Genomic DNA, 56,261 nt, shown 5'->3' with positions numbered 1-56,261 from the left:
GCATCTCCAGGCGGTTCAGGACGAGGGCGCGCAGCGAGGTGGGCACCGGCAGCGGCTCGCCCGGGCGGGGCGAGGTGGGGTTCTCGCTGAGGGCGCGGCCGAGTTCCAGGGCGAAGAGCGGGTTGCCGCCGCTGGTGCGGTGGATGTCGCGGACCGTGGAGCGGGGCAGGCCGGTGTAGCCGCGGTGGCCGAGCAGCTCGGAGACCTGGGTGCGGGTGAGCGGGTTGACGCGCAGGGCGAGGGTGTCCGGCGGGGACGCGCGTAGATGACGGTCGTACTCCTGGCCCTCGGTACGCACCGCGCTCAGCATGCGCACAGGTGTCTCACCGAGCCGGCGGGCGGCGAAGCCGAGGAGCTCGGCGCTGGCCGAGTCCAGCCATTGCACGTCGTCGGCGACGATCAGTACGGGTCCCTCGGCGGCGAGCGCGCGCAGCGCGGAGAGCACCGCGAGGCGCAGGGCGAGTCCGTCGCGCTGCAGGGTGGACTCGCCGCGGCCGGTGAGCGCCGACTCCAGGGCGGTGAGCTGGGCCGCGGGCAGCTTGCCGGACACCTCGTCGAGGACCAGACCGAGCAGGTCGGCGAGGGCGAGGAAGGGGAGGTGGGATTCGGACTCGGTGGCCGAGCAGCGCAGCACGGTGCGGGCCGCGCCGCCGTTTTCCGCGGCCAATGCCCGCAGGACGGTCGACTTTCCTATTCCGGCCGGGCCGTGCAGGAGCACGCTGCCGCCCCGGGCGAGCTGCTCACGGGCCTGGCCGAACACCTCGTCCCGGCCGATGACCAGGTCGGGGCGGCATCTGGCAGGCTCCTTGAAGTCCCGTCGCACGGTCACCGCTCCCCTCGTGTGTCGTGTCCGGGCCAAATTCTAGGCAAGGTCTCTTAGAAATTCGGACCGACGACGCGGTGAGGGAAATAACAACCTTGCAGCATGGAGAAATTCAAAGTGCCGCTCCATGAATGAATTGTCAACGCTGTGTTACGGCAGCACCCCCGCCCGGCGCGCCGCCACCACCGCCTCCCCACGGGTGTGCGCCCCCAGCCTCCGCATCGCCGAGCGCAGATAGCCCTTGACCGTCTCGGGCCGCAGCCCCAGTCGTTCGGCGGCCACCGCGTTCGTCGCCCCCGCGGCCACACAGGCCAGGACGTCCAGCTCACGGGGGGCGAGAGCGATGTCCTCGGCCGGTGCCCGGGGGGCCAGGAGTCCGCAGGCGTGCAGCAGTTCGGCCCGCAGCACCGGGTCGGTGATCCGCGACGCCAGGGCCCGCAGGGCCGCATGCGCTTCCCGCACCTGTTCCCGGCCCACGGGGTCGACCGTACGGGCCGCCTGCGAAGCCTCCACCAGCCCCCGCGCCTCGTCCCGCACCACCAGCGCCTGCTCCACGTCCCGCGCCGCGGCCACCGCCGCGCTCAGCGTGCGGTCGCCCAGCGGCTGGGCGGCGCGCAGCGCCCCGTAGAGCACGCCCCGCACCCGACGCCGTACGACCACGGGCACCGCCACGATCGCCCGCAGTCCCTCGGCGGCGACCGGCAGGTCGTACTCGTGGCTGATCTGCCGTGAGGAGGAGTAGTCCGTCACCGCGCAGGGACGGGCCAGGGCGACCGCCTTGCCGCCCAGGCCGCTGCCGGAGATCACCGCGAGCGAGCGGAGCGCGGCCGTGGCCGTGCCGCTCAGTTCACTGATGCGCATCTGCGGTCGCCCCGGCTCCACCAGCCCGCCGAAGGCGACGGGCAGCCCCGTCGTCCGCCGCAGCCGCGCCAGCGCACCGCGAATCTCCACCGTCCCGGCCGTGTCCACCGCCACGCATTCGTCCCTTCGCCGCAGCGCACACCCCCGTTCGGGGGTAGTGAGACCTGCATCACGGATTACACGATGGCAGAGAGCCGCCCGGCAATGGTCCGGCACAGAGGAGAAGACATGACGACGGCCGCCTTCCGCAGCGCGCGGGACTTCCTGCTGCAGCATCGCGAGGACTACGCGACGGCCTACGACGGCTTCGGCTGGCCCCGCCCCGACCGCTTCAACTGGGCGCTCGACTGGTTCGACGTCATCGCCGAAGGGAACGACAGGACCGCCCTGCACATCGTCGAGGAGGACGGCAGCGAGGTCCGGCTCTCCTTCGCTCAGATGTCCGAGCGCTCGGACCGCGTCGCCAACTGGCTGCGCGCGCAGGGTGTGGACGCCGAGGACCGCGTCCTCGTCATGCTCGGCAACCAGGCCGAGCTGTGGGAGACGGCCCTGGCGGCGATGAAGCTCCGCGCCGTCGTCATCCCGGCCACGCCGCTGCTGGGCCCCGCCGACCTGCGTGACCGGGTCGAGCGCGGCGGGGTCCGCCATGTGCTCGTACGCGCCGAGGACACCGGCAAGTTCGACGACGTGCCCGGCGACTACACCCGGATCGCGGTCGGCGGCGCTCCCCGGGGCTGGCGGCGCTACGAGGACGCCTACGAAGCCTCCCCGCGGTTCACGTCCGACGGCGAGACCCGGGCGGACGACCCGCTGATGCTCTACTTCACCTCGGGCACCACCGCCCGACCCAAGCTGGTCGAGCACACCCACACCTCGTACCCGATCGGGCACCTGGCCACCATGTACTGGATCGGTCTCCGGCCCGGTGACGTGCATCTGAACATCTCCTCGCCCGGCTGGGCCAAGCACGCCTGGTCGAACCTCTTCGCGCCGTGGAACGCGGAGGCGACCGTCTTCATCCACAACTACACACGCTTCGACGCGGCCCGCCTGATGGCGGAGATGGACCGCGCGGGCGTCACGACCTTCTGTGCCCCGCCGACCGTCTGGCGCATGCTCATCCAGGCCGATCTGACCCAGCTGCGGACACCGCCGCGCGAGGTGGTGGCCGCGGGGGAGCCGCTCAACCCCGAGGTCATCGAGCAGGTGCGCCGGGGGTGGGGCGTCACCGTCCGGGACGGCTTCGGGCAGACCGAGACGGCCGTCCAGGTCTCCAACAGCCCCGGCCAGCCGCTGAAGACGGGCTCCATGGGGCGGCCGAGCCCCGGCTACCGGGTGGAGTTGCTGGACCCGGTGAGCGGCGCGCCCGGAGCCACCGAGGGCGAGATCGCGCTGGACCTCTCGGCGCGGCCCGTCGGGCTGATGACCGGCTACCACGGCGACGCCGACCGTACGGCGGAGGCGATGGCCGGCGGCTACTACCGCACCGGGGACGTCGCCGCGCGGGACGAGGACGGCTATCTGACGTACATCGGCCGCAGCGACGACGTCTTCAAGGCCTCCGACTACAAGATCAGCCCCTTCGAGCTGGAGAGCGCCCTGCTGGAGCACGAGGCGGTGGCCGAGGCGGCCGTCGTGCCCGCACCGGACGAGCTGCGCCTCGCCGTGCCCAAGGCCTACGTCGTCCTCGCCGAGGGCTGGGAGCCCGGGCCCGACACCGCGAAGGTGCTCTTCGAGCACTCCCGTGACGTCCTCGCCCCCTACAAGCGCATCCGCCGTCTGGAGTTCGCGCCGCTGCCCAAGACCGTCTCCGGCAAGATCCGCCGGATCGAGCTGCGCGAGGCCACGGCCGCCGGCTCGGACGCCGAGTACCGCGAGGAGGACTTCCGATGACAGCCCTGTCGTACAGCCACGGAACGAGCGGGACTTCGCTGCTCGGCGACACGATCGGCGCCAACCTGGACCGGGCGGTGGCGAATTGGCCGGACCGGGAGGCGCTCGTCGACGTGCCGTCAGGGCGGCGCTGGACGTACGCCCAATTCGGGGCCGACGTCGACGAGTTGGCGTACGCGCTGCTCGCGAGCGGTGTCGCCAAGGGTGACCGGGTGGGCATCTGGGCGATCAACTGTCCCGAGTGGGTGCTGGTCCAGTACGCCACCGCCCGCATCGGCGCGATCATGGTGAACATCAACCCGGCGTACCGCACCCATGAGGTCGAGTACGTCCTCAACCAGGCCGGGGTCCGCCTGCTCTTCGCCTCCCTCGGTCACAAGAGCAGCGACTACCGCGCGATGGTGGAGGAAGTGCGGGGCAGGTGCCCGCAGTTGAGGGAGACCGTGTTCATCGGGGACCCGGGCTGGGACGCGCTGATCGCGCGGGGGACGCCGGTGCCGTACGAGGAACTGTCCTGCGACGACCCGATCAACATCCAGTACACCTCGGGCACGACGGGCTTCCCCAAGGGGGCGACCCTCTCCCACCACAACATCCTCAACAACGGCTACTTCGTGGGCGAGATGATCGCCTACACCGAGCAGGACCGGATCTGCATCCCCGTGCCCTTCTACCACTGCTTCGGCATGGTCATGGGCAACCTGGCGGCCACGTCCCACGGTGCCTGCATGGTGATCCCGGCCCCGTCCTTCGACCCGAAGGCCACCCTGGAGGCGGTCCAGCAGGAGCGCTGCACCTCGCTGTACGGCGTACCGACCATGTTCATCGCGGAGTTGAACCTCCCCGACTTCGCGTCGTACGACCTGTCCTCGCTCCGCACCGGGATCATGGCGGGCTCGCCCTGCCCGGTGGAGGTGATGAAGAGGGTGGTCGGCGAGATGAACATGGCCGAGGTGTCGATCTGTTACGGCATGACGGAGACCTCGCCGGTCTCCACGCAGACCCGGCGCGACGACGACCTGGAACACCGCACGGGTACGGTCGGCCGCGTCCTGCCGCACGTCGAGGTGAAGGTCGTCGACCCGGCCGGTGTGACCCAACCCCGGGGCACGGCAGGAGAGTTGTGCACCCGCGGCTACAGCGTGATGCTCGGCTACTGGAACGAGCCCGAGAAGACCGCCGACGCCGTCGACGCCGGGCGCTGGATGCACACGGGGGACCTCGCGGTGATGCGGGAGGACGGGTACGTCGAGATCGTCGGCCGGATCAAGGACATGATCATCCGGGGTGGCGAGAACATCTACCCGCGCGAGATCGAGGAGTTCCTCTACGCCCATCCCAAGATCGCCGACGTCCAGGTGGTCGGCGTACCGCACGAGCGCTACGGCGAGGAGGTGCTGGCCTGTGTCATCGCGCGCGACCCGGCGGATCCGCCGACGCTGGAGGATGTGCGGGCCTTCTGCGAGGGGCGGCTGGCCCACTACAAGGTGCCGAGCCGGCTGCAGGTGCTGGAGTCCTTCCCGATGACGGTGTCCGGAAAGGTGCGCAAGATCGAGCTGCGGGAGACGTACGCGGCGGACTAGTCCCGGCGCATGCAGACCCTGGGCCACCGGTCGAGGCCGAGCCCGGCCTCATGGGCGCGGATCTTCCGCAGCCCCGGGGTGAGCTCGGCCTCCTCCAGGACGCGGAAGCCGAGGCGCTCGTAGTACGGGGCGTTCCACGGGACCTCGGCGAAGGTGGTGAGGGTGAGAGCGGCCAGGCCCTCCTCATGGGCGCGCTCGTCGGCGTACGAGAGGAGGGTCCGGCCGATGCGGCGGTGCGCGAAGTCGGGGTGGACCGAAATCTGCTCGATGTGCAGGGCGCCGTCGACGGGCTCGGCAATGAGGTAGGCGGCGAGCCGGTCCTCTGCGTCGACGGCGACCCAGGCCCGGCCGGCCCGGCGGTACTGCTCCAGCACGTCCAGGGAAGGCGGCTCGTCGTCGGCGATCGTCGCCATGCCGAGGCCGCGGAAGGGGGCGCCGGCGGCGCGCTCGATGCCCTGGAGAGCGGGGATTTCGGCGGCCGTGACGGGGCGGATACGCATCCGGCGAGTATGCCGGAGCGGGCGTCCGGGCGCAGTGGGGATTAGGTGGCCCGCATCGCGCGCCCGCCCCCGTGGGCGGGGCGGGCGGCGATTGGCAGATCTGTCCCAGCCTCGCCCGCAAACCCGCAGGTGACGACCTCCGACCCTGGGACGAATCTGCCATTCCCTCGTGCCCGGCCCTGCCCGCCCCGCCCGTCCGGCCCCGGCCTACGTCCCCGTCGAGTCCAGGTCGTCCGCCAGGCTGTTCACCGGCTGTGGGGTTCCCGTCAGGTCCAGGACGAACAGGGGGACCCCCAGGGCGTCGGCCACTGGGCGGGCCTCCGTGGCGTAGCCGGCCAGGGAGAAGTAGACGCAGGTCGCGGATTCCGTCATGGCCGTCAGCCACAGGCACTCCACGTCGCGCAGGGAGGCCGGGCGGACGGTCGGGTCGACCTGGGCGAGGAGGCCGCGGGCGGCGATGCCGATGCCGTTCGGGGGGCGTTGGTCGGCGCGGCGGATGTCGCGGTAGCCGAGCCAGCGGAGGTAGAGCGCGGCGGCCGTCACCGCGTCGCGTGCCGTGCGGATCGTCACCGGCTGGAAGGCCCGCCGCGGGGTCGGCTCGACCCGCTCGACGGCGGCGCCCGCCGTGACCGGGATCCGCAGCACCGTCCCGCACGGGCAGCCCAGTTCCGGATGCGGCCACTCGCCCCGGCGGCCGCAGGAGGCGCACAGCACGGTGACCCAGTCGTCCTCCCAGGAGCGGTGCGAGATCGCCGTCGCCCGGGCACGCGGATCCAGCGGCGGCACCACGGGTGTGCCACACGTGCACGGATACTCCGGCGCCGTGAAGAGGTGCTCGCGCCGGCAGACCGGGCAGCGCACCGCCACGCTCTCGGACATGGAGCCCATCGTCCTCCAGGAAGCCCCCGCTTGTCCGTCTCTTGACGACCTACGCCTCCCCACCTACATTGCTTCCAGATAGTAGAAATTACTTTCCGCATTACGGAAGTACTCACGGCGGGGCGCGACGGGAGTACACGTCCGACAGCCGAAGCAGGAGTACTCAATGGCTCGTATGACCGCTGCCCGCGCGGCAGTCGAGATCCTCAAGCGCGAAGGCGTCAGCAACGCGTTCGGCGTGCCGGGCGCGGCGATCAACCCCTTCTACGCGGCGCTCAAGGCCTCCGGCGGGATCAACCACACCCTCGCCCGCCATGTCGAGGGCGCCTCGCACATGGCCGAGGGGTACACACGCACGCAACCGGGGAACATCGGTGTCTGCATCGGTACCTCCGGTCCCGCCGGCACCGACATGATCACCGGTCTGTACTCCGCGATCGGGGACTCGATCCCGATCCTGTGCATCACCGGTCAGGCCCCGACCGCCCTGCTCCACAAAGAGGACTTCCAGGCCGTCGACATCGCCTCCATCGCCAAGCCGGTGACCAAGATGGCCGTCACCGTCCTGGAGGCCGCGCAGGTTCCCGGCGTCTTCCAGCAGGCCTTCCACCTCATGCGCTCCGGGCGTCCCGGGCCCGTCCTCATCGACCTGCCGATCGACGTCCAGCTGACCGAGATCGAGTTCGACCCGGAGACGTACGAGCCGCTCCCGGTCTACAAGCCGGCCGCGAGCCGCGCCCAGATCGAGAAGGCCCTGACCTTCCTCCTGGAGTCCGAGCGTCCGCTGATCGTCGCCGGCGGCGGCATCATCAACGCCGACGCCTCCGACCTGCTGGTCGAGTTCGCGGAGCTCACCGACACCCCGGTCGTGCCCACCCTGATGGGCTGGGGCACCATCCCGGACGACCACGAGCTGAACGCCGGCATGGTCGGCCAGCAGACCGGTCACCGCTACGGCAACGCCACGTTCCTAGAGTCGGACTTCGTCCTCGGCATCGGCAACCGCTGGGCCAACCGGCACACCGGCTACAAGCTGGACGTGTACCGCGAGGGCCGCAAGTTCGTCCACGTCGACATCGAGCCGACCCAGATCGGCAAGATCTTCGCCCCGGACTACGGCATCGCCTCCGACGCCAAGGCCGCCCTGGAGCTGTTCGTGGAGGTCGCGCGCGAGCTGAAGGCGGCCGGCAAGCTGCCCGACCGCTCCGCGTGGATCGCCTCGCACCTGGAGCGCAAGGGGTCCCTGCACCGCCGTACGCACTTCGACAACGTGCCGATGAAACCGCAGCGCGTCTACGAGGAGATGAACAAGGCGTTCGGGCCCGACACCCGCTACGTCACCACCATCGGCCTCTCCCAGATCGCCGGCGCGCAGATGCTGCACGTCTACAAGCCGCGCCACTGGATCAACTGCGGCCAGGCGGGACCGCTCGGCTGGACCATCCCCGCGGCCCTCGGTGTCGCCACCGCGGACCCGGAGGCCCAGGTCGTCGCGCTCTCCGGTGACTACGACTTCCAGTTCATGATCGAGGAACTGGCGGTCGGCGCGCAGCACCGCATCCCGTACGTCCACGTCCTCGTGAACAACGCCTACCTCGGGCTGATCCGGCAGGCGCAGCTCGGTCTGGACATCAACTTCCAGGTCAACCTGGAGTTCGAGAACCAGAACTCGCCCGAGCTGGGCGTGTACGGCGTCGACCACGTCAAGGTCGCCGAGGGGCTGGGCTGCAAGGCCATCCGCGTCACCGAGCCCGACCAGCTCCTGCCGGCCTTCGAGGAGGCCAAGAAGCTGGCCGCGCGGTACCGGGTGCCGGTCGTCGTCGAGGCGATCCTGGAGCGCGTGACCAACATCGCGATGAGCCCGACCGCCGACATCAGTGCGGTGAAGGAGTTCGAGGAGATCGCGACCGAACCGGGCCACGCGCCCACCGCGATCATCCCGATCAAGGCCTGACCGGCCGCACAGCTCCACCGCTCTCCCGAGGGGGCGGCCCGACCGGGGGGTTGGGCCGCCCCCTCGGCACGTCCCCCCGGTGTGGATCCCCCCGCCGGGGCCCGCCGCCCCCGTGCCGGCGGGCCCCGTGCAGACGAGAATGTGCCCGCACCCGGGGGCTGTTGAAGCCCCCGGAGGCGGGTTCAGAGGTTGATTTGAGGGTTCCGTAGCCCGCGTACGCCCGGTGGCGTAGGCGGGCCGAGTGCGTACGGTGCTCAGTGCTCGTGGTGCTCGGACAGGCCCGGCCAGTCGTCCGGGCCGCCGCCCTGCCATTCGACGATGTCGCTCACCTCGACCTCGACCACGTCGAGATCGGCGAGGCGCAGCAGCTCCACGACGTCGTCCAGGTGGGAGGCGACACCGAGGTTGTGGTCGTCCGCGGTGACCCGCCGGGAACCGTCCAGGGCCGGCGAATGCACCACGACGTGCGGATGGTGCGCTGGATGTGCCATGCCTCCAGCGTCCTGCGCGAACGCCGGGCGCGCACCCCGGAGACGGCAAAGAGCGCCCGCACGGGACCGTCCGTGTCAGGCGCTCTTCGTCTTTGCTGGGACCGCGGCGGCAGCGACGGAGCCGGGATGCCCTTCCCTCAGGTCGAGAAGGGGGTCCGGTCCTTCACCACCGCACTGGCTCGCACGCCGCCGCGGTCCGCACCCTGCCCGTGCCCCGTACCGAGGACCACCCCTCATCCGGGTCTCTCGGCGTTCGGGCGCGAGCAGGGAGCTCTTTCCAGGGAGGCTCAGTCCTCGCGCAGGGCGCGGACCGCCTCCTCCACGCGCTTGCCGTACTCCGGGTCGGCGGCGTGGAAGTGGGCCAGGTTCTTCTCGATCACGTCGTCGCGGGAGACCTGCGAGAGGCCACCGGCGATGTTCGCGACCAGCCGGGACTTCTCGTCCTCGGACATCAGGCGGTACAGCTCACCGGCCTGGAAGAAGTCGTCGTCCTTGGTGTGCTGCGGGGCCTCGTGCGTGCCCGTCCAGCCGTTCAGGGCCAGCGGCGCCGACAGCGGGCGGCCTGTCTCGACCGGGCCGTCGTAGGAGTTCGGCTCGTAGTTCTTCGCCGCGCGGCCCTGGGAGTTGGACGCCATGAGACCGTCACGCCCGTAGTTGTGCGCGGTCGTCGCCTTCGGGGCGTTCACCGCGAGCAGGGTGTGGTTGACGCCCAGACGGTAGCGGTGGGCGTCCGCGTAGGCGAACAGCCGGCCCTGGAGCATCTTGTCCGGCGAAGGACCGATGCCGGGCACGAAGTTGTTGGGGGAGAACGCGGCCTGCTCGACCTCGGCGAAGACGTTGTCCGGGTTGCGGTCGAGGACGAGGCGGCCCACGCGCTGCAGCGGGTAGTCCTGGTGCGGCCACACCTTGGTGAGGTCGAAGGGGTTGAAGCGGTAGTCCGCCGCCTCGGCCGCCGGCATGATCTGCACGTACAGCGTCCAGGACGGGTTCACGCCCCGCTCGATGGCCTGCAGCAGGTCCGTCTGGTGCGAGCCCGGGTCCTTGCCCGCGAGCTCGGCACCCTGCTCGGCGGACAGGGAGCGGACGCCCTGGTTCGTCTTGAAGTGGTACTTGACGAAGAAGGCCTCGCCCTCGGCGTTCGTCCACTGGTAGGTGTGCGAGCCGTAACCGTTCATGTGGCGGTACGACGCCGGGATGCCGCGGTCGCCCATCAGCCAGGTGATCTGGTGCGTGGCCTCGGGGGAGTGCGCCCAGAAGTCCCAGACGTTGTCCGGCTCCTGCCTGCCGGTGAACGGGTCGCGCTTCTGCGAGTGGATGAAGTCCGGGAACTTGATGGGGTCCTTGATGAAGAACACCGGGGTGTTGTTGCCGACGAGGTCGTAATTGCCCGCCTCGGTATAGAACTTGAGCGCGAAGCCGCGCGGGTCGCGCACCGCGTCCGCGCCGCCGAGCGAGTCGGCCACGGTCGAGAAGCGCAGGAAGACCTCGGTGCGCCTGCCCACCGAGCTCAGGAAGTCGGCGTACGTGAAGCCGGTGACGTCGTCCGTCACCTCGAAGTAGCCGTACGCGCCGGAGCCACGGGCGTGCACCACGCGCTCCGGGATGCGCTCACGGTTGAAGCGGGCGAGCTTCTCCAGCAGGTGCTGGTCCTGGAGGAGGAGCGGACCGCCGGCGCCGGCGGAGGCGGAGTTCTGGTTGTCGGCGACCGGGGCGCCGGACTCTGTCGTGAGCACGCGCTGCGACATCAAGGACCTTCCGTACGAGAGTCAGCGGAGGCTTCGGAAAGGAACTTCCGCTTTGTGGAGCCTAGGTTTGGGGTGATCTGGACGTCAACACTTTGTTGAAGATGCTCGGTCTTTTGTCGAGGTTGATTCCGGGCGGCGTCGCCGCTTGGGCGCGACAGGACAGTTGTCAGCGGCGGCGCCGCCCGGGGTCTTCGGTCAGACCTGGGCGCCGGAGAGGCGCTCCACGGCCCGAAGCAGTGCGGAGTGGTCCAGTCCGCCGTCGCCCTGCGCACGCAGCGAGGCGACCAGCTGGGCGACGACCGCGCCGACGGGCAGGGCCGCGCCGACGTTGCGGGCGGCGTCGGTGACGATGCCCATGTCCTTGTGGTGCAGGTCGATGCGGAAGCCCGGCTTGAAGTCGCGGCCGAGGAAGTTGTCCTTCTTGCGGGTCAGCACGGTCGAGCCCGCGAGTCCGCCGTTCAGGACGTCCAGCGCGGCCTTGAGGTCCACGCCGGACTTCTCCAGGAAGACCACGGCCTCGGCGCACGCCTGGATGTTCACGGCGACGATCAGCTGGTTGGCGGCCTTCACGGTCTGGCCCGAGCCGTGCGGACCGCACAGCACGATGGTCTTGCCGAGGGCGTCGAGGATCGGCTTGGCGGTGTCGAAGTCGGCCTGCTCGCCGCCGACCATGATGGACAGCACGGCCTCGATGGCGCCGGCCTCGCCGCCGGACACCGGGGCGTCCAGGACGCGGACGCCCTTGTCCTTCGCCGCCTTCGCCAGGTCGACCGAGGTCTGCGGGGTGATCGAGGACATGTCGATCAGCAGAGCGCCGGACCTCGCGTTCTCCAGGATGCCCTCGGGGCCGTAGGCGATGGCCTCGACCTGCGGGGAGGCCGGCACCATCGTGATGACCACGTCGGCGTCCTTGACTGCCTCGGCGATCGAACCGGCGACCGTCCCGCCGGCGGCGGCCAGGCGGTCCAGCTTGTCCTGCTCCAGCGTGAAGCCGGTGACGTCGTAGCCCGCCTTGATCAGGTTCTCGGACATGGGGGAGCCCATGATGCCGAGGCCTATCCACGCGATCTTGGGGAGGTTGCTCATGATGGGGGTGCCTCTCTCGGAAACTTCTCTACGTCTGCGGGGTGGCGCTCAGCGGGCCGCGCGGGCCTCGGCCGGCAGCCATGCGAAGGCCTCGGAGCTCGGACGGTCGCCCGGCTTGTACTCCAGGCCGACCATGCCCTCGTAACCGGCCTTCCTCAGCTGGTCGAGCAGCTCTTCCAGCGGCAGCGTCCCCGTGCCCGGCGCGCCGCGGCCCGGGTTGTCGGCGATCTGGACGTGGCCGGTCTTCGCGGCGAACTCCTCGATCACCGACGGCAGGTCCTCGCCGTTCATGGACAGGTGGTAGAGGTCCATGAGGAAGCGCGCGTTGTCCAGTCCCGTCGCCTCGTTGACCTTGTCGACGATCCCGACGGCGGCCGGCGCCGACACCAGCGGATACAGCGGCGACTCGGGCTTGTTCAGCGCCTCGATCAGCAGGATCGCGCCGATCCGGTGGGCCGCCCGCGCCGCGAGGACCAGGTTCTCCAGGGCGAGCGCGTCCTGCTCGGCCGGGTCCACGCCCTCGACGCGGTTGCCGTACAGGGCGTTGAGCGCCTTGGTGCCCAGCGACTGCGCGAAGTCGGCGGCCACGTCGATGTTGGCGCGGAACCGCTCCGACTCCTCGCCCGGGAGCGACAGGGCGCCGCGGTCCGGGCCGGGCAGCCGGCCGGCGTAGAAGTTCAGCCCCGTGAGCTGGACGCCCGCGTCCTCGATCGCCTTCCTCAGGGCGTCGAGCTCGGACTGCTCGGGGGTGGGGGAGCCGATCCAGGGCCACCACAGCTCGACCGCGGTGAAGCCCGCCGCGGCGGCGGCCGCGGGGCGCTCCAGGAGCGGGAGTTCCGTGAAGAGGATCGACAGGTTGACGTTGAAGCGCTGCTCTGCGCCTGTGCCCAATTCAAAAGCCGGCATGTGGACCTGCGCTCCCCTCCGTGGCGAGTGATTCCGTATTGCGGAAGTTTGTTTCTGCCTAATGGAAGATTGCCGTCGGGTGTCGTCGCTTGTCAAGAGGGGTCGGCGGAAGTCCGTGCCGCGCGTTAGGTTGTGCGCGTGCGATTGAGAGTGGAGTTCACGACCGAGCCGTTCGACCTGGACGAGGCGCCCGCGCACGCGGTCGCGGCCCGCGAGGTGGTCGAGAGTGCCGAACTCGACGCGGTGGACGTCGGCCCGTTCGGCAACACGGTGGAAGGCGGTGCCGACGCCGTGCTCACCGCTGTCGACGCGCTGCTGCGCAAGTCCCTGGCGGCCGGCGCCACCCGGGTCTCGCTCCAGGTCAATGTGATCGGGGAGGGCGAGCAGTGACCGGCACGGGGGACGAGCCCTTCATCACGGCCGTGAAGCCGCTGGTCGACGCCATGGGCGGGGAGATGGTCCCGCCCGACGAGGCCGGCCCCGACGACGTCGTGCTCAGCTGGGGCGGCTCCGACGTGGTCGCCGTACGCCTGCCGCAGCTCGCGGACTCCCTCGATCACATCCTCGCCGCCATGGAGCGCAAGCAGGGCAAGCCGCTGGCCGACCTGGACCGCAAGGCCAAGCAGGAGGTCGTACGGATATTGGAGGCGCGTGGCGCCTTCTCCGTACGGCATGGCGTGGAGACCGTGGCGAGCGCGCTCGGGGTGAGCCGCTTCACGGTCTACAACTACCTCAATCGCGACAAAGATGTCTGACCTGCACCTCCGCGGGCTTCGTAACCCGGAATTTTCAACAAAGTGTTGACGTCGGGTATCGAAGGGCGTTAGCTAACGGAAGCCCGTTCAGTACGAAGGCCGTTCGCGGCCACGGAGGCTCCCGTGACTTCGACTTCCACGCCGCCGGGCCTTACCCGGTTCAACGCCCTCGAGGAGCATGCGGCCTTCGTCGCTCTCCACGAGGCGTGTGCCTCCACGGCATGGGCGCAGCGGCTGCTCGCCGCCCGCCCGTATCCCACCGTCGACACCCTCTACGCCGCCAGTGACGCCGCCATGGCCGAGCTGACCACGGCGGATCTGGAGGAGGCGATGGCCGGGCACCCGCCCATCGGCCGCCCCAAGGAGGGCGACCCGACCTCGGCGCGGGAGCAGCGCGGCATGGCCGGCGCCTCCCAGGAGCTCAAGGCGGAGTTGCTGGAACTGAACCTGGCCTACCAGGAGAGGTTCGGCCATGTCTTCCTCATCTGCGCCACCGGCCGGACCGGCGAGCAGATGCGCGACGCGGTCAAGGAGCGGATCGGGAACTCGCCGGAGCAGGAGCGGGAGATCGTCCGCACCGAGCTGGGCAAGATCAACCGTATCCGGCTCGCCCGACTCGTCGAAGAGGACTGACGCAGCATGAGCACCACGACCACCGCCTCGGTGTCCACGCACATCCTGGACACCAGCATCGGCCGCCCCGCGCAGGACGTCGCCATCCAGCTCACGGCCCGCAGCGGCCGGGATGCGGACTGGCAGGCGCTCGGCGGCTCCGCGACCGACGCGGACGGGCGGTGCAAGGACCTCCCGGCCCTGCCGGAGGGGACCACCCACGTACGGCTCGACTTCGCGGTCGAGGCGTACTTCGAAAAGAAGCAAGCCGATGCGCAGCAGGACGCCCCCGCGAGTCGGGACAGCGGTGCCGTGTTCTTCCCCGAGGTGGCGATCACCTTCGCCGTGCAGCCCGGGGAGCACTACCACGTACCGCTGCTGCTCAACCCGTTCGGCTACTCCGTTTACCGAGGGAGCTAGCTAAATGACACTCAATTCCCGCCCTGCCCACCCTGTGATCCTGGGACAGAACCAGTACGGCAAGGCCGAGAACCGAGTCGTAAAGATCACGCGGGACGGCGCCACCCATCACATCAAGGACCTCAACGTCTCGGTCGCGCTCTCCGGCGACATGGACGAGGTCCACTACTCCGGCTCCAACGCCCACGTCCTGCCGACCGACACCACCAAGAACACGGTGTACGCGTTCGCCAAGGAACACGGCATCGAGTCGGCCGAGCAGTTCGGCATCCACCTCGCACGCCACTTCGTGACCTCGCAGGAGCCGATCAAGGTCGCGCGGATCCGTATCGAGGAGTACGCCTGGGAGCGCATCGCCGCCTCCGACGCCAACTCGCAGTTCATCGGCGCGGACGAGGTCAAGCACTCCTTCGTCCGCAAGGGCCAGGAGACCCGGGTCACGCAGATCACCTACGACGGTGAGAAGTGGGAGGTCGTCTCCGGCCTCAAGGACCTCGTCGTGATGAACTCGACCAACTCCGAGTTCTGGGGCTACGTCAAGGACAAGTACACGACGCTCCAGGAGGCCTACGACCGCATCCTGGCCACCCAGGTCTCCGCGCGCTGGCGGTTCAACTGGACCGACGACGAGCAGCGGATGCCGAACTGGGAGAAGTCCTACGAGCAGACCAGGAAGCAGATGCTCCAGGCCTTCGCCGAGACCTACTCCCTCTCGCTCCAGCAGACCCTCTACCAGATGGGTTCGCGGATCATCAACAACCGCAGCGAGATCGACGAGGTGCGCTTCTCGCTCCCGAACAAGCACCACTTCCTCGTGGACCTGGAGCCGTTCGGGCTCAAGAACGACAACGAGGTGTACTTCGCCGCCGACCGGCCCTACGGCCTGATCGAGGCGACGATCCTGCGGGACGGCTGCGAGCCGAAGATCCCGGTGGACCTCACCAACCTGTAGACCGCAACTCCATATCGGCACCCGCGGTCGGCGGGGCGGGCTCACTCATGAGGCTCCCCGGCCGCGGTACTCAAATCCCCGGGGTCCTGCCGTGCCCTCTCCACATCAGCACACCCTCAGGACAAAGGGGCGAACCATGGCAGCAGCCCAGCGCATCGTCATCGAGAACTGTTCGATCGCGACCGTCGACAACAACGACACCGAGTACGCCGACGGTTACGTCGTCATCGCCGACAACCGCATCGAGGCGCTCGGCTCGGGCAGGGCCCCCGAGGGCCTGGAGAACGTCGTACGCCGTATCGACGCCTCCGGTCATCTCGTGACCCCGGGTCTGGTCAACACGCACCACCACTTCTACCAGTGGATCACCCGGGGCCTGGCCACGGACCACAACCTCTTCGACTGGCTCGTCGCGCTGTACCCGACGTGGGCGCGCATCGACGAGCAGATGACGTACTCGGCCGCGCAGGGCTCGCTGGGCATGATGGCCCGCGGCGGTGTCACGACCGCCATGGACCACCACTACGTGTTCCCGCAGGGCTCCGGCGACCTGTCCGGCTCGATCATCCGCGCCGCCCGCGAGATGGGCGTCCGCTTCACCCTCGCCCGCGGCTCCATGGACCGCAGCGAGAAGGACGGCGGCCTGCCCCCGGACTTCGCCGTCGAGACCCTGGACGGCGCCCTCGCCGCGACCGAGGCGACCGTGACGGAGCACCACGACTCCTCCTTCGACGCCATGACCCAGGTGGCCGTCGCCCCCTGCTCGCCGTTCTCCGTCTCCACCGAACTGCTCAAGCAGGGTGCCGAGTTGGCCCGCCGACTCGGCGTGCGCCTGCACACCCACGGTTCGGAGACCGTCGAGGAGGAGCAGTTCTGCAAGGAACTGTTCGGCATGGGCCCGACCGACTACTTCGAGTCCACCGGCTGGCTCGGCGAGGACGTGTGGATGGCGCACTGCGTCCACATGAACGACTCCGACATCGCCGCGTTCGCCCGGACGAAGACGGGTGTGGCCCACTGTCCTTCGTCGAACGCCCGTCTGGCCGCCGGTATCGCACGGGTCCCGGACATGCTGAAGGCCGGCGTGCCGGTCGGACTCGGCGTCGACGGCACCGCCTCCAACGAGTCGGGCGAACTGCACACCGAACTGCGCAACGCGCTCCTCATCAACCGCCTCGGTGCGCACCGGGAAGCGGCTCTGAACGCCCGCCAGGCCCTGCGCCTCGGGACGTACGGCGGCGCCCAGGTCCTCGGCCGCGCCTCGCAGATCGGCTCGCTGGAGCCGGGCAAGCTCGCCGACCTGGTGCTGTGGAAGCTGGACACCCTCGCCCACGCCTCCATCGCCGACCCGGTCACCGCGCTGGTCTTCGGTGCGGCCGCCCCGGTCACGGCCTCCTTCGTCAACGGCCGCCAGATCGTCGAGAACAACCGTCTGCTGCACGTCGACGAGGACGCGATCGCGCGCTCCACGCGGGAGCAGGCGCAGCGCCTGGCGAAGATCGCCGGTCACTGAACACCGTACTGAAGTACGGCACTTGACTCCGGCCGGGAGGGACGGCTCCTGGCCGGCAGCCGTGAACCCGAGCGGGGTTCATGGCGGCCGTGTCCGGGGCGTGCGCCACACGCGCGCGCCCCGGAACGGTCTCCGCACCTCTTGTACGTCCCCGTCCTCCGGTCCCTCCCCCACTCTCGACTTCGCTCGAGCGGGAGGTGCCCCATGCCCGCGCACCACCTCCAAGAAACCCACGTCAGAGCCGACGTGTTAGCTGACCCGGAGGAACAGCCGTGACCGCCCATCCCGTTGACGAAAAGCTCCCCGCACTCAAAATGGCCACCACAGGCCTCCAGCACGTGGCCGCCATGTACGCGGGAGTCGTCGCCCCGCCCCTGATAGTCGGGGCGGCCATCGGCCTCTCCGGAACCGAACTCACCTTCCTGACCGGCGCCTGTCTCTTCACCGCGGGCCTCGCCACCTTCCTGCAGACCCTGGGCATCTGGAAGATCGGTGCCCGGCTGCCCTTCGTCAACGGCGTCACCTTCGCCGGCGTGGCCCCGATGACCGCGATCGTGGCGTCCACCGACGACAAGTCCGACGCACTGCCGGTCATCTTCGGCGCGGTGATCGTCGCGGGCCTGCTCGGATTCATAGCCGCCCCCTTCTTCAGCAAAGCGGTCCGCTTCTTCCCGCCGGTCGTCACCGGCACGGTCATCACCCTCATCGGCATCTCACTGCTGCCGGTGGCCTTCGGCTGGGCGCAGGGGCCCAACCCCGCGGCGAAGGACTACGGTTCGACCACCTATCTCGGCCTGGCGGCCGCGACGCTCGTCATCGTCCTCCTGCTGCGCCGCTTCACCCGCGGCTTCGTCAAGCAGATCGCCGTCCTGCTCGGCCTGGTCATCGGCACGCTCATCGCGATCCCGTTCGGTGTCACCGACTTCGGCCCGGTCGCGGACGCGGACGTGGTCGGCTTCCCGACGCCGTTCCACTTCGGCGCCCCGCAGTTCCAGGTCGCCGCGATCGTGTCGATGATCGTGGTGATGGCGGTCTCGATGACCGAATCGACCGCGGACATGCTGGCGTTGGGTGAGATCGTCGACCGCCCGGCCGACGAGAAGACCATCGCGGCGGGCCTGCGCGCCGACACCCTCGGCTCGGCGATCAGCCCGCTCTTCAACGGCTTCATGTGCAGCGCCTTCGCCCAGAACATCGGCCTGGTCGCGATGACGAAGATCCGCAGCCGGTACGTCGTCGCCACCGGCGGCGCCTTCCTGGTGCTGATGGGCCTGTGTCCGATGGCCGCCTCGCTCATCGCCGTCGTACCGCGTCCGGTGCTCGGCGGCGCGGGCGTGGTCCTGTTCGGATCGGTCGCGGCGAGCGGTATCCAGACCCTGGTCCGGGCCGGTCTGGACAAGGACAACAACGTCCTGATCGTGGCCGTCTCACTGGCCGTCGGGATCATCCCGATCACGGCGCCGGAGTTCTACCACGCGTTCCCCGAAACGGCGAAGATCGTGCTCGACTCGGGGATCTCGACGGGCTGCGTGGCCGCGGTGGTGCTCAACCTGGTCTTCAACCACCTCGGCACACAGCGCGACGCCCAGGACGTCACGCACCCGATGGAAGCCGGCGAGGAGATCGCGCCGGCGCACTGAGCGCTCCGCGGGAAGTGCCGCGATGCCGTCGGCCGTCCGCGGCGCCGTCGTGGCTGGTCGCGCCCCGCGGCGGAGCCGCATAGTGATACGGCCCCGCGCCCCTTCAGGGCGCTGCCGAACCGTACAGGACCTCACCCGACCCGCTTAGCCGACCGTGCAACTGTCCCCGTACACCTTCCACTTGAGCGGTGTGTCCAGGTCGAGACTGCCCTTCTGGAGAAAGGCCTGTTGGGCGGTCTCGACCCGGCAAGTCACCGTGAGTTGCTGTCCGGCCCGTGCCATGAGGTGCGCATCCGCGTTCAGGGGCGCGGGCTTGCCTGGCAGGGGGTGGCGGCGGGGAGTCGGCCGGTGAAGTACGAGCGGGGCGGGACGCCCATCAGGGCGCGGAAGTCCGATGTCATGTGCGACTGGTCGTAGTAGCCCGTGGCGGTGGCGAGTTCGGCCCAGGGAGCTGTCGTGGCGTGGGTGAGGACCGCGTGCACGCGGTTGATGCGGGCGTAGTGCTTGGGGGAAAGGCCCACCCCTTCCGCGAAGAGGTTGCGCAACTGGCGCTCGCTGACGGCCAGTTCGCGGGCCACCTGGCTGACCTGCCCGGGGGTGCGGCCGATCCGCACCGACATCGCGTCGACCCCGGCCCGCACCAGCTCGGTGCGGTCGGACGTGCTGGTGAGCCGGTCCGGCAGTACGTCCGCCAGATGGGCCGCCGTCTGCTCGGGGGCCAGCCATCTCAGGTCACGGCCGAGTTCGCGTGCGATGCTGCCCGGCAGTTCGTCCAGCGGAACGACCCTCCCCACCAGCTCGACTGCCGGAACACCCAGCAGGGGACGGGCCGTTCCGGGTGCGAGGCGCATCTCCACGCAGGAGGCCAGGGCCTTGCCTTCGTGGTAGGAAGCCCGGACCCGAGGACCGACGGCTATGACGTCGCGGTGCCCGCTCACTCCCACGCGTACGACGATCTTCGTGCCGACGTCCGGGAGATGGACGAACGACTCCTCGGGCGGGCCGACGGCGGCCACGGTGCTGATCCCGGTGATCCAGGGACGCAGGGCCTCGGGCAGCGCAAGGGCCTGCTCGGCGCGGGAGTTCGTCACCCCTTCACCGTAGACGAGCGCACGGCGCGAAGGGCGGGCGAACCGTGCCGGAATTTCCAAGAGCCCGGGCCCCTGTCCGGCGCACGGTGGGGACATGATCCTCGTTACCGGTGCCACGGGCACCATCGGCAGTGAACTCCTGCGACAGCTCGCGGCGCGCGGCGAGAAGGTCCGCGCCCTGACCCGCGACCCGGCGAAGGCCCAGGTGCCGCCGGGGGTGGAGGTGGTACGCGGGGACTACCTCGACCCCGGCTCCCTGGAGGGCGCGACGGCGGGTGTGACGGCCGCGTTCCTGCTGGGCGCACCCGGTCCCGGCTCACGGCACGACCAGACGCTGGTGGAGGCCGCGGCCGCGGCGGGCGTCCACCGGCTGGTGAAGCTCTCCGCGATCGGGACGGGCGATCCCGGGGTCGGTCCGTCCGGCGACTGGCATGTGCCCGGTGAGCAGGCGGTGCGCGACAGCGGCGCCGAGTGGACGATCCTGCGGCCCTCGACCTTCGCCTCGAACACACTGAGCTGGGCGCAGGCCGTCGGGCAGGGCGAGCCGGTGCCGAACATGACCGGTGACGGACTGTCCGGGGTGATCGATCCGCGAGACGTGTCCGAGGTCGCGGCCCGGATCCTCGTCGACGGCGGGCACGCGGGGCGGACGTACACCCTGACCGGCCCCGAGGCGATCAGCGTCCCCGAGCAGGCCGCCGTACTGGCCTCGGTCCTCGGCCGGCCGGTCACCACGCGTGATCTCTCGCCGGACGAGACCCGCGACCACCTGCTCACCGCGTGGGGCTTCGACGAGGCGCAGGCGGCGGGCATCCTGGCGGGTACGGCCTTCGTGCGCCGGGGAGGCAACGCGGTCGTCACGGAGGTTGTGCCGGAGGTGCTGGGCCGGTCGGCCCGGACGTACCGGGAGTGGGCCGAGGACCATCGGCAGGCGTTCGCCGCGGGGTGACAGGATGGCGCGGTGGCGGATAGCGGGGGCCCGCCACCGACCCCGGCTGCGGAACCGCGCCCCCTGAGGGGCGCGGGGCTGTATTCATTTGCGGCTACCGCCGCGTGGGCGCGATCAGCCCCCACCGGCCCGCAGGTTGGTCACCGTTGCCCAACGGAGTGGCGTCGCAGCACCCCCGCCGCCAGCACCAGCGCCGCCACCGCGATCCCGGTCCCGACCCCGAACGCCAGCTGATACCCCTCGGCCGTCGCCACGAGGCGCCCCGCACCGCCGTCGACCAGCCTCTCCGTCCGGCTCGCCGCCAGTACCGACAGCACCGCCAGCCCCAGCGAACCACCCACCACCTGCGTGGTGTTGAACAGTCCGGACGCCAGCCCCGCGTCCTCCTCCCGCGCCCCCGACATGGCCAGCCCGGTCAGCGCGGGCATCGCCGCGGCGAACCCGGCGCCGAGCAGGAGCAGCGACGGGAGTACGTCGGTGACGTAACCGCCGTCGACGGGTGCCCGGCTCAGCAGGGCCATGCCGGCGACGATGAGGACGAGCCCGCTGAGCAGCACCGGGTACGCGCCGAACCGCCCGATGGTCCGCGCCGACAGGCCGAGCATCAGCGCCCCGATCACGATCGGCGCCGGCAGGAACGCGGTGCCGGTGGCCAACTCGCCATAGCCCAGGACGCGTTGGAGATAGAGCGCGGCGATGAACTGGAAGCCGTACATGGTGGCGATCATCAGGATCTGCACGGCGTTCGCACCGCTCAGCACCCGGGAGCGGAACAGCCGCAGCCGCAGCAGCGGGCGGGCGGTGCGCGCCTGACGGACGGTGAACGCCACGAAGAGCGTGACGGCGAGGGCGGCCAGAAGGAACGTCGCGGTCAGATCGCGGTCACCGGCTCCGACGATGACGTAGACCGTGAGCATCAGGGCTCCCGTGACCAGCGTCGCGCCGGGATAGTCGGCACCCTTCCCGAGCCCCTCCCCGCTGTCCGGGGCCAGGACACGGGACGCCGCCAGCAGGGCGACGATGCCGATGGGGAGGTTGATCAGGAAGATCCAGTGCCAGTTCAGGACCTCGGTCAGCGCCCCGCCCAGGAACGTGCCGAGGGACGCGCCGCCGGCGCCGACCGCGCTGAACACCGCGATGGCACGGGCCTGTTCGCGCGGCTCGGGGAACAGGGCGACCAGCATGCCGAGGACCACGGCCGAGGTCATCGCCCCGCCCACGCCCTGCAGGGCACGGGCCGCGATCAGCACGCCCTGCTCGGTCGCCACCCCGCACAGCACGGACGCCGCGGTGAACACGGCGAGCCCCGCGGTGAACATCCGCTTGCGGCCCACGAGATCACCGAGCCGGCCGACGAGCAGCAACAGCCCGCCGAAGGCGATGAGATAGGCGTTGACGACCCACGCCAGGCCCGAGGCCGAGAAGCCGAGGTCGCTCTGGATGGCCGGCATGGCGACCGTGACGATGTTGCCGTCCAGGACCGTCATCAGCGTCCCCGCGCACAGGACGACAAGGGAGGCCCAGCGGGAGTACGTTCGCTGTGTTCGGTGCGGTGTCCGGCTACGGGACTCGATGATGGCCGTCATGGCGGCGTTGCCTCCGGTCTTCCCTTGGTGCACGACTTGTAACGGGGTTTATCGTGGGTGACCATGGAGGCCGGCCGTAAGGAGGCAGTCCGATGTCCCAGAGGAACACCGGTGTTACCGTCCAGGCAGTGAACGCGCACGCCTGCCCCGTCCGCGAAGTTCTTGACAGGGTCAGCGGCAAATGGAGCGTCCAGATCCTGGTGGCCGCCGCCCACGGGCCCATCCGCTTCACCGAGTTGGAGCGCAGCATCGAGGGCATCAGCCGCCGCATGCTGACCCTGACGCTGCGCAACCTGGAGCGCGACGGTCTGGTGACCCGTACCGTGCACGCGACGGTCCCGCCCAAGGTCGAGTACGAACTCACCACGGCGGCCCGGGAGTTGCACGAGACCTTGCAGCGTCTGACCGACTGGGCCGAGCGCAACAGGGTCTACATCGCCGAGTCGAGGGCCGCCTACGACACCGAGCACCAGCCGGAGCTGGTCGACGCATAGGCGTTCCTGCGGTGTGGCCAGTGCCTCGAAGCGCCCCTGAGGGTCCAGCCGCTGCTCCTGGTAGTGCCCTACACCCGTCGCGGGGAGGCCAGCACGTACCGGGCTCTGGTCCGCGGCTCGGTGTACTCGCCGACCTGCCAGCCCGCCCCCTCCAGGGTGGCCGCGCAGGCCCTGAGCGCGGCGGCGTCCGGCTCGCGCACGGCGACGGCCTCGGGCTGCGGGGTCACGCGCACCCGGTATCCCTCGGCGTCCTCTCCGGTCGCCGGACGGTGCCCGGCCGCCTCCAGGGCGAGCGCGGCGGCCTGCACCAGATGCGTGCGCTCCCAGCCGCAGGGCCGGTCCGTGGCCCCGTCCGGGTTTGTCATCCGGCGCAGCTCCAACAACCCCTGCCAGGCGCTGTGCACCTCCCGCACCCGTGCCGCACCGGCGGCCGGCGGATCCTCCTCGCCGCCGATGCGTGCGGCGAACACCCCGGCGGCCGAGGGTGCCTCGGGCTCCGGTGCGGGCGCCGCCGGTTCGGCTTCCCGTATCCGGTGCCCGGCCGGCGTCAGGAAGTGGTCGTGCGGCGGCCGGGGGTGCCGGAACGCGAGCCCGTGCTTCACCAGGGCCGCGAGCTGGGTCTCCGTACCCCTGAGCCGTCCGGTGACGGGATCGGCGCCGTCGATGACACGCCGCTGTGCGGCGGTCGGCGGTCGTGTCACGGCGTGCTCCTCCCCGTCGGCAGGCCGGTGGGACGGGCGATCACCGTGCGGCGATCAACCCACTCGAAGACTACGACGGGGGTCTGACATTCCACCCCGCCACCACCGGCCGCCCATGCTCCGTGCCCAGTCGGCACACCGTCCCCGTCGCCAGCTGGAACAGCGCCCCCTGCGACGCCGGCAACCCGAGCCGCCGCGCCGTCAGCACCCGCAGGAAGTGCCCGTGGGCGACCAGCAGCACCACGCCCTCCGTGTTGGCGAGGGCCGCGTCCACCTTGGCCAGGACCCGGTCGGCCCGGGCGCCGACCTGTTCCGGTGTCTCCCCGGGACGGTCCGGCGGCCCCGGTGCGACCCCGTCCGTGAACAGGAACCAGTCCGGCCGGGTGCGCTGGATCTCGACGGTGGTGATCCCCTCGTAGCCGCCGTAGTCCCACTCCCGCAGGTCGACGTCGACCCGGGCGTCGGACACCCCGATGAGCTGTGCCGTCTCGCGGGCCCGCTGGAGGGGGCTGACGAAGGCCGCGCCGATCCGGTGCGAGCGGATCAGCGGCACCAGGCCACGTGCTTCCGCCCGCCCGTGCTCGGTCAGCGGCACATCCGTCCATCCGGTGTGCCGTCCGGACCGCGACCACTCGGTCTCACCGTGCCGGACGAGAAACAGGTCACCCACGCCGTCCTCCTGCCATGCCTGTCAGCACGGTGTCATGCGGCGCGGGCGGCCCGCACGACGGACTCGGCCAGACGGCCGTTCTCGGGGGAGGCGCCCTCGCCGGACGGGAACGCGAAACGGCGCCGCGTGTAGGCGTACGCCACCCCGCTCCCCGGGTCGGCGAAGCCGAGCGAGCCCGTCGCGCCGCTGTGCCCGATCGTGTCCGTCCCGAGGAACGGGTACAGCCTGGTCAGACTCTCGAAGCCGAGCCCGAAGTGGTCCGGCTGCCCGGTGACCAGGTCCGTCCCCGGCGTCCGCGGTCCTGCGAAGGCGGCCACGGTCGCCGGCGTGAGCAGCGGCGGTCTCCCGTCCACCGTGCCGATCGCGGCGGCGTACATCCGGGCCACCCCGCGCGCGTTGCCCACCCCGCCCGAGGAGGCGGGTCCGAGGACGCGCACGGTACGGCTGTGGGTGGTCAGCGAGGAGCCGCTGATGTCCTTTCCCGCCCACAGGTCGACCACCTGCCGGCCGCCCACGTACGCCGCCAGCTGTGCGCCCGGGTCGTGCGCCTCCGCGGCGACGAAGGCGGCGAACTCCTCGCGCACGCCCTCGAACCCGTCGGCCACGGTGCCCCGCACGTCGTACGACATCCCGCTTCCCCCAGTCGTCGATCCCGTATGGAATCGATCAACAGGAAGTGGATGCCCGGCATTCCCTACTGCCGGTACCCGCTCAGGAACCGCCCGATCCGCCCGATCGCCGCCTCCAGGTCGATGGCGTGAGGGAGCGTCAGAATGCGGAAGTGGTCGGGGGTGGGCCAGTTGAAGCCGGTGCCCTGGACGACCTGGATCTTCTCCCGCAGCAGCAGGTCCAGGACGAACTTCTCGTCGTCGTGGATCTTGTACACCTTGGGGTCGAGCCGCGGGAACGCGTACAGCGAGCCCTTGGGCTTCACGCACGACACCCCGGGGATCTCGTTGAGCTTCTCCCAGGCCACGTTGCGCTGTTCGTACAGTCGCCCGCCCGGCACGGTCAGCTCGCGGATGGACTGGCGGCCGCCGAGCGCGGCCTGGATGGCGTACTGGGCGGGGGCGTTGGCGCACAGCCGCATGGAGGCCAGCATGGTCAGGCCCTCCAGATAGTCCTTGGCGTGCTGCTTGGGGCCCGTGATCACCAGCCAGCCCGAGCGGAAGCCGGCCACGCGGTACGTCTTCGACAGACCGCAGAAGGTCAGCACGACCAGGTCGGGGGCGAGGGCCGCGGCCGAGTGGTGCACGGCGTCGTCGTAGAGGATCTGGTCGTAGATCTCGTCGGCGAAGACCATCAGGCCGTGCCGGCGGGCGAGGTGGAGGATGCCCTCGACGATCTCCTTCGGATAGACCGAGCCCGTGGGGTTGTTGGGGTTGATGATCACGACGGCCCGGGTGCGGTCCGTGATCTTCGACTCCATGTCGGCCAGGTCCGGGTACCAGTCGGCCTGTTCGTCGCACAGATAGTGGACCGCCTTGCCGCCGGCGAGGGTGGTGACCGCCGTCCAGAGCGGGAAGTCCGGTGCGGGGATGAGGACTTCGTCGCCGTCCTCGATCAGTGCCTGCATGGCCATCGAGATCAGCTCGGAGACGCCGTTGCCGAGGAAGACGTCGTCGACGTCGACCTCCAGGCCCAGCGTCTGGTAGCGCTGCGCGACCGCCCGGCGGGCGGAGAGCACGCCCTTGGAGTCCGTGTAGCCGTGCGCCTGCGGGAGCATCCGGATCATGTCCTGGACGATCTCCTCCGGCGCCTCGAAACCGAAGAGTGCCGGGTTGCCGGTGTTGAGGCGCAGCACGCTGTGCCCTGCCTCCTCCAGCGCGTTGGCGTGCTCGATCACCGGGCCGCGGATCTCGTAACAGACCTCGCTGAGCTTGCTGGACTGCCGGAACTCCATGCGCTGCTGCCTCTCCGGTTTCTTGTGTTGCTTGGTTTTACCAAGTAGCGGCTTGGAAAGTCCAACGACTTGTCTAGACTGCGTCGCATGTCACCTCGCAGAAGCTACGACCAGTACTGCTCCGCCGCGCGTGCGCTCGACACCGTCGGCGACCGCTGGACCCTGCTGATCGTCCGCGAGCTGCTCGCCGGGCCGCGCCGCTACTCGGACCTGCACGCGGATCTGCCGGGCGTCAGCACGGACGTACTCGCCTCGCGGCTGAAGGACATGGAGCGGGACGGGCTCGCGACCCGGCGCAGGCTGCCGCCGCCCGGTGCGGCGAACGTCTATGAACTCACCGGACGCGGGCGGGAGTTGCTGCCCGTGCTGCAGGCGCTGGGCAGGTGGGGCGAGGCCGAGCTCGGGGAGCTGCGGCCGACCGACGCCGTACGGGCGCACTGGTTCGCACTGCCGCTACTACGCGTGCTGGAGGGGGAGGGGCTCGTCGAAGTCCGGCTGGAGGAAGGGCACTTCCATCTGCACGTCGGTGCCGAGGACGGGCCGGTGTACGGCGACGGGCCCGCGCCCGGGGAGCCCGACGCGCGGCTCGTCCTGGACACCGGGACCTGCGCGGCGATCAGCCGCGGGGAGCTGAGTCTGGAGGTCGCGCTGCGGGACGGTCGCATCGAGGTGACCGGTGAGGGGACCCTGGCGAAAGCCCTGAAGGCCCGCTGCTGAGCGGCAGCGGGCCTTCAGGAGCGAGGTCAGGCGCCCGGCGGCACCTGCCGCGGCCGTCCCGTCCCGCGCGTCAGGGCGTATCCGCCGACCCCCGCGAGCGCGGCCAGCGCACCGCCCAGCACGGTCCACACCCAGCGATCCGACCACCAGCCCGAGGACCAGCCGTCCTCGGGCTCGATGGCGGACAGCACGGCCGAGGACTGCGACGTCTCCTCGTCGGACGCGGACGTGACCGCGATGCCCGGCACCAGCGGCTCGGCCAGCGAGCCGTCCACGGCCGCCGCGCCGCCGATGTCCTTGGAGCCGACCTCCACCGAGGAGTCGACCGGCTGGCCGAGGTCGGCCGCGCCGAGGCCGACGACCGTCAGCCGGATGTAGTAAGTGCCCGGCAGTGGGTCGTTCGCCCACGGCTCCGACCAGGCGCGGACCGTGCGCATGACGCAGGCCAGCTCCACCGAGGCGGCGTCGGCCGCGGCGGTGCGGGTCTGCGCGCCGTACTGGCAGGCCTGCCGGCGGCGCAGTCCGTCGTACACATCGACCTGCCAGGTCTGCGCGGCATGCGTCTTCGGCAGCTTCACCGTCGCCTTCACGGTGGGGCGCTGCCCGGCGTCCGCGGGGAACGACCAGTACTGGTAGTCGCCGGTGGAGCCGCTCGCCGTGGCCTGCTGCCCCTGCTCGATCTCGGTCGCCGTACGGAACGACGTACCGGCCGAGGTGGGTGCGGTGTCGTCGCCGGAGGCCGAAGGGGAGGGCGACGAGTCGGCCGCCGCGGGGGCGACGGCCAGCCCGAGCATGAGCGCCGCGGCGCCCAACACGCGTGTGAGCCTCATCAGTTGGTCCTCCAGACCGCGAGCCGCCAGCGTGACAGCCAGCCCCAGAGCACACCGGCGAGGAAGCCGGTGAGGATCAGTACGCCGAGCAGCCACCAGCCGCGTCCCAGGCCGAAGGAGGCCACGTCGCTCGACGAGGACGGCGCGTCCACCACGTCCACGGTCAGTTCGAGCGGCAGGCCGGGCGTGGTCTTCACGCCGGAGACGGCCGAGAACGAGTTGGTGACCTGGAGGCACACGATTTCGGCGGCGGGCTTGTCGCTGTCGTCGTCGTCCCGCTCGGGCTTCGGATAGCGCAGCCCGGTGGAGATGACGTCCGTGCGCCCGTTGCCGGCGGCCTCGCCGCGCACGATCTCGCGGCCGTGCACGGTGACGGCCCGCAGCAGTGTCCCGTAGTCGGGGTTCACGGCCCGGTCGGCCGCCACACTCACCGAGGCGCGCAGCTCCTGGCCCGGCAGCACGTCCACGCGGTACCAGCGCTCCTGCCCGAACTCCTCGCGGTCCGTGTAGAGCCCGGACTTCAGCGTCGGCGCCTTCGCGCACTCGGCGGCGCCCTCGGTGGCCACCGGGGTCACCACCGGGTCGGCCGCCCGGTCCACCAACTGGTTGACCTTGTCGGTGAGTTCCTCGGTGTGCTCCACCGAGGTGTACGTACCGCCCGTCGCCTCCGCGATGCAGCTCAGCTGCTGCCGCATCTTGGTGTTCGGGACCAGGCCGAGCGTGTCGATGGTCAGACCGATGCCCTTGGCGGCGATCTCGCGAGCCACCTCGCACGGGTCGAGCGGGGCGCAGGTGTCCTCGCCGTCGCTGATCAGGACGATCCGCTTGGAACCGGCGCCCTCGGTGAAGTCGTCGGCCGCCTTCAGCAGCGCGGGACCGATCGGCGTCCAGCCGGTGGGGGAGAGGGTCGCCACCGCCGTCTTGGCCTCGGTACGGTCCAGCGTGCTGACCGGATAGAGCTGCGCGGTGTCCTTGCAGCCCGTCTTCTGGTTGTCGCCGGGGTAGTTGGCGCCGAGGGTCCGGATGCCGAGCTGGACCTCCTCGGGCGTCGCGTCCAGCACCTCGTTGAAGGCCTGCTTCGCCGCGGCCATCCGGGTGCCGCCGTCGATGTCCGCCGTCCGCATGGAGCCGCTCACGTCGAGGACGAGGTCGACCTGGGGCGCGACCTGGCCCGTGGGTTCGCCGGCGGCCGCCCCGGTCGGGAGGGCGATCCCGGCCGTGAGGGCGGCGAGCAGGGCGCACACTCCTGCCGCCAGCCGTTTACGTGTGATCATCGGCGGATCCTATTGATCAGGAGGGCCGCACTCCAAAACGGACCGGGTTCGGCAGCTGTGCCCACCGGTCTCCGGGCGTCCCCGGTGACAGCCTCATCAGCGTCAACGCCTTCGCGGGCAGCGGGTTCTCCAGGAGCGCCACCAGATCCGGTGTGCGGGGAAGATCTCCTACGACGGTCTCCAGCGCCGCGCCCAACGCCGTACCCGAACCCGCCGTTCCCGCCAGGGCCCCGCCGACGAGCGCCCCGAACAGCTTGCGCCGCAGGGCGGTTTCGTCGTCCGTGACGATCCGGCCCGTCAACTCCGGTACCGGGAGCCCGTGCCGCGTCAGCCGTGCCGGGCTGACCCGGATGTCGGCCAGGTCGCGATAGACCAGCCGTAGGGGGGCGCCCGTCGAGGACAGCACCACCAGGAGGTTCTGGCCGTGCGCCTCCAGGGCCACACCGAGCTCCAGCAGCCGCAGCCCCACGGTGAGCGCGAGGCGCGCGAACTCCGCCAGCCAGGCCGGGGATTCGGGCAGAGCGGTGGTGGCGAGCGCGGCCACCGGGACGACGTGCTCGCCGCTCCCGGCGTACACCTGCGGCGATTCGCGCAACACGGCGGCCAGGTCGGGGGAGTCGGCCGTCGCGGCGCCCAGGGTGCGGGTGAAGTGCAGCAGACCGTCCGTGTGCGCGGTGAGCGTCTCCGCGAACGCCGACAGGGTCGCCGACAGGCCGATCGAGTAGACGGAGATGTCCCGCACCGAGGACGTCAACCGGGCGCTCAGGGCCGTCTTCACATGCGGACCGCCGTCGGCCAGGGCCAGCGTGCGCAGGGACATCAGCGGATGCGCGGCCGGCCCCTCGTCGCCCGCCCGCTTCAGCACATGGCCCGCCTGCCAGGGATGCACCGGGATCAACAGCCGCTCCCCGTCCCGCATCCCGTCCGGCCACCCGCCGGTCACCAGGCACTCGTCCGCCCTGACCGGCATCAGACGCAATGCGACCAGCGGCCGGTGCTCGGGCCCGTACGCCAGCTGCTCGGCCACCGAGAAGCCCGGCCGGGAACGGCAGTTGGGGTGGTACGGATGCCCGTCGACCACCCGCTGCTCCCACTCCCAGTCGGTCCCGGGCCACTCGTGCGACGTGTTCACCTGCCCGGCCCGTGACAGCGCCGTCGAGGCGACGCTGTGACCGAGCTCGGCGGCCAGATCCGGGCCGTGCGGTACGCCGAGGTCGGTCGTCAGCCGTGCCGGATCGTCGTACGCAAGGTCGTCGAGGTGGACGACGGTGACGTACGCGGTGGTCGCGTACGGGTCGGCGGGCGGCCCCTGGAGCCGGCGTCCGTCACGAAGGCGCAGGACGAGAGCGTCCCGGCCGCGTTCGCGACGGGTGACCCAAGGAAGCGGCTCATGGGCCAACGCCCGCCACAGCCGGGTCAGTACGGCCGCACGGGCGCCGGGGAGGTGGGCCGTGTACCGCGACACGAGGTCGGGACGCACTTCGGCCAGCTCCTCGGCGACCTCGGCCTCGGCGGTGGGGGAACGGTGCACGGGCTGGCTCCTCGGGTACGAGTAGGGCGTCACGGCGGGGGGTGACGACATAGATACTGATCGTCTCCGCCCGCCCGTAGAGAACGAGTGAACCGCGTGGACCTCATCCCCCCGGCCGCCGCCGACGCCCATGCCGCGGCGCCGTTGCTCAACTGTCTGCTGCGCGAGGTCGCCGAGCCGCTCCCGGGCTCCGGCGAACTGCGCAGGCACAGGTTGCCGAGCGGCCGACTGCTGCGGGTGCGCGGCGAACGGCGGCCCGCGGACCCCGAGGTGGATACCGGCGGTCACTGGCGGCGCATCGGTCACACCGAACTCGTGAAGCTCGTCGTCGAGGAACTGACCCGCCACACCGGCCTGTCCAACCCCGAACTGCCCGCCGAGATGATCGACAGCCGGGACGCGGTGGCCGCGATCCTCGCCGCACGCGCGCGTGCCACGCCGCCCACGGACCCGTACCTGCTCTCCGAGCAGTCCCTCCTCACCGGGCACCCGCACCACCCCGCCCCCAAGGCGCGCGGCGGCGGTCCGGCCGCCGGCTGGCTGCCGTACGCACCCGAGGCGCACGCCCGCTTCCCGCTGACGCTGCTCGGCCTGCGCGAGGACACGGTCGTGGACGAGGGCGACACCGCGGCCCTGGACGCCCTCGGCGCGGCCCCGCCCGGCTACCGGCTGCTGCCCGCCCACCCCTGGCAGCTCGACCTGGTCGACCTCTCGGACGCCTTCGCCGACGGCCGTCTGATCCGTCTCGGCACCACCGGCTTCGACGCCTGGCCCACGGCCGCGATCCGCACCCTGTACGCCCCCGAGCGCGACCTGTTCCTGAAGTTCAGCCTGGACGTACGCATCACGAACGACATCCGCCGCCTGTGGCGCCACGACCTGCTGAGCCTTGGCACGACCGACACGGCGGCGGCCCGTGCGTTCGCCGGGGGGCCGGCGGCCTGGCTGTCGGACCGCGGTTACCGCACCGCCGACTTCGCCTTCGAGGAACTGGCGGTCCTGGTCCGCGACGGCTTCCACGGCCACCTCAGGACCGGCGCCACCCCGCTGCTGGCCGCGGGCCTCGTGGAGGGCTTCGAGGGCAGCCCGTGCGGAGGCGCGGCCTGGTGGGAGGCGTATCTGCGCGTCGTCGTACCGCCCGCCCTCGCGGCCTTCGCCGACCACGGCGTCGTACTCGAAGCGCATCTGCAGAACACGCTGATCGCCGTCGACGCCGACGCAACACCCGTGCAGGCGCTGTTCCGGGACGCGGAGGGCGTGAAGCTGCTGTCGGACGTGGACCGGGCGGCCGGCTGGGAGCGCCTGGTGTACACGCTGGTCGTGAACCATCTGTGCGAGGTCGCGGCCGTCCTCGCCGAGCGGCACCCCGGACTCGACCCCTGGCCCGCCGCCCGCCGCGAACTGGCCCGCCACGACCTCCCGGAGATCAGGGCCCTCCTCGCCTCGCCCACCCTCCCCGGCAAGACCAACCTGCTGCTGCGCTGGACCGGAGCCGACGGCGCGGCCGCGCGGTACCTCCCCCTGCCGAACCCGCTGGCCGTCACCTGATCTGAATTACCCTGGCCGGTGTGCTGCGCGATGTGACTGCTGTTCGATACGTGACCCCGCTGCGGTCCGGCGGCTCCGTGCCCGGAGTCGTCGAGGCCGACGACCAGGGGACGTACGTCGTGAAGTTCACCGGCTCCGCCCAGGGCCGCAAGGCGCTGGTCGCCGAGGTCATCGTCGGCGAGCTGGCCCGCGCGCTCGGACTGCGCTTCCCCGAACTGGTCCTCGTGCACTTCGACCCGGCGATCGCCGACAGCGAGCCCCACCAGGAGGTGCGCGAACTCCACGGCGCCAGCGCGGGCATCAACCTCGGCATGGACTACCTGTCGGGCGCCGCGGACTTCACCCCGGAGGTCGCCAGGACCTTCCGGGTCGACCCCCTGGAGGCGGGCCGGATCGTCTGGCTCGACGCCCTGACCGTGAACGTGGACCGTACGGTCCACAGCTCCAACCTCATGGTCTGGCCCACGCTCGGCATCGCGCCCCCGCGCCTGTGGCTGATCGACCACGGCGCGGCCCTCGTCTTCCACCACCGCTGGGACGGCTCGGACCCCGCCAAGCGCTACGACTTCCGCCACCACGCCCTCGGCCACTACGCCCCCGACGTACGCGCCGCCGACGCGGAGCTGGCGCCGAAGGTCACCGAGGAGCTGCTGCGCGCTGTGGTCGCCGAGGTCCCCGACGCCTGGCTCACGGACTTCGACGCGCCGTCCCTGGCACGTGAGGCATACGTGGAGTACCTCCACGCGCGCGTACAGGCCTCCCAGGCCTGGCTGCCCACCGACTTCCCCGCCCGGGAGGAACTCGCCGCGGAGGAAGCACTCCGCGCGGCGAAGACACAGCAGGGCCGTCCGAACTGGCTGAAGCGGGTCCCCGACCTGCACGGCAAACCGGCGGCGGAACACGATTGGTCGGTACACCTCGGATGAGTCCCGTCGTACAGATCGAGTACTGCACCCAGTGCCGCTGGCTGCCCCGCGCGGCCTGGCTGGCGCAGGAGCTGCTCACGACCTTCGAGACGGAGCTGGGCGAGCTGTCGCTCAAGCCCGGCACCGGTGGCGTCTTCGTCGTCCGGGTCGACGACGAGGTCGTCTGGGACCGCAAGGAGCAGGGCTTCCCGGAGCCCACCGCGGTGAAGCAGGCCGTACGCGACCGAGTGGCCCCGGGAAAGTCCCTGGGCCACTCGGACAAGGCTGCGCAGGACGACGTCAGCCCTTGAGCTGCTCGTACGCGGGCAGTGTCAGGAAGTCCGCGTAGTCGGCGTCGAGGGAGACCTCCAGGAGCAGGTCGTGCGCCTGCTGCCAGTGGCCGGCGGCGAACGCCTCCTCGCCGAGCTCCGCGCGGATGGTGCTGAGCTCCTGGGCGGCGATCTCGCGGGCCAGTTCGGGCGTGGCCTTCACGGTGTCTCCCGCGTGCTCGAACTCGACGCCCGCGTTGATCCACTGCCAGATCTGCGAGCGGGAGATCTCGGCGGTGGCGGCGTCCTCCATCAGGTTGAAGATGGCGACCGCGCCGAGACCGCGCAGCCAGGCCTCGATGTAACGGATGCCGACCTGGACGGCGTTGACGAGACCGTCGTGCGTCGGCCTGGCGTCCAGCGAGTCGATCGCGATCAGGTCGGCCGCCTCGACGCGGACGTCCTCGCGCAGCCGGTCCTTCTGGTTCGGCCGGTCGCCGAGGACCTTGTCGAAGGACTCCAGGGCGATCGGGACCAGGTCGGGGTGGGCGACCCAGGAGCCGTCGAAGCCGTCGCCGGCCTCGCGGTCCTTGTCGGCGCGGACCTTCTCGAAGGCGACCTTGTTGACCTCGGCGTCCCGGCGGGACGGGATGAACGCCGCCATCCCGCCGATCGCGTGCGCGCCGCGCTTGTGGCAGGTGCGGACGAGGAGTTCGGTGTACGCCCGCATGAACGGGGCGGTCATCGTCACCAGGTTGCGGTCCGGCAGGACGAACTTGGCGCCGCCGTCACGGAAGTTCTTGACGATGGAGAACAGGTAGTCCCAGCGGCCCGCGTTCAACCCGGAGGCGTGGTCGCGGAGTTCGTAGAGGATCTCCTCCATCTCGTACGCCGCCGTGATCGTCTCGATCAGGACGGTGGCGCGGATGGTGCCCTGCGGGATGCCGACGTAGTCCTGCGCGAAGACGAACACGTCGTTCCACAGGCGGGCTTCGAGGTGCGACTCGGTCTTGGGGAGATAGAAGTACGGGCCCTTGCCGAGGTCGAGCAGACGCTGGGCGTTGTGGAAGAAGTAGAGGCCGAAGTCGACGAAGGCGCCGGGGACCTGGGAGCCGTCGGCGGCGACGAGGTGGCGCTCGTCGAGATGCCAGCCGCGCGGCCGCATCACGACGGTGGCGAGCTCCTCGTTCGGGCGCAGGGCGTACGACTTGCCCGACTTCTCGTCGGTGAAGTCGATGCTGCGGGTGTACGCGTCGGCCAGGTTGACCTGACCGAGGACCACGTTCTCCCAGGTCGGCGCCGAGGCGTCCTCGAAGTCCGCGAGCCAGATCCTCGCACCCGAGTTGAGGGCGTTGATGGTCATCTTGCGGTCGGTGGGGCCGGTGATCTCGACGCGGCGGTCGTTCAGGGCGGCGGGGGAGGGGGCCACCTTCCAGGAGTCGTCCGCGCGGATCGCGGCGGTCTCCGGGAGGAAGTCGAGCGTGGAGGTGCGGGCGATCTCGGCGCGGCGCTCCGCACGGCGGGCGAGGAGCTCTTCACGACGGGGCGTGAACCGGCGGTGCAGCTCGGCCACGAAGGCGAGGGCCGCGTCGGTGAGCACCTCCTCCTGCCGGGGCAGGGGCTCGGCGTCGACGATGGCCAGCGGGGACGGCGCTGGTGCGGACATGAGCTGTCACTTCCTTCAGCGTTGGCACCGGGTGCCACTCGAACCGGGTACGGCGAGGAACGCCCTCGGAGCAGGAGGACGCTTCTGATCAGTGGATACTAGTTTCCTCATCGTGGAAGTTCAATGGTTTGTTGATATCGAGATTCTCCGAGTCGAGGGAACGTGGCGCTGAGTGCCACCCCGCTCACTCAAGGTGCTGCAGATCTTCGACGGTGTCGATGTCGTACGGCCGGGCGATGTCCCCGCACTCGACGAGGGCGATCTCCCCGGCGTGTTCCTTCAGATAGGCACGTGCCCCCCGGTCCCCGTCGGCAGTCGCGGCGATCCCCGCCCAGTGGGCGGACCCGAAGAGCACGGGGTGCCCGCGTACGCCGTCATAGGCGGCCGAGACCAGGGAGTCGGGGGACCGGTACGCGACGAGCACGCGCGCGTACGCCTCGGGTCCGATACCGGGCTGATCGACCAGCGACACGAGCACGGCCCGCACGTCCGTGCCGGAGAACGAGTCGAGACCGGCTCGAAGCGAGGAGCCCATGCCCTGCTCCCACGCGGGGTTGTCCACGAGCACGCAGCCGTCGAGCCGCGCGGTCTCGCGTACGGCGTCGGCGGCGGCGCCCAGCACCACGTGCACGCGCGCGCAGCCGGCCGCGCGCAGGACGTCCACCGCGTGTTCGATCAATGGCCTGCCGCGATGTTGGAGCAGCGCCTTGGGGCGTCCGCCCAGCCGCCGGCCGCCGCCCGCGGCGAGAAGCAGCCCGGCGACCTGGTGTGCGTTGTCCGTCATGCGTCCTGCATACCTGACGACCCGGGCACTGGCCGGTTTCCGGGGGCTGAATTTCGGTCCGCGCAGTGGCGCGGCCCCCACCGGCTGGCGTTTACTGACCCCCGTCCCCGGCGCCTGACCAACGCCATGGGGCGGTTCGGGCGGATCACGACGTAGGGCGCACAACGGCGTGCGAGGGGGGAGAGCTGTGTTGCGGAGCTTGGGACAGAGGGCGCCAGTGACCGGCAGCGACGAGGACCCCAGGGTGGCGGGCCTGCGGACCGCGGTGTCCCGGCTGCGCCGCGAACTCGCCGCGCATCCGGCCGAGTTCCCCGACCGTGGCATCGCCGAGGACGAACTCGCCGCGCTGGCCGCGATGACGGTCGACGGGACACCGGAGGTGCCCCGGCTGCGGCGGTCGCTGCTGCTGATCGCGGGGGCGATCGGGTCGGTGAGCGCGCTGTCGCGGGGGCTGACGGACGTACGGAACGCGGTGGATCTGTTCGGGGAGCCGCGGCGCTAGGACCCTTCTGACGGATCATCGCGGCGTCGCGGCGTCCGCTGATCCGTCAGAAGGGCCCCAGGTTCAGAGCGACCCGCGGTACGGGAACGGCCCTCGGTAGCCGTGGTCCGAGGTGCGGTGCTCGAACTCCTCGCACAGCCAGGTCTCCTGGACGAGCTCGGTCTGTGCGTGCCAGACCGCGAAGATGCCGTGCGGCCCGTGTTTGCCGTCCACCCGGCGGTAGAGGTCCTTGGCGTCACGGAAGCAGGCCAGTCCCGCCATCATCGGGCTGCCGGCCGGGTGGTAGTCGGACCAGGCGCACGCGACGCAGGCCCGGAGCCGGGCCGCTCTGGGCAACTCCCGCTGAAGGGCGTGCAGGGCGTGCTCCAGGTCGCCCGGGCCGTCGACGACGTGGTACTCGTGTCCGTCCAGCCGCAGGGCGGCGCTCAGGGTCTGCGCGTCCGGGCCGCGCCCCGGACCCGCCGGGTCCCCCATCCGCAGGGCGCAGTGCAGCACACCCGGTCGTACGCCGTCCCCCGCCACGTCGACGGGCAGCGGCACCTCCCACTCCAGCAGGCAGGAGCACAGGCCTCCGTCGAAGAAGGAGAAGGGGAGCTCGGGCGGTTCACCGCCCAGGGCGCCGAGATCGTCCATCATGTCGCCCTCGAAAGCGACACCCCTGATCGTCGTACGGATCAGCTCCCGCCCATCCGTCTCGAAGACGATCTCCTCGGTGCCGTGCCGGTCGGTGTACCGGCCCGGCCAGCGCGTTAAGCCGGTCATGCGGGGCTCTGGGTGGCCAGCGCCTCGGACAGTTCCCCGGCGACCTGCTGGAGCACCGGCACGATCTTGTCCGTGGCCGCCTCGGTGACCCGGCCCGCCGGACCGGAGATCGAGATGGCGGCGGCGGTGGGGGAGTCCGGGACCGACACCGCGAGGCAGCGGACGCCGATCTCCTGCTCGTTGTCGTCGACCGCGTAACCGAGCTGGCGTACATCCGCCAGGGCCGCGAGGAAGCCGTCCGGCGTGGTGATCGTCTTCTCCGTCGCGGCCGGCATGCCGGTGCGGGAGAGCAGGGCGCGCACCTCGGCGTCGGGGACGTTCGCCAGGAGGGCCTTGCCCACGCCCGTGGAGTGCGGCAGGACGCGCCGGCCGACCTCGGTGAACATGCGCATCGAGTGCTTCGACGGCACCTGGGCGACGTACACGATCTCGTCGCCGTCGAGCAGCGCCATGTTCGCCGTCTCGCCGGTCTCCTGGACCAGCCGGGCCAGATAGGGGCGGGCCCAGGTGCCCAGCAGCCGGGACGCGGACTCGCCGAGGCGGATCAGACGCGGGCCCAGCGCATAGCGGCGGTTGGGCTGCTGACGGACGTATCCGCAGGCCACGAGCGTGCGCATGAGACGGTGGATGGTGGGCAGCGGCAGTCCGCTGCTCGCGGAGAGCTCGCTGAGGCCGACCTCGCCGCCCGCGTCCGCCATCCGCTCCAGAAGATCGAAGGCGCGCTCGAGGGACTGGACCCCGCCAGTGGTGGACTTGGGGGAGTCGGTGGTGCTGGCGCTGGACGTCGGCACGGCGCGTTCCTTTCGGGGCGGGCGGGAAAGGGCAGAAGCCTACCCGCCAGTCGGTTGACTCCCCGCTGGTGCGTAGCTACGTTCTGCCTGTCGGAATTCTAATTCCGCTTTGTGGAAACGTCCAGAGTGTGGCGCGTCGAAGCCCTGTGGAGAAGTGTGCCCTTGACGGCGGGGAAGCGGGAGTGAAGACTCCTTCAACAGAACGTTGAATTCCGTTACGTGGGAGTAAATCCCGTTTCCCGGAAGTAACAACGGCTATAGAGAGGGGTCCGGGTGTCCGACGTAGAACTGGTGCTGCGCTCGACGCGCGTCATCACTCCGGAAGGGACGCGTGCCGCTTCGGTCGCCGTCTCCGCCGGGAAGATCACGGCCGTCCTGCCGTACGACGCCGCAGTCCCGGAGGGTGCCCGCCTGGAGGACGTCGACGACCACGTCGTCCTGCCCGGCCTGGTCGACACCCATGTGCACGTCAATGACCCGGGCCGCACCGAGTGGGAGGGCTTCTGGACCGCCACGCGCGCGGCGGCGGCCGGCGGCATCACCACCCTCGTCGACATGCCCCTCAACTCCCTGCCGCCGACGACGACGGTCGACAACCTCCGTACCAAGAGGGACGTCGCCGTCGACAAGGCCCACATCGACGTCGGCTTCTGGGGCGGTGCCCTGCCCGACAACGTCAAGGACCTGCGCCCGCTGCACGAGGCCGGTGTCTTCGGCTTCAAGGCGTTCCTCTCCCCGTCCGGCGTGGACGAGTTCCCGCACCTGGAACAGGACCGGCTCGCCCAGTCGCTGGCCGAGATCACCTCCTTCGGCGGCCTGCTGATCGTGCACGCCGAGGACCCGCACCATCTGGAGGCCGCCCCGCAGCACGGTGGCCCCAGGTACGCCGACTTCCTGGCCTCGCGTCCGCGCGACGCCGAGGACACCGCGATCGCCCAGCTCATCGCCCAGGCGAAGCGGTTGGACGCCCGCGTGCACGTCCTGCACCTCTCGTCGAGTGACGCGCTCCCGCTCATCGCCGCCGCCAAGGCCGAGGGCGTCCGCATCACGGTCGAGACCTGCCCGCACTACCTCACCCTCACCGCCGAGGAAGTCCCCGACGGAGCCAGCGAGTTCAAGTGCTGCCCGCCGATCCGCGAGTCGGCCAACCAGGACCTGCTCTGGCAGGCACTGGCCGACGGCACGATCGACTGCGTGGTCACCGACCACTCGCCGTCGACGGCCGACCTCAAGACGGACGACTTCGCGACGGCGTGGGGCGGCATCTCGGGTCTCCAGCTGAGCCTCGCGGCGGTGTGGACCGAGGCGCGCAGGCGTGACCACACCCTTGAGGACGTCGTCCGCTGGATGTCCACGCGGACCTCCGAACTGGTCGGCCTGGACCAGAAGGGCGCCATCGAGGCCGGCCGCGACGCGGACTTCGCGATCCTCGCGCCCGACGAGACCTTCACCGTGGACCCGGCGCGGCTCCAGCACCGCAACCGCGTGACGGCGTACGCGGGCAAGACCCTGTACGGCGTCGTGAAGTCGACCTGGCTGCGCGGCGAACGCATCGTCCAGGACGGCGAGTTCACGGAGCCGAAGGGCCGACTTCTCACCCGGGACCACTGACGCAGACTTCCGCACCCGCAGCGGCCGACTCTCGAAAGGCAGACCTTTGACGGCGCAGCATCAATCTCCTCCGGCTCGCTTCACCGGCGACGCGAACCCGTACGGCGGCGGTGACCCGTACGCCGACTACCGCAGCGCCGACTTCCCCTTCACCCAGTACGCCGACCTCGCCGCCCGGCAGCTCGGTGCCTCGGTCATCGCCGCCAACGACGAGTTCTTCGCCCAGCGCGAGAACCTGCTGATCCCCGAGCGCGCCGAGTTCGACCCCGAGCACTTCGGGCACAAGGGCAAGATCATGGACGGCTGGGAGACGCGCCGCCGCCGCGGTGCCTCCGCCGGGCACCCGTGGCCGACGGCCGAGGACCACGACTGGGCGCTGGTCCGTCTCGGCGCGCCCGGTGTGATCCGCGGCATCGTCGTCGACACGGCCCACTTCCGCGGCAACTACCCGCAGGCGGTGTCGGTCGAGGGCACGTCGGTGGCGGGCTCGCCGTCGCCGCAGGAGCTGCTGGGCGACGACGTGAAGTGGACGACGCTGGTCCCGCGCACGGCGGTCGGCGGCCACGCGGCGAACGGCTTCGAGGTGGCGGTCGAGCAGCGCTTCACCCACCTCCGGGTCAACCAGCACCCCGACGGTGGCATCGCCCGCCTGCGGGTCCACGGCGAGGTGGTCCCGGACCCGCAGTGGCTGTCGGTCCTCGGCACCTTCGACGTGGTCGCCCTGGAGAACGGCGGCCGGGCCGAGGACGCCTCCAACCTCTTCTACTCCCCGGCCTCCAACACCATCCAGCCGGGCCGCTCCCGCAAGATGGACGACGGCTGGGAGACCCGCCGCCGCCGCGACCAGGGCAACGACTGGATCCGCTACCGGCTGGTGGCCCAGTCCCAGATCCGCGCGATCGAGATCGACACGGCGTATCTGAAGGGCAACAGCGCCGGCTGGGCGTCGGTGTCCGTCAAGGACGGCGAGGACGGCGAGTGGACGGAGATCCTCCCGCGCACCCGCCTCCAGCCCGACACCGACCACCGCTTCGTCCTCGCGACCCCGGCGGTCGGCACCCACGCGCGCGTGGACATCTTCCCGGACGGCGGCATCTCCCGACTGCGGCTGCACGGCTCCCTGACGGAGCCCGGCGCGGCAGCCCTGGCGGCTCGCCACCAGGAGCTGGGCGGCTGACACCTGCACGCGCGCGTGGGGCGCACCGGGCCCGAGAACTCCGGTGCGCCCCACGCGCGCGTCAGGCCGCGTGGCCTCCGTCCACCGCGAACTCGGCGCCCGTGACGTAGTCCGCCCCCGCCAGGTACGCGACCATCGACGCCACCTCGTCGGCCGTCCCGAACCGGCCGAGCGCCGTCATCGCCGACTGGCCGGAGGCGTACGGACCGTCCGCCGGGTTCATGTCGGTGTCGGTCGGGCCGGGGTGGACGATGTTCGCGGTGATGCCGCGGGGGCCCAGTTCCCGGGCGAGGGCCTTGGTGAGGCCGATCAGGGCCGACTTGCTGGTCGCGTAGAGGGTTCCGCCGGGGCCGGGCACTCGCTGGGTCATACAGGTGCCGACGGTGATGATCCGGCCACCGGACGGCATCCGCGCGGCCGCCGCCTGCGAGGCCAGGAACACCCCGCGCACATTGACGGCCAGTACCCGGTCCACCTCCGCGAGCGACAGGTCCTCCAGCGGTCCCAGCACCCCCACGCCCACGTTGTTCACCAGCACGTCCAGGCCGCCCAGCGCCTCCGCCGCACGGCCCACCGCCCCGGCCGCCTCCGCCGCGTCCGCGGAGTCCGCCCGCAGGGCCACCGCACGGCGCCCCAGTGCCTCGACGGCCCGTACGACGTCCTCGGCCGCCTCCTTGCCGTTCACGTAGGTGAGAGCCACGTCCGCGCCCTCCCGGGCCAGCCGTACCGCCGTCGCCGCGCCGATACCGCGGCTGCCGCCCGTGACGAGAGCCACCTTGGCGTTCAAAGAAGTAGTCATGGCTCCATCCCAGTGGTCCGCGGACGCCCGTGCCGGCGGCGAACGGACACCGAGGTCGGATGGCCGGAACTCTTTCCTCCGCTTCCCGCGTTCTCCTGACGTGACCCTTCAGCAAGAAATCGTCGGCAACGCCATGCAGATGGCGGTCGTCAGCCTGCAGCCCGGTCAGACCGTGTACTGCGAGGCCGGGAAGTTCCTGTTCAAGACCACGAACGTGACCATGGAGACCCGCCTCGGCGGGCCGTCGAACCCCGGCGGCCAGCAGCCCCAGGGCGGCGCCGGCGGCATGGGCGGCATGCTCCGTCAGGCCATGGGCACCGCCATGCAGGTCGGTCAGCGCGCGCTCGCGGGCGAGTCGCCGGCCTTCCAGTACTTCACGTCGACCGGCGGCGAGGGCACCGTCGGCTTCGCGGGCGTCCTGCCCGGTGAGATGCGGGCCCTGGAGCTCGACGGCACGCGCGCGTGGTTCGCGGAGAAGGACGCCTTCGTCGCCGCCGAGTCGACCGTCGACTTCGGCATCGCCTTCCAGGGCGGCAGGACCGGCATGAAGGGCGGCGAGGGCTTCGTCCTGGAGAAGTTCACCGGCCGCGGCACCGTGATCATCGCCGGCGCCGGCAACTTCATCGACCTCGACCCGGCCGACTTCGGCGGCCGCATCGAGGTCGACACGGGCTGCGTCGTCGCCTTCGAGGAGGGCATCCAGTACGGCGTCCAGCGCGTCGGCGGCCTCAACCGGCAGGGGATCATGAACGCCGTCCTCGGCGGCGAGGGCCTCTCCCTGGCCACCCTGGAGGGCAACGGCCGCGTCATCCTCCAGTCCCTCACCATCGAGAGCCTCGCGAACGCCCTCAAGAAGGCCCAGGGCGGCGACAAGCAGGGCCCGACGGGCGGCCTGTTCTCGACGAACGCCGGGTGACGCGCCACCGATGAGTTGCGGGTGCCGGTGGGGTCTGAGCTGATGACAACAGACCCCATCCCAGAGAGAAGGCACCCGTCATGGGCAAGCTCGTCTCCCAGATCTTCGTCAGCCTCGACGGCGTCTACCAGGGCCCCGGCGGCCCCCAGGAGGACACCAGGGGCGGCTTCGAGCAGGGCGGCTGGACCGTCCCGTACGCCGACGAGGACTTCGGCCGGTTCGTCGACCAGGTCTTCAGCGACGTCGGCGCGTTCCTCCTCGGCCGTCGTACGTACGACATCTTCGCCGGGTACTGGCCGAAAGTGACCGACCCCGCCAACCCGGTCGCCTCGAAGCTCAACGCCCTGCCGAAGTACGTCGCCTCGTCCACACTCGCCGACCCCGAGTGGGCCAACACCAGTGTGATCAGCGGCGACCTGACCAAGGAGGTCACCGCCCTCAAGGAGCGCACCGACGGCGAGCTCCAACTCCACGGCAGTGGAGCCCTCGTACAGTCCCTGCTGACCCTCGACCTGATCGACACCATCCACCTGATCACCTTCCCGGTCCTGCTCGGCGCCGGCCGCCGCCTCTTCACCGAGGGCAGCCTGCCGACGGCCTTCACGCACCGGAGCGGGCTCATCACCTCCACAGGCGCCTCCATCCAGACGTACGACCTGGCGGGACGGCCGGAATACGGGTCGTACGAGCTCCCCGCGAACCCCTAGGCGAAATCCGGCCGCGCCGGTACGGTGATCGCTCCGCGTGCGAGCCACCGACGTCTCCACATCACCGATGGAGACCGGGAGAGCCGCCCAGATGTCCTCGATCGCCGTACCGGGCGTCCTCGCGCCCCGCCGCACCTGGCTGACCGACCTGCCCATCCTGCTCGTGGCGGTCGTGTGGGGCGCGAGCTATCTCGCCGCCAAGGACATCACCACCGCCCGCACGGTGATCGCGGTCCTGGTGCTGCGCTTCGCGATCGTCCTGCCCGCCCTCGTGGCCGTCGGGTGGCGCTCGCTGCGCACCCTGAGCGCCGCCCAGTGGCGCGGGGCCGGACTCCTCGGGCTGATCCTCAGCGTGATCTTCCTGCTGGAGACGTACGGCGTCGTCCACACCTCGGCCACCAACGCGGGCCTCATCATCAGCCTCACCATGATCTTCACGCCGCTCGCCGAGGCCGCCGTCACCCGCACCCGACCCTCACGGGCCTTCCTCGGCGCCGCCGCGATCTCCGTGCTCGGCGTCGTCCTGCTCACCCAGGGCGGCGGCTTCACCTCGCCCTCCCTCGGCGATCTGCTCATGCTGCTCGCGGCCCTGGCCCGCACGGTCCACGTCCTCGCCATGTCCCGCGTCAAGTCCGTCCAGGGCGCCGACGCGCTCTCCCTGACCACCGTCCAACTCGGCGCCGCCGTGGCGGTGTTCGTGCTCCTGGCGACCGGCGCCGACGCCACGCCCTGGCAGACGGCCGTGGACTTCGGGCCGCGCGAGTGGGCCGGGCTGCTGTTCCTGTCCGTGTTCTGCACGCTGTTCGCCTTCTTCGTGCAGATGTGGGCGGTCCGCCGCACCTCCCCGTCCCGGGTCAGCCTGCTCCTCGGCACCGAGCCGCTGTGGGCCGCCCTGGCCGGTATCTCGCTCGGCGGGGAACGGCTCGGCGTGCTCGGCCTGGCGGGTGGCGCACTGGTGCTTGCGGGGACCGCGTGGGGACGCCGGGCGGCAGGTTAACTCCTGGAAAACTCATCGGACTTGACGGGAAAATCTCCGGAGTTGTCATTGACATGCCACTGTCTACGCGCGTCATCATGAGGGCATGAGATTCCCCCCACGAATCACTCGCATCGGCGCCGCGGCCGCCGTACTGTCCGCCCTCCTCGTCGGAGGCACCGTCGCCACCGCCTCACCGGCGGCCGCCGCGGTCGGCAGTGTCTGCTACAGCGCCTTGCCCTCCCAGGCGCACGACACGCTCGACCTGATCGAGCAGGGTGGTCCCTACCCGTACTCCCAGGACGGCACCGTCTTCCAGAACCGGGAAGGCGTCCTGCCCAGCCAGTCGAGCGGCTACTACCACGAGTACACGGTCATCACGCCCGGATCGTCCACGCGTGGAGCCCGTCGTATCGTCACCGGCCAGAAGACCCAGGAGGACTACTACACGGCGGACCACTACGTCACGTTCAACCTGGTCAACTACAGCTGCTGAGCCGAGTCGAACCTCGTCGAGGAACGGTGAGACCAGCCGGAGGTCCGGCCCGCGTTCAGCCTGACTTCCGGCTCTCCGCGGCGGCGAACAGCGCGATCGCCAGGACGAGCAGGGCAACGCTCGCGTAGAGCCCGTAGCCGTCGAGGATGTCGAGCCGCTGTACGAGTCCCCAGTGCCAGTCGGTGAACTCGTGCACCAGGCCGGCGACGCCCTGCACCAGGGCGAGAAATCCGAGCAGTTCCAGCAGTTGCTTCATGTGCATACGCTCGCCCCGCGGTCCCCCCACGGACATCGGCCGCGGGGCGAGGCGCATGCGACGGAAGTCTGCGGTCCGCGCGGTCCGGCCGCGCCGAAAGTAGGCGGCCCGCCGACTTTGGTCGGAGATCCCGTCCGCGCGGAGGTGACACGGGCCTTCCGTGCGTAGATTTGTCGACCGTGAGTGGAGACGAGCCCGCAGCGGTGTCCCCAGCGTTCGCGGGGCGGCGCTGGCTGATGCCCTCGGCCGTCCTCAAGGAACTCGACCCGGACGGCGAGCGGCCCGGGCGGCGGCCCCGGCGCACCGCGCGCGACTGGCTCGTCGACTTCAGCTGCTTCGCGGTGGCCGTGATCGTCGGCCTGCTCGGCGCGGACGCGGTGACCTCCAACCCCCATGTCCCGGACGGCCTCGCCCGCCTCGACCAGGTGATCGGCGCGGTCGCCTGCGCCGCGGTGTGGCTGCGTCGCCGCTGGCCCGTCGGGTTGGCCGTCGCCTCGCTCCCTGTGGGGTTCGTCTCGGACACCGCGGGCGGCGCCTGCCTCATCGCCGTGTTCACGCTCGCCGTGCACCGGCCGTTCCGGTACGTCGCGTGGGTGGGCGGGGCCTCCATGGCAGGGATCCCGCTCTACTTCTGGATCCGCCCCGACCCCGACCTGCCCTATCTCGTCACGGTCGTCATCTTCGTGCTGATGACCGCGGTGGTGGTCGCCTCGGGCATGGTCGTACGGTCCAAGCGGCAGCTCGTGCTGAGCTTCCAGGACCGCGCCCGGCGCGCCGCGACGGAGGCCCGGCTGCGGGCCGAGCAGGCACAGCGGCTGGCCCGCGAGGCCATCGCCCGCGAGATGCACGACGTCCTCGCCCACCGGCTGACCCTGCTCAGCGTGCACGCGGGCGCGCTGGAGTTCCGGCCCGACGCACCCCGGGAGGAGGTCGCCCGCGCGGCCGGCGTCATCCGGGAGAGCGCGCACGAGGCGCTCCAGGACCTGCGCGAGATCATCGGTGTCCTGCGGGCCGGGGACCAGGACGACACGGGCCGCCCCCAGCCGACCCTCGCCGCACTGGACGCGCTGGTCACCGAGTCCCGTGAGGCCGGTATGAAGGTCAGCCTCGACACCCGCGTCACCGACCCCGCCGCCGTCCCGGCCTCCGTCGGCCGCACCGCCTACCGCATCGCCCAGGAGGGCCTGACCAACGCCCGCAAACACGCCCCCGGCACCGAGGTCACCGTCTCGGTCGAGGGCGCGCCCGGCGAGGGCCTCACCGTGACCGTCCGCAACCCCGCACCCGAGGGCGAGGTGACCCCCGTACCGGGCTCCGGGCAGGGGCTCATCGGGCTGACCGAGCGGGCGACGCTGGCCGGCGGGCGGCTCGAGCACGGGCCGGAGGCGGGCGGGGGGTTCGGGGTGCGGGCCTGGCTGCCGTGGACGTGAACGGGCGCCGTGCACGGGGTGTTCGCCTCCCCTCGTGAAGTGGCCGGTGCACAAAGGGCGTCCGGTCACCCTCCTGTCCCGAAACCACTCGTTCGTCGAAGCAGCCCTCGTGCGCGTACTCGTGCGGGCGGCACGCGGCGAGCAGCACATGCCGGCGCGGCCCGGGCCGTACCTCGCGCGTCACGGCCGTACGCCACCACGGCTGCCAGTCCACACCGCGTCGGGGCTCCCGGGACGCGCCATAGTGACAGGAGTCGAGAACCGCGACGACATGGGCACCGCGGCCCGCGACCTCGTCGAGCAGCGCGCCGAGTTCGGCGTCCTCCAGCAGGGGCTGCCCGCCCGCCTACAGGCTGTCGTGACAGACCAGCGCCTCCGACCAGCCGCTCGCCACGCGCGGATCGCCGGTGGGGCGCCGGCTGCCGTGCCCGCAGAACCACAGCAGTGCCGTGTCGCCCGGGCCGCCGCGCACGAGGAGGTCCCGGATGCCCGCCGGCGCGGCCGCCCGGTGGCCTGCGCGTCGTACAGCGTCCGCGTGTCGGTCGTCGCGCTCTGGGATCCGAGTCGACTCTCCACCGCCCGCGCGTCGTTGACGCAGCCTCGTAGTGGTCTGACGGGATAGTCGTCGATGCCCACGAACAGGGCGTACACGGTAGGCATGGAGCGATCCTGCCCATGACTCCTCGTGGTGACGCCCGGTGGTACATCGGCGCGGTTACGGCGCTCCCGGCACGGAGCGCGACTGTGTGGCCGACGACAGCCGCGGCAGGACCCCGAAACCGTGATTACGTAAGCCCCATGACCGCGATCAGACTGCTCCTCGTCGACGACGATCCGCTGGTTCGGGCCGGCCTGTCCCTGATGATCGGCGGTGCCGACGGCATCGAGATCGTCGGCGAGGCCGCCGACGGCAAGGACGTCGACGCGCTCGTCGACCGCACCCGCCCGGACGTCGTCCTCATGGACATCCGGATGCCGTCCATGGACGGCATCACCGCCACCGAACGGCTGCGCACCCGGCCCGACGCGCCCCAGGTCGTGGTCCTCACCACCTTCCACGCCGATGAACAGGTCCTGCGCGCCCTGCGCGCGGGCGCCGCCGGTTTCGTCCTCAAGGACACCCCGCCCGCGGAGATCGTCGACGCGGTGCGCCGGGTCGCGGCCGGCGACCCCGTGCTGTCGCCCACCGTCACCCGGCAGTTGATGCACCACGCGGCAGGCACCGCCGCCGACACCCGTCGCTCGCGCGCGCGTGAGCGGATCGCCGCCGTCAACGACCGCGAACGCGAGGTGGCCGTCGCGGTCGGCCGGGGCCTGTCCAACGCCGAGATCGCCGCGGAACTCTTCATGAGCGTGGCCACCGTCAAGACGCACGTCTCACGCGTCCTGGCCAAGCTCGACCTCAACAACCGGGTGCAGATCGCGCTGCTCGCCTACGACGCGGGGCTGCTGGAGGAAGGGACCGAGGCCGCGGAATCCGGGGATTTCGGGGAGGGCGGGCACTAGCGGGGCGTGCTGTCCGTTCTCGGAGGGAGGGGAAGGGATCTTCATGGCAGAAGTGGTCGACCTGGGCGAGTTCGGCGAGGCCTTCCGCACGGACCCGCATCCCGTGTACGCGCGACTGCGTGAGCGCGGCCCGGTGCACCGGGTCCGGCCGCCGGGCTCCGATCCCGGCTACTGGGCCTGGCTCGTCGTCGGGCACGAGGAGGCGCGGGCGGCCCTCGCCGACCCCCGGCTGTCCAAGGACGGCCGCCGGATCGGTGTGACGTTCCACGAGGAGGAGCTGATCGGCCGCCATCTGCTGGGCGCCGACCAGCCCGAGCACACCCGGCTGCGCGGCCTCGTCTCCCGCGCCTTCACGGTGCGTCGCGTGGAGGAACTGCGGCCCAGGGTCCAGGAGATCACCGACGACCTCCTCGACGCGATGCTGCCGTACGGCCGCGGCGACCTGGTGCAGTCCCTCGCCTACCCCCTGCCGATCACCGTGATCTGCGAGCTCCTCGGCGTGCCCGAGATGGACCGCACGGAGTTCCGGAAGGTGTCGACGGAGGTGGTCGCGCCCACCAGCCCCGAGAACTCCTACGACGCCGTCGTCCGGCTCGACGCGTACCTGCGCGAGCTGATCGAGGACAAGCGGTGCGCCGGACCGGGCGACGACCTGCTGAGCGACCTCATCCGCACCACCGCCGAGGACGGCGACCGGCTCTCCCCGCAGGAACTGCTGGGCATGGCCTTCCTCCTGCTGATCGCCGGCCATGAGACGACGGTCAACCTCATCACCAACGGCGTCCACGCCCTGCTCACCCATCCCACCCAACTCGCCGCCCTGCGCGCCGACATGAGCCTGATCGACGGCGCGGTCGAGGAGACACTGCGCTACGAGGGACCGGTGGAGAACGCGACGTTCCGCTACGCCGCCGAGCCCCTGGAGATCGCGGGCACCACCATCGCCGAGGGGGACCACGTCATGGTCGGCCTCACCGCGGCCGACCGCGACGGCACCCGCTACCCCGCCCCGGACACCTTCGACATCCGCCGCGACCCCCGGGGCCATCTCGCCTTCGGCCACGGCATCCACTACTGCCTGGGCGCTCCCCTGGCCCGCCTGGAGGCGCGTACGGCGATCCGGAGCCTGCTGGACCGCGCCCCGGACCTGGCCCTGGACGGACCGCCGGGGGAGTGGCTGCCGGGGATGCTGATACGGGGGCTGCGGAGCCTGCCGGTGCGCTGGTAGGGCCGTACAGGGCGGGACCCGGTGCGGGGGATCGGGCCCTGCGGCTTCGGAGGACCGCTCAGCCCGGCAGCTCCGCCATCCGTACCGGCCGCCGCTCCCGCCGCGACACCTCGCACGCCTCCGCGATCCGCAGCGCCTGCAACGCCTCGCGCCCGTCACAGGGGTTGGCCCGCTCGCCCCGGACCACCTCGACGAAGGTGTTCAGCTCGGCCTCGTAGGCCGGCCCGAACCGCTCCAGGAAGCCCGTCCACGGCTTGGTCGCGGCCGGTGGACCCGTCGGTTCGGTGGAGGCGATCGGCGTGCGGTCGTCCAGGCCGACGACGATCTGGTCGAGCTCTCCCGCCAGCTCCATCCGGACGTCGTAGCCGGCGCCGTTCAGCCGGGTCGCCGTCGCCGTGGCGAGGGTGCCGTCGTCGAGGGTGAGGACCGCCGCGGCCGTGTCGACGTCGCCCGCGTCACGGAACATCGGAGGCCCGGCGTCGGAGCCGGCCGCGTACACGTCCACGACCTCCCGCCCGGTCACCCAGCGCAGCACGTCGAAGTCGTGGATCAGCGTGTCCCGGTACAGCCCGCCGGACAGCGGCAGCCACGCGGCCGGCGGCGGCGCCTGGTCCGAGGTCAGCGCCCGCACCGTGTGCAGCCGCCCGAGCCGTCCCGACCGCACCGCGTCCCGGGCGCCCGTGTACCCGGCGTCGAAGCGGCGCTGGAACCCCATCTGAAGTACGGTCCCGGCCGACTCGACCTCGCCGATCGCCTGGAGCGTGCCCGGCAGATCGAGGGCGATCGGCTTCTCGCAGAACACCGGCAGCGCCGAGCGCGCCGCGCGGCCGATCAGTTCGGCGTGCGCCGAGGTGGCGGTGGTGATCACCACCGCGTCCACGCCCCATCTGAAGATCTCGTCCACCCCCGGCGCGGCCGTCTCCCCCAGCCGGTTCGCGAGCTCCTGGGCCCGCGCGCCGTCCGCGTCCGTGAGGATCAGAGAGCCGACATCGCGATGACGACTGAGCGTGTTCGCGTGAATGGTGCCGATCCGGCCCGTACCGATGACGCCGATGCGCATGTGAACAAAATGTGGCCGGGGACCCCACCCTGTCAATGCATATGTCCTGACAATCGAACTACACAACTTCCCGTCAACAGCGCGCGGAGCTACGCTCGGGCCCGTGCCGAAACCAGATGTGGACCCGACCGTGTCGCTCGAACTCAGTGTGGACCGGAGCAGCCCGGTGCCGTTGTACTTCCAGCTGTCCCAGCAGCTGGAGGCCGCGATCGAGCACGGAACGCTGACCCCCGGCAGCCTGCTGGGCAACGAGATCGAGCTCGCCGCGCGCCTGGGCCTGTCCCGGCCCACCGTCCGCCAGGCCATCCAGTCGCTCGTCGACAAAGGCCTGCTCGTACGTCGCCGTGGCGTCGGCACGCAGGTCGTGCACAGCCAGGTCAAGCGCCCACTCGAGCTCAGCAGCCTCTACGACGACCTGGAATCGGCAGGTCAGCGCCCCGCCACCAAGGTCATCGTCAACACTCTCGTCCCGGCCTCCGCCGAGATCGCGGCCGCGCTCGGGGTGGCCGAGGACAGCGACGTGCACCGCGTCGAGCGGCTGCGCCTCGCGCACGGCGAGCCGATGGCGTACCTCTGCAACTACCTGCCGCTCGACCTGCTCGACCTGGACACCGGCCAGCTGGAGGCCACCGGCCTGTACCGGATGATGCGCTCCGCCGGCATCACCCTGCACAGCGCCCGTCAGTCCATCGGCGCGCGCGGCGCCACCGTCGTCGAGGCCGAGCGGCTCGCCGAGGAGGAGGGCGCCCCGCTGCTCACCATGCAGCGCGTCACCTTCGACGACACCGGACGCGCGGTCGAGTTCGGCACCCACACCTACCGCCCCACCCGCTACTCCTTCGAGTTCCAACTGCTCGTGAGGCCCTGAAGACAGCCCTGGGATCCGCTCGAGTGTCGCCGCATTGGTCCCAATGTCCGGACAATGCGACCGACGCGCGGCGAGCCTCCATGCACCCGCCCCCGGCACAGCACGGGAACCGGCCCTTTGCGCCCCCGCACAGCACCCTTACTCACGGTGAGGCACAATCGGGCCTGATGAGCACCTACGGCAATTTCACGGCCCCGATCGGCTCCCGGCGCGCCCCCGTCCTCCGCACGGTCGGTACCAGGGAACGCCGCTCACACCTGACCGCACCCCGCGTGCCGACGGTCGGTATCGACATCGGCGGCACCAAGGTGATGGCGGGAGTCGTCGACGCCGACGGCAACATCCTGGAGAAGCTCCGCGCGGAGACCCCGGACAAGTCCAAGAGCCCCAAGGTCGTCGAGGACACCATCGTCGAACTGGTCCTGGACCTGTCGGACCGCCACGACGTGCACGCCGTCGGCATCGGCGCGGCCGGCTGGGTCGACGCCGACCGCAACCGCATCCTGTTCGCCCCGCACCTGTCCTGGCGCAACGAGCCGCTGCGCGACCGCCTCGCGGGCAGGCTCGCCGTGCCCGTCCTGGTCGACAACGACGCCAACTCCGCCGCCTGGGCCGAGTGGCGCTTCGGCGCGGGCCGCGACGAGGACCACCTGGTCATGATCACGCTCGGCACCGGCATCGGCGGCGCAATCCTCGAGGACGGCCAGGTCAAGCGCGGAAAGTTCGGTGTCGCAGGCGAGTTCGGCCATATGCAGGTCGTGCCCGGCGGCCACCGCTGCCCGTGCGGCAACCGCGGCTGCTGGGAGCAGTACAGCTCCGGTAACGCGCTGGTCAGGGAGGCCAAGGAGCTGGCCGCGGCCGACTCCCCGGTGGCCTACGGGATCATCGAGCACGTCAAGGGGCAGATCGGCGACATCACCGGCCCGATGATCACCGAGCTGGCCCGTGACGGCGACGCCATGTGCATCGAGCTGCTCCAGGACATCGGCCAGTGGCTCGGCGTCGGCATCGCCAACCTCGCGGCCGCGCTCGACCCGTCCTGCTTCGTGATCGGCGGCGGTGTCTCGGCCGCCGACGAGCTGCTGATCTCCCCCGCGCGCGACGCCTTCAAGCGCCAGCTCACCGGGCGCGGCTACCGCCCCGAGGCGCGCATCGTCCGCGCCCAGCTCGGCCCCGAGGCCGGCATGGTCGGCGCCGCCGACCTCGCCCGCCTGGTCGCCCGCCGCTTCCGGCGCGCCAACCGGCGCCGGGTCGAGCGGTACGAGCGCTACGCCAAGTACACGGAGTCCCGCCGTACGACCCAGGGGCAGGCGTGAACCCGTCCATGACCCCTTCGGTGCCCCGCCAGGGCGACTCCCCGGAGGAACCGCGGCGGCCGGCCGAGGACCGCCGCCACCGCAACCGCCGCCGGGCGCTCACCCTGCTCATCATCGTGCTGCTCATCGGCGTCCCGGCCGGCTATCTGGTGATCTCCGCGAACCAGAGCCGCAACAGCGGCAAGGACAAGGAGGCGAAGTACTCGGCGACCGGCCTCACCGCAGGCTGGCCGTCCAAGGTCCAGCGCCGCCTCTACCAGGTGCCGATCCCGCACCCCGCGGACCGGATCGCGTACTACGAGACCAACAACTGGAAGACCAGCCGCCTCTACGTCCAGTTCCGCACCAGCAACGCGGGCCTCGACACCTTCCTCGCCGGCGTCGGCGTCAACCGCGACGACCTGAAGAAGGGCGAGATCACCATCGGCGCCCGCGACCAGAAGATCACCGGCTGGCGGTTCACCGGCCCCGGCCCCTGGTCGGGCCTCGTCCACAAGCAGAAGAACCCGGCGCCCACCCAGGACATCGTGGTGAACACCGCGGACCCGGCCAACCCGATGGTGTACGTCGTCTCCCGCACCGTTCCGTAGGACACAGGTCGACACCCCCGCCCGTCCGGTTGCCCGGCACGGCGGCCGGGCCCGTCGCCGGAGCCGATTGTCAGACCCCGCCCGTAGAGTCGAAGACGTCTGATCCGACACACGGGACGGGAGGTGGCAGGACGTATGACCGACACGGTCGCGGTGGACGGGCGAGCGACGGACCCGGTCTCCGTGCGACTCGCCGCCGTCTTCCTGCCCGCACCCCTCCCGCGCGAGGGCCGGATGGCCTTCTGGGACCCCGAGGACGGGCCGCTGCCCGACGGACACACGGATCTCACCGTCGTACGCCGACACGGCCCCGGAGTGCGCCGCAGGACCGCCCCCGCGCTCGAACTGCCCCTGGCCGAGGCCCTGCCCCTCCTCATGCGCGCCCGGCGCGACCCCGCCGCCCACCCCGCCACCGCCTGCTGGGGCGCGGCCGCCCTGCACGCGCTGCGGCTCACCGCCCGCGGCCGCCTGCTGCCCGGCCTCACCGCCACCGGCCACGACGCCTGGCGGGCCGGCCCCCTGGACCCGGACGACATCGCGCACCTGCGCGCCATCGCCGCCGCCCTGCCCCACGAGGGCCACGCGGTCCCGCTGCCCGGCCCCGGCCCGCTCCGGCTGCCCGCACCGGAAGCGCTGATGCGCGCCTTCCTGGACGCCGTCGCCGACACCCTCCCGCGGACCCCGGCCGCGCCCCTCGCCTCCGGCAGGCCCTTCGCGGAGCGCCGCCCGCAGCGTCTGCCCGGCGCGCAGGACTGGGCCGCCGAGGTCGCCGCCGGCATGGACGCGGGCGTGCGGATCTCGCTCCGCCTCGACCTGTCGGCGTACGACCTCTTCGACGAGGGCGGCCGGGCCCGCAGCGCCGGTGCCGCGATCGTCCAGGTGCACAGCCTCGCCGACCCCACCCTCGTGGCCGACGCGGCGGCCCTGTGGTCGGGCGAGGCGGACGCGGTGTTCGGCCCCCGCGCACGCGTGGACGCCGCCCTCGCGGTGCGGCGTGCCGCCAGGGTCTGGGCGCCTCTGGACCGGCTCGCCGAACAGGACGTGCCCGACGTACTGGCCCTGTCGGAGGAGGAGTTGGGCGACCTGCTCGGCGTCGCCGCGACCCGGCTCGCGGCGGCCGGGGTCGCCGTGCACTGGCCCCGTGACCTGGCCCAGGACCTGACCGCGGCCGCGGTGGTGCGCTCCGCGCCGGGCTCGGCGACCGACGGCACCGGCTTCTTCGAGAGCGAGGAACTCCTCCAGTTCCGCTGGCAGTTGGCGCTCGGCGGCGACCCGCTCAGCGAGGCCGAGATGGACGCGCTCGCCGAGGCCCACCGGCCCGTGGTCCGGCTGCGCGACCAGTGGGTGCTGGTCGACCCGGCGCTCGTCCGCAAGGCCCGCAAGCGCGAACTGGGCCTGCTCGACCCGGTCGACGCACTGTCCGTCGCACTCACCGGCAGCGCGGAGGTCGACGGCGAGACGGTGGAAGCCGTACCGGTCGGCGCGCTGGCCGCGCTGCGGGACCGGCTGACGGCCGGGGTGCGGCCCGCCGAGCCGCCACCGGGTCTGCACGCCACCCTGCGCGACTACCAACTGCGGGGGCTGGCCTGGCTGGACCTCATGACCTCCCTCGGCCTCGGCGGCTGCCTCGCCGACGACATGGGCCTGGGCAAGACGATCACGGTGATCGCCCTGCACCTGCGGCGCGCCCGCAGCGAGCCGACCCTGGTGATCTGTCCGGCCTCGCTGCTCGGCAACTGGCAGCGGGAGATCACCCGGTTCGCGCCGGGCGTCCCCGTCCGCCGCTTCCACGGCCCCGACCGCACCCTGGAGGACCTGCACGGCGGCTTCGTGCTGACGACGTACGGCACCATGCGGTCGACGGCACCGCGGCTGGCCGAGCAGCACTGGGGCATGGTCGTCGCGGACGAGGCGCAGCATGTGAAGAACCCGTACTCGGCGACGGCGAAGGCGCTGCGCACCATCCCGACACCCGCGCGCGTGGCGCTGACCGGCACCCCGGTGGAGAACAACCTCTCCGAGCTGTGGGCCCTGCTCGACTGGACGACCCCCGGACTGCTCGGCCCCCTGAAGTCCTTCCGCGCCCGCCACGCACGCGCCGTCGAGAACGGCGAGCACGGTGAGAACGCCGAGGCGGTGCGGCGCCTCGCCCGGCTGGTCCGCCCCTTCCTGCTGCGCCGCAAGAAGTCCGACCCCGGCATCGTCCCCGAACTGCCGCCCAAGACGGAGACGGACCACCCGGTCCCGCTCACCCGCGAACAGGCCTCCCTGTACGAGGCGGTGGTCCGCGAGTCGCTGCTCGCCATCGACACGGCGCAGGGCATCGCACGCCGGGGCCTGGTGCTGAAGCTCCTGGGCGCGCTGAAGCAGATCTGCGACCACCCCGCGCTGTATCTGAAGGAGGAGGCCGGGGCCGCCGACCGGCTCGCCGTCCGCTCCGGCAAACTGGCCCTGCTGGACGAGCTGTTGGACACCCTGCTGGCCGAGGACGGCTCGGCTCTCGTCTTCACGCAGTACGTCGGCATGGCCCGCCTCATCACCGCCCACCTGACCGACCGCGCGGTCCCGGTGGACCTGCTGCACGGCGGCACACCGGTGCCGGAGCGCGAGCGCATGGTGGACCGCTTCCAGAGCGGTGCGACGCCGGTCCTGGTCCTGTCGTTGAAGGCGGCGGGCACGGGCCTCAACCTCACCCGCGCGGGCCACGTCGTCCACTTCGACCGCTGGTGGAACCCGGCCGTGGAGGAGCAGGCCACCGACCGCGCCTACCGCATCGGCCAGACCCAGCCGGTCCAGGTCCACCGCCTCATCACCGAGGGCACCGTCGAGGACCGCATCGCCGAGATGCTGGAGGCGAAGCGGGCCCTGGCCGACGCGATCCTCGGCTCCGGCGAGGCCGCCCTGACCGAACTGACCGACCGCGAACTGTCCGACCTCGTCTCCCTGCGGAGGACGTCATGACGGGCCGGCCGGCGGACGAGGTACGCCGGGCACTGCGGGAGGCACGGGAGCGCCGGGAGGCGGAGGGGACCGCGGAGGGCGCGGCGGAGCCGAGGGAGCCTGCGGGCGACGGCTCGAGGCCCGGGCCATCCGCCGGTTCTGTCGGTTCTGTCGGCGAAGGGGCCGCAGCGCGGCAGCCGGAGCCCGGTGAGGCCCGGCCGGGGGACGCAGCCCGAGCGGCGCTGCGGCGCGCGGCCGCCGATCGTCGGGGCGCCGGAGCCGAGGGACAGCCGCAGGAGGCCAGAACGGCTGAGGAAGAGGCGGATACGCCTGCCCGGTCGGACGCGCCGGCGAGCGGGCCCGGTGAGGAGACCGACCGGCTCGATGACACGGCGAATCCCGCCCCGGTTGCGGGGAACGGGGGAGGAGCCCCACAAGGAGCGCGCCCCGCGGACCGGGCGCGTGAGGCCTTGCGGGCCGCCCGTGCGGAAGAGCGGCGGCTGCGCACGGAGGTCACGGGCGGGGGCACCGATGGCGGGGCCCGGCCGCGCCGTACGACACCGCCCGCTCCCGTCGCCCGAGGCGTTCCGGCCGGCCGTACCGCCGCCGAACGGGCCCGTGCCGTGCGGGAGTCGCTGGCCGACGCCTTCCGTATGCCCGACGACGGGGCGGACCAGGGGAGTTCGGCCGAGTGGGACCGGGACCCCGTCCCCGCCGACGCCTCGCAGGACACGGGCCCCGACCCGTACGGCACCGGCACCGACCCCGCCCCCCTCCATGCCCACGCCGCGTCCGGCAC

At 71.3% G+C, this 56,261-nt stretch carries 56 protein-coding genes and 1 pseudogene (1 of these 57 running past the window's edge); 32 read left to right on the top strand and 25 right to left on the bottom strand.

All coding sequences use genetic code 11. The features are described from left to right. Nucleotides 1-829: the beginning of a helix-turn-helix transcriptional regulator gene (locus tag TN53_RS32880; protein WP_046262419.1), read on the bottom strand. 1,985 nt of this gene lie to the left of the window's left edge; only the first 829 of its 2,814 coding nucleotides appear in the window; its start codon is at nt 827-829; the stop codon falls past the left edge of the window. 144 nt (nt 830-973) lie between these two features. After that, nucleotides 974-1,798, bottom strand: a complete 825-nt coding sequence (locus TN53_RS32875; protein WP_046262418.1) for a helix-turn-helix transcriptional regulator — start codon at nt 1,796-1,798, stop codon at nt 974-976. A gap of 114 nt (nt 1,799-1,912) precedes the next feature. Here TN53_RS32875 and TN53_RS32870 point away from each other — a divergent pair, with 114 nt between their 5' ends. Together TN53_RS32870 and TN53_RS32865 are read left to right on the top strand one after the other, a co-directional pair. Beyond that, nucleotides 1,913-3,577: an AMP-binding protein gene (locus tag TN53_RS32870; protein WP_046262417.1), complete on the top strand. Its 1,665-nt coding sequence runs from the start codon at nt 1,913-1,915 to the stop codon at nt 3,575-3,577. Beyond that, nucleotides 3,574-5,160: an AMP-binding protein gene (locus TN53_RS32865; protein WP_046262416.1), complete on the top strand. Its 1,587-nt coding sequence runs from the start codon at nt 3,574-3,576 to the stop codon at nt 5,158-5,160. Before TN53_RS32870 ends, TN53_RS32865 begins: the two co-directional genes overlap by 4 nt. Here TN53_RS32865 and TN53_RS32860 read toward each other — a convergent pair. Further along, complete coding sequence (locus tag TN53_RS32860; RefSeq protein ID WP_046262415.1) at nt 5,157-5,660, bottom strand: GNAT family N-acetyltransferase; 504 nt, start codon at nt 5,658-5,660, stop codon at nt 5,157-5,159. The two genes, TN53_RS32865 and TN53_RS32860, sit on opposite strands and share 4 nt — an antisense overlap. A 207-nt stretch (nt 5,661-5,867) precedes the next feature. Then, nucleotides 5,868-6,548 (bottom strand): hypothetical protein, encoded by a 681-nt coding sequence (locus TN53_RS32855; protein ID WP_046262414.1) that lies wholly within the window; start codon nt 6,546-6,548, stop codon nt 5,868-5,870. 157 nt (nt 6,549-6,705) lie between these two features. Here TN53_RS32855 and gcl point away from each other — a divergent pair, with 157 nt between their 5' ends. Beyond that, a complete protein-coding gene (gene gcl / locus TN53_RS32850) occupies nt 6,706-8,493 on the top strand; it encodes a glyoxylate carboligase (RefSeq protein WP_095046868.1) in 1,788 nt (595 codons plus the stop codon). Between the two features lie 254 nt (nt 8,494-8,747). Here the strand turns inward: gcl and TN53_RS32845 are convergent, their stop codons facing one another. From TN53_RS32845 to TN53_RS32830, 4 genes are all read right to left on the bottom strand, one after another. After that, nucleotides 8,748-8,984 carry a hypothetical protein gene (locus TN53_RS32845; protein WP_046262412.1) on the bottom strand — a complete coding sequence of 79 codons (237 nt, stop codon included), beginning with the start codon at nt 8,982-8,984 and terminating at the stop codon, nt 8,748-8,750. A gap of 287 nt (nt 8,985-9,271) precedes the next feature. Then, the gene (locus TN53_RS32840) at nt 9,272-10,729 is read right to left on the bottom strand and encodes a catalase (protein ID WP_046262411.1); all 1,458 of its coding nucleotides are present in this window, start codon (nt 10,727-10,729) and stop codon (nt 9,272-9,274) included. Nucleotides 10,730-10,924: 195 nt separating this feature from the next. Then, nucleotides 10,925-11,815 (bottom strand): 2-hydroxy-3-oxopropionate reductase, encoded by an 891-nt coding sequence (locus TN53_RS32835; RefSeq protein WP_046262410.1) that lies wholly within the window; start codon nt 11,813-11,815, stop codon nt 10,925-10,927. 48 nt (nt 11,816-11,863) lie between these two features. Next, nucleotides 11,864-12,721 carry a TIM barrel protein gene (locus TN53_RS32830; RefSeq protein ID WP_046262409.1) on the bottom strand — a complete coding sequence of 286 codons (858 nt, stop codon included), beginning with the start codon at nt 12,719-12,721 and terminating at the stop codon, nt 11,864-11,866. A gap of 138 nt (nt 12,722-12,859) precedes the next feature. Between TN53_RS32830 and TN53_RS32825 the strand changes: the two genes are divergently transcribed. From TN53_RS32825 to TN53_RS32795, 7 genes are all read left to right on the top strand, one after another. Beyond that, nucleotides 12,860-13,111 carry a thiamine-binding protein gene (locus TN53_RS32825; RefSeq protein ID WP_046262445.1) on the top strand — a complete coding sequence of 84 codons (252 nt, stop codon included), beginning with the start codon at nt 12,860-12,862 and terminating at the stop codon, nt 13,109-13,111. Next, nucleotides 13,108-13,476: a helix-turn-helix domain-containing protein gene (locus TN53_RS32820; protein WP_046262408.1), complete on the top strand. Its 369-nt coding sequence runs from the start codon at nt 13,108-13,110 to the stop codon at nt 13,474-13,476. The genes TN53_RS32825 and TN53_RS32820 overlap by 4 nt, the downstream gene beginning before the upstream one ends. A 123-nt stretch (nt 13,477-13,599) precedes the next feature. Further along, nucleotides 13,600-14,109: a 2-oxo-4-hydroxy-4-carboxy-5-ureidoimidazoline decarboxylase gene (gene uraD, locus TN53_RS32815; RefSeq protein WP_046262407.1), complete on the top strand. Its 510-nt coding sequence runs from the start codon at nt 13,600-13,602 to the stop codon at nt 14,107-14,109. A gap of 6 nt (nt 14,110-14,115) precedes the next feature. Continuing rightward, nucleotides 14,116-14,508, top strand: coding sequence for a hydroxyisourate hydrolase (gene uraH, locus TN53_RS32810; RefSeq protein ID WP_046262406.1), 393 nt, complete (start codon nt 14,116-14,118; stop codon nt 14,506-14,508). Nucleotides 14,509-14,512: 4 nt separating this feature from the next. Further along, a complete protein-coding gene (pucL, locus tag TN53_RS32805; protein ID WP_046262405.1) occupies nt 14,513-15,460 on the top strand; it encodes a factor-independent urate hydroxylase in 948 nt (315 codons plus the stop codon). Nucleotides 15,461-15,596: 136 nt separating this feature from the next. Then, on the top strand, nt 15,597-16,973 hold the full coding sequence (locus tag TN53_RS32800) for an 8-oxoguanine deaminase (RefSeq protein WP_046262404.1): 1,377 nt from the start codon (nt 15,597-15,599) through the stop codon (nt 16,971-16,973). Between the two features lie 272 nt (nt 16,974-17,245). Then, nucleotides 17,246-18,613 carry a nucleobase:cation symporter-2 family protein gene (locus TN53_RS32795; RefSeq protein ID WP_095046866.1) on the top strand — a complete coding sequence of 456 codons (1,368 nt, stop codon included), beginning with the start codon at nt 17,246-17,248 and terminating at the stop codon, nt 18,611-18,613. A gap of 144 nt (nt 18,614-18,757) precedes the next feature. Here the strand turns inward: TN53_RS32795 and TN53_RS45805 are convergent, their stop codons facing one another. Together TN53_RS45805 and TN53_RS32790 are read right to left on the bottom strand one after the other, a co-directional pair. Beyond that, complete coding sequence (locus TN53_RS45805) at nt 18,758-18,895, bottom strand: hypothetical protein (RefSeq protein WP_420719148.1); 138 nt, start codon at nt 18,893-18,895, stop codon at nt 18,758-18,760. 17 nt (nt 18,896-18,912) lie between these two features. Further along, entirely contained in the window at nt 18,913-19,704 is a 792-nt protein-coding gene (locus tag TN53_RS32790) for an AraC family transcriptional regulator (protein WP_046262402.1), read from the bottom strand. A 94-nt stretch (nt 19,705-19,798) separates the two neighbouring features. Between TN53_RS32790 and TN53_RS32785 the strand changes: the two genes are divergently transcribed. Continuing rightward, nucleotides 19,799-20,653 carry an SDR family oxidoreductase gene (locus TN53_RS32785; protein ID WP_046262401.1) on the top strand — a complete coding sequence of 285 codons (855 nt, stop codon included), beginning with the start codon at nt 19,799-19,801 and terminating at the stop codon, nt 20,651-20,653. 140 nt (nt 20,654-20,793) lie between these two features. On the opposite strand, the gene TN53_RS32780 is transcribed toward TN53_RS32785, so the two are convergent. Next, on the bottom strand, nt 20,794-22,239 hold the full coding sequence (locus TN53_RS32780) for an MFS transporter (RefSeq protein WP_046262400.1): 1,446 nt from the start codon (nt 22,237-22,239) through the stop codon (nt 20,794-20,796). Between the two features lie 92 nt (nt 22,240-22,331). On the opposite strand from TN53_RS32780, the gene TN53_RS32775 reads away from it, so the two are divergent. After that, nucleotides 22,332-22,733 (top strand): winged helix-turn-helix transcriptional regulator, encoded by a 402-nt coding sequence (locus TN53_RS32775; RefSeq protein WP_046262399.1) that lies wholly within the window; start codon nt 22,332-22,334, stop codon nt 22,731-22,733. A gap of 68 nt (nt 22,734-22,801) precedes the next feature. Here TN53_RS32775 and TN53_RS32770 read toward each other — a convergent pair whose 3' ends face one another. The 4 genes from TN53_RS32770 to TN53_RS32755 all read right to left on the bottom strand — a co-directional run bounded on the left by TN53_RS32770 (nt 22,802) and on the right by TN53_RS32755 (nt 26,007). Next, nucleotides 22,802-23,434, bottom strand: coding sequence for a hypothetical protein (locus tag TN53_RS32770; protein ID WP_046262398.1), 633 nt, complete (start codon nt 23,432-23,434; stop codon nt 22,802-22,804). 70 nt (nt 23,435-23,504) lie between these two features. After that, entirely contained in the window at nt 23,505-24,104 is a 600-nt protein-coding gene (locus TN53_RS32765; protein WP_046262397.1) for a histidine phosphatase family protein, read from the bottom strand. Nucleotides 24,105-24,136: 32 nt separating this feature from the next. After that, nucleotides 24,137-24,733 carry a serine hydrolase gene (locus tag TN53_RS32760; RefSeq protein WP_095046864.1) on the bottom strand — a complete coding sequence of 199 codons (597 nt, stop codon included), beginning with the start codon at nt 24,731-24,733 and terminating at the stop codon, nt 24,137-24,139. A gap of 65 nt (nt 24,734-24,798) precedes the next feature. Beyond that, entirely contained in the window at nt 24,799-26,007 is a 1,209-nt protein-coding gene (locus tag TN53_RS32755; protein ID WP_046262396.1) for a pyridoxal phosphate-dependent aminotransferase, read from the bottom strand. An 87-nt stretch (nt 26,008-26,094) separates the two neighbouring features. On the opposite strand from TN53_RS32755, the gene TN53_RS32750 reads away from it, so the two are divergent. Next, nucleotides 26,095-26,724 (top strand): winged helix-turn-helix transcriptional regulator, encoded by a 630-nt coding sequence (locus tag TN53_RS32750; RefSeq protein WP_046262395.1) that lies wholly within the window; start codon nt 26,095-26,097, stop codon nt 26,722-26,724. 26 nt (nt 26,725-26,750) lie between these two features. Here TN53_RS32750 and TN53_RS32745 read toward each other — a convergent pair whose 3' ends face one another. Genes TN53_RS32745 through TN53_RS32735 form a run of 3 tightly spaced genes read right to left on the bottom strand, consistent with a single transcriptional unit; the run spans nt 26,751 to nt 30,359 of the window. Beyond that, nucleotides 26,751-27,554, bottom strand: coding sequence for a hypothetical protein (locus TN53_RS32745; protein WP_046262394.1), 804 nt, complete (start codon nt 27,552-27,554; stop codon nt 26,751-26,753). Continuing rightward, nucleotides 27,554-28,828 carry a VWA domain-containing protein gene (locus tag TN53_RS32740; protein WP_046262393.1) on the bottom strand — a complete coding sequence of 425 codons (1,275 nt, stop codon included), beginning with the start codon at nt 28,826-28,828 and terminating at the stop codon, nt 27,554-27,556. Before TN53_RS32740 ends, TN53_RS32745 begins: the two co-directional genes overlap by 1 nt. A 16-nt stretch (nt 28,829-28,844) precedes the next feature. Beyond that, a complete protein-coding gene (locus tag TN53_RS32735; protein ID WP_046262392.1) occupies nt 28,845-30,359 on the bottom strand; it encodes an IucA/IucC family protein in 1,515 nt (504 codons plus the stop codon). Nucleotides 30,360-30,446: 87 nt separating this feature from the next. Between TN53_RS32735 and TN53_RS32730 the strand changes: the two genes are divergently transcribed. The 3 genes from TN53_RS32730 to TN53_RS32720 are packed head-to-tail and all read left to right on the top strand — an operon-like array spanning nt 30,447 to nt 33,123. Continuing rightward, the gene (locus tag TN53_RS32730; RefSeq protein ID WP_046262391.1) at nt 30,447-31,907 is read left to right on the top strand and encodes an IucA/IucC family protein; all 1,461 of its coding nucleotides are present in this window, start codon (nt 30,447-30,449) and stop codon (nt 31,905-31,907) included. Between the two features lie 20 nt (nt 31,908-31,927). Next, complete coding sequence (locus TN53_RS32725; RefSeq protein WP_046262390.1) at nt 31,928-32,833, top strand: HipA family kinase; 906 nt, start codon at nt 31,928-31,930, stop codon at nt 32,831-32,833. After that, on the top strand, nt 32,830-33,123 hold the full coding sequence (locus TN53_RS32720; protein ID WP_046262389.1) for a SelT/SelW/SelH family protein: 294 nt from the start codon (nt 32,830-32,832) through the stop codon (nt 33,121-33,123). The genes TN53_RS32725 and TN53_RS32720 overlap by 4 nt, the downstream gene beginning before the upstream one ends. Here the strand turns inward: TN53_RS32720 and aceB are convergent. Further along, complete coding sequence (gene aceB, locus TN53_RS32715) at nt 33,113-34,747, bottom strand: malate synthase A (protein WP_046262388.1); 1,635 nt, start codon at nt 34,745-34,747, stop codon at nt 33,113-33,115. The genes TN53_RS32720 and aceB overlap by 11 nt on opposite strands. A gap of 184 nt (nt 34,748-34,931) precedes the next feature. Continuing rightward, the gene (locus TN53_RS32710) at nt 34,932-35,531 is read right to left on the bottom strand and encodes a nucleotidyltransferase family protein (protein ID WP_046262387.1); all 600 of its coding nucleotides are present in this window, start codon (nt 35,529-35,531) and stop codon (nt 34,932-34,934) included. Nucleotides 35,532-35,748: 217 nt separating this feature from the next. Here TN53_RS32710 and TN53_RS32705 point away from each other — a divergent pair, with 217 nt between their 5' ends. Next, nucleotides 35,749-36,033 carry a DUF5955 family protein gene (locus TN53_RS32705; protein ID WP_199924689.1) on the top strand — a complete coding sequence of 95 codons (285 nt, stop codon included), beginning with the start codon at nt 35,749-35,751 and terminating at the stop codon, nt 36,031-36,033. Nucleotides 36,034-36,096: 63 nt separating this feature from the next. Here TN53_RS32705 and TN53_RS32700 read toward each other — a convergent pair whose 3' ends face one another. Both TN53_RS32700 and TN53_RS32695 read right to left on the bottom strand, forming a co-directional pair. Beyond that, nucleotides 36,097-36,795, bottom strand: a complete 699-nt coding sequence (locus TN53_RS32700; protein ID WP_046262385.1) for a DUF6304 family protein — start codon at nt 36,793-36,795, stop codon at nt 36,097-36,099. Then, nucleotides 36,792-37,586, bottom strand: coding sequence for an IclR family transcriptional regulator (locus TN53_RS32695; RefSeq protein ID WP_046262384.1), 795 nt, complete (start codon nt 37,584-37,586; stop codon nt 36,792-36,794). The genes TN53_RS32700 and TN53_RS32695 overlap by 4 nt, the downstream gene beginning before the upstream one ends. A 273-nt stretch (nt 37,587-37,859) precedes the next feature. On the opposite strand from TN53_RS32695, the gene allB reads away from it, so the two are divergent. Together allB and alc are read left to right on the top strand one after the other, a co-directional pair. Further along, nucleotides 37,860-39,197 carry an allantoinase AllB gene (allB, locus tag TN53_RS32690; RefSeq protein WP_046262383.1) on the top strand — a complete coding sequence of 446 codons (1,338 nt, stop codon included), beginning with the start codon at nt 37,860-37,862 and terminating at the stop codon, nt 39,195-39,197. Nucleotides 39,198-39,243: 46 nt separating this feature from the next. Beyond that, nucleotides 39,244-40,374, top strand: coding sequence for an allantoicase (alc, locus tag TN53_RS32685; protein ID WP_046262382.1), 1,131 nt, complete (start codon nt 39,244-39,246; stop codon nt 40,372-40,374). A 61-nt stretch (nt 40,375-40,435) separates the two neighbouring features. Here the strand turns inward: alc and TN53_RS32680 are convergent, their stop codons facing one another. Further along, complete coding sequence (locus tag TN53_RS32680; RefSeq protein WP_046262381.1) at nt 40,436-41,173, bottom strand: SDR family oxidoreductase; 738 nt, start codon at nt 41,171-41,173, stop codon at nt 40,436-40,438. Nucleotides 41,174-41,273: 100 nt separating this feature from the next. Between TN53_RS32680 and TN53_RS32675 the strand changes: the two genes are divergently transcribed. The 4 genes from TN53_RS32675 to TN53_RS32660 all read left to right on the top strand — a co-directional run bounded on the left by TN53_RS32675 (nt 41,274) and on the right by TN53_RS32660 (nt 44,268). After that, nucleotides 41,274-42,089, top strand: coding sequence for an AIM24 family protein (locus TN53_RS32675; RefSeq protein WP_095046863.1), 816 nt, complete (start codon nt 41,274-41,276; stop codon nt 42,087-42,089). A gap of 80 nt (nt 42,090-42,169) precedes the next feature. Beyond that, nucleotides 42,170-42,796 carry a dihydrofolate reductase family protein gene (locus TN53_RS32670; protein WP_046262380.1) on the top strand — a complete coding sequence of 209 codons (627 nt, stop codon included), beginning with the start codon at nt 42,170-42,172 and terminating at the stop codon, nt 42,794-42,796. Between the two features lie 91 nt (nt 42,797-42,887). Continuing rightward, a complete protein-coding gene (locus TN53_RS32665) occupies nt 42,888-43,793 on the top strand; it encodes a DMT family transporter (protein ID WP_046262379.1) in 906 nt (301 codons plus the stop codon). 85 nt (nt 43,794-43,878) lie between these two features. Further along, entirely contained in the window at nt 43,879-44,268 is a 390-nt protein-coding gene (locus TN53_RS32660) for a ribonuclease domain-containing protein (RefSeq protein WP_046262378.1), read from the top strand. Nucleotides 44,269-44,323: 55 nt separating this feature from the next. On the opposite strand, the gene TN53_RS32655 is transcribed toward TN53_RS32660, so the two are convergent. Continuing rightward, nucleotides 44,324-44,524 carry a hypothetical protein gene (locus tag TN53_RS32655; RefSeq protein WP_046262442.1) on the bottom strand — a complete coding sequence of 67 codons (201 nt, stop codon included), beginning with the start codon at nt 44,522-44,524 and terminating at the stop codon, nt 44,324-44,326. 170 nt (nt 44,525-44,694) lie between these two features. On the opposite strand from TN53_RS32655, the gene TN53_RS32650 reads away from it, so the two are divergent. From TN53_RS32650 to TN53_RS32635, 4 genes are all read left to right on the top strand, one after another. Continuing rightward, on the top strand, nt 44,695-45,954 hold the full coding sequence (locus TN53_RS32650) for a sensor histidine kinase (RefSeq protein WP_046262377.1): 1,260 nt from the start codon (nt 44,695-44,697) through the stop codon (nt 45,952-45,954). Nucleotides 45,955-46,063: 109 nt separating this feature from the next. Further along, on the top strand, nt 46,064-46,576 hold the full coding sequence (locus TN53_RS32645) for a hypothetical protein (RefSeq protein WP_159038226.1): 513 nt from the start codon (nt 46,064-46,066) through the stop codon (nt 46,574-46,576). Nucleotides 46,577-46,752: 176 nt separating this feature from the next. Continuing rightward, on the top strand, nt 46,753-47,460 hold the full coding sequence (locus TN53_RS32640) for a response regulator (protein WP_046262375.1): 708 nt from the start codon (nt 46,753-46,755) through the stop codon (nt 47,458-47,460). Between the two features lie 43 nt (nt 47,461-47,503). After that, a complete protein-coding gene (locus TN53_RS32635; protein ID WP_046262374.1) occupies nt 47,504-48,688 on the top strand; it encodes a cytochrome P450 family protein in 1,185 nt (394 codons plus the stop codon). Nucleotides 48,689-48,746: 58 nt separating this feature from the next. Here the strand turns inward: TN53_RS32635 and TN53_RS32630 are convergent, their stop codons facing one another. Further along, nucleotides 48,747-49,748, bottom strand: a complete 1,002-nt coding sequence (locus tag TN53_RS32630; RefSeq protein WP_046262373.1) for a Gfo/Idh/MocA family oxidoreductase — start codon at nt 49,746-49,748, stop codon at nt 48,747-48,749. Between the two features lie 130 nt (nt 49,749-49,878). Here TN53_RS32630 and TN53_RS32625 point away from each other — a divergent pair, with 130 nt between their 5' ends. The 5 genes and pseudogenes from TN53_RS32625 to TN53_RS32605 form a co-directional block, all read left to right on the top strand. Continuing rightward, entirely contained in the window at nt 49,879-50,616 is a 738-nt protein-coding gene (locus TN53_RS32625; protein ID WP_199924690.1) for a GntR family transcriptional regulator, read from the top strand. A gap of 167 nt (nt 50,617-50,783) precedes the next feature. Then, nucleotides 50,784-51,932: an ROK family glucokinase gene (locus TN53_RS32620; protein WP_046262371.1), complete on the top strand. Its 1,149-nt coding sequence runs from the start codon at nt 50,784-50,786 to the stop codon at nt 51,930-51,932. 8 nt (nt 51,933-51,940) lie between these two features. Beyond that, on the top strand, nt 51,941-52,522 hold the full coding sequence (locus TN53_RS32615; protein WP_046262370.1) for a hypothetical protein: 582 nt from the start codon (nt 51,941-51,943) through the stop codon (nt 52,520-52,522). A 135-nt stretch (nt 52,523-52,657) separates the two neighbouring features. After that, on the top strand, nt 52,658-55,483 hold the full coding sequence (locus tag TN53_RS32610; protein WP_046262369.1) for a DEAD/DEAH box helicase: 2,826 nt from the start codon (nt 52,658-52,660) through the stop codon (nt 55,481-55,483). Nucleotides 55,484-55,932: 449 nt separating this feature from the next. Continuing rightward, nucleotides 55,933-56,261, top strand: a pseudogene (locus TN53_RS32605) (hypothetical protein); the annotation flags it as partial.

It is taken from the genome of Streptomyces sp. WM6386, from assembly GCF_000972385.1.
In the GTDB taxonomy this organism is placed as follows: Bacteria; Actinomycetota; Actinomycetes; order Streptomycetales; family Streptomycetaceae; genus Streptomyces.
Note: the sequence above shows the minus strand (reverse complement) of the source record. Positions and strands in the feature narration are given on the sequence as shown.

Coding starts and splice junctions, on each gene's coding strand:
- TN53_RS32635 (WP_046262374.1), top strand. CDS start 47,504: ATGGCAGAAGTGGTCGACCTGGGCGAGTTCGGCGAGGCCTTCCGCACG.
- TN53_RS32830 (WP_046262409.1), bottom strand. CDS start 12,721: ATGCCGGCTTTTGAATTGGGCACAGGCGCAGAGCAGCGCTTCAACGTC.
- TN53_RS32745 (WP_046262394.1), bottom strand. CDS start 27,554: ATGAGGCTCACACGCGTGTTGGGCGCCGCGGCGCTCATGCTCGGGCTG.
- TN53_RS32780 (WP_046262400.1), bottom strand. CDS start 22,239: ATGACGGCCATCATCGAGTCCCGTAGCCGGACACCGCACCGAACACAG.
- TN53_RS32840 (WP_046262411.1), bottom strand. CDS start 10,729: ATGTCGCAGCGCGTGCTCACGACAGAGTCCGGCGCCCCGGTCGCCGAC.
- TN53_RS45805 (WP_420719148.1), bottom strand. CDS start 18,895: ATGGCACGGGCCGGACAGCAACTCACGGTGACTTGCCGGGTCGAGACC.
- TN53_RS32615 (WP_046262370.1), top strand. CDS start 51,941: ATGACCCCTTCGGTGCCCCGCCAGGGCGACTCCCCGGAGGAACCGCGG.
- TN53_RS32865 (WP_046262416.1), top strand. CDS start 3,574: ATGACAGCCCTGTCGTACAGCCACGGAACGAGCGGGACTTCGCTGCTC.
- TN53_RS32760 (WP_095046864.1), bottom strand. CDS start 24,733: ATGTCGTACGACGTGCGGGGCACCGTGGCCGACGGGTTCGAGGGCGTG.
- TN53_RS32640 (WP_046262375.1), top strand. CDS start 46,753: ATGACCGCGATCAGACTGCTCCTCGTCGACGACGATCCGCTGGTTCGG.
- TN53_RS32755 (WP_046262396.1), bottom strand. CDS start 26,007: ATGGAGTTCCGGCAGTCCAGCAAGCTCAGCGAGGTCTGTTACGAGATC.
- TN53_RS32620 (WP_046262371.1), top strand. CDS start 50,784: ATGAGCACCTACGGCAATTTCACGGCCCCGATCGGCTCCCGGCGCGCC.
- TN53_RS32700 (WP_046262385.1), bottom strand. CDS start 36,795: ATGACCGGCTTAACGCGCTGGCCGGGCCGGTACACCGACCGGCACGGC.
- TN53_RS32750 (WP_046262395.1), top strand. CDS start 26,095: ATGTCACCTCGCAGAAGCTACGACCAGTACTGCTCCGCCGCGCGTGCG.
- TN53_RS32740 (WP_046262393.1), bottom strand. CDS start 28,828: ATGATCACACGTAAACGGCTGGCGGCAGGAGTGTGCGCCCTGCTCGCC.
- TN53_RS32720 (WP_046262389.1), top strand. CDS start 32,830: ATGAGTCCCGTCGTACAGATCGAGTACTGCACCCAGTGCCGCTGGCTG.
- TN53_RS32785 (WP_046262401.1), top strand. CDS start 19,799: ATGATCCTCGTTACCGGTGCCACGGGCACCATCGGCAGTGAACTCCTG.
- TN53_RS32860 (WP_046262415.1), bottom strand. CDS start 5,660: ATGCGTATCCGCCCCGTCACGGCCGCCGAAATCCCCGCTCTCCAGGGC.
- TN53_RS32680 (WP_046262381.1), bottom strand. CDS start 41,173: ATGACTACTTCTTTGAACGCCAAGGTGGCTCTCGTCACGGGCGGCAGC.
- gcl (WP_095046868.1), top strand. CDS start 6,706: ATGGCTCGTATGACCGCTGCCCGCGCGGCAGTCGAGATCCTCAAGCGC.
- TN53_RS32660 (WP_046262378.1), top strand. CDS start 43,879: ATGAGATTCCCCCCACGAATCACTCGCATCGGCGCCGCGGCCGCCGTA.
- TN53_RS32800 (WP_046262404.1), top strand. CDS start 15,597: ATGGCAGCAGCCCAGCGCATCGTCATCGAGAACTGTTCGATCGCGACC.
- TN53_RS32710 (WP_046262387.1), bottom strand. CDS start 35,531: ATGACGGACAACGCACACCAGGTCGCCGGGCTGCTTCTCGCCGCGGGC.
- TN53_RS32665 (WP_046262379.1), top strand. CDS start 42,888: ATGTCCTCGATCGCCGTACCGGGCGTCCTCGCGCCCCGCCGCACCTGG.
- TN53_RS32870 (WP_046262417.1), top strand. CDS start 1,913: ATGACGACGGCCGCCTTCCGCAGCGCGCGGGACTTCCTGCTGCAGCAT.
- aceB (WP_046262388.1), bottom strand. CDS start 34,747: ATGTCCGCACCAGCGCCGTCCCCGCTGGCCATCGTCGACGCCGAGCCC.
- TN53_RS32835 (WP_046262410.1), bottom strand. CDS start 11,815: ATGAGCAACCTCCCCAAGATCGCGTGGATAGGCCTCGGCATCATGGGC.
- TN53_RS32610 (WP_046262369.1), top strand. CDS start 52,658: ATGACCGACACGGTCGCGGTGGACGGGCGAGCGACGGACCCGGTCTCC.
- TN53_RS32855 (WP_046262414.1), bottom strand. CDS start 6,548: ATGGGCTCCATGTCCGAGAGCGTGGCGGTGCGCTGCCCGGTCTGCCGG.
- pucL (WP_046262405.1), top strand. CDS start 14,513: ATGACACTCAATTCCCGCCCTGCCCACCCTGTGATCCTGGGACAGAAC.
- TN53_RS32845 (WP_046262412.1), bottom strand. CDS start 8,984: ATGGCACATCCAGCGCACCATCCGCACGTCGTGGTGCATTCGCCGGCC.
- TN53_RS32655 (WP_046262442.1), bottom strand. CDS start 44,524: ATGAAGCAACTGCTGGAACTGCTCGGATTTCTCGCCCTGGTGCAGGGC.
- TN53_RS32630 (WP_046262373.1), bottom strand. CDS start 49,748: ATGCGCATCGGCGTCATCGGTACGGGCCGGATCGGCACCATTCACGCG.
- uraH (WP_046262406.1), top strand. CDS start 14,116: ATGAGCACCACGACCACCGCCTCGGTGTCCACGCACATCCTGGACACC.
- TN53_RS32775 (WP_046262399.1), top strand. CDS start 22,332: ATGTCCCAGAGGAACACCGGTGTTACCGTCCAGGCAGTGAACGCGCAC.
- TN53_RS32670 (WP_046262380.1), top strand. CDS start 42,170: ATGGGCAAGCTCGTCTCCCAGATCTTCGTCAGCCTCGACGGCGTCTAC.